Source organism: Algoriphagus iocasae, assembly GCF_014206875.1.
Lineage (GTDB): Bacteria > Bacteroidota > Bacteroidia > Cytophagales > Cyclobacteriaceae > Algoriphagus > Algoriphagus iocasae.
In genome coordinates this window covers 1-57,671 of the sequence record NZ_JACIJO010000001.1, presented here as the reverse complement: position 1 = coordinate 57,671, position 57,671 = coordinate 1, and the positions used below count along the sequence as shown (strand labels likewise).

50 protein-coding genes, 6 tRNA genes and 1 rRNA gene (1 of these 57 running past the window's edge) are annotated in these 57,671 nt (G+C 39.6%); 28 read left to right on the top strand and 29 right to left on the bottom strand.

Translation table 11 applies throughout. From position 1 onward, the window contains the following. Positions 1-1,415, bottom strand: the 5' portion of a protein-coding gene (locus tag FHS59_RS00290; protein WP_184492420.1) for an aminopeptidase P N-terminal domain-containing protein. It extends 184 nt beyond the left edge of the window; the window shows 1,415 of its 1,599 coding nt (coding positions 1-1,415); the start codon lies at positions 1,413-1,415; its stop codon lies off the left edge, out of view. Between the two features lie 106 nt (positions 1,416-1,521). On the opposite strand from FHS59_RS00290, the gene pafA reads away from it, so the two are divergent. After that, the gene (gene pafA, locus FHS59_RS00285; protein ID WP_184492419.1) at positions 1,522-3,153 is read left to right on the top strand and encodes an alkaline phosphatase PafA; all 1,632 of its coding nucleotides are present in this window, start codon (positions 1,522-1,524) and stop codon (positions 3,151-3,153) included. A gap of 71 nt (positions 3,154-3,224) precedes the next feature. Here the strand turns inward: pafA and FHS59_RS00280 are convergent, their stop codons facing one another. Further along, positions 3,225-4,388 (bottom strand): homogentisate 1,2-dioxygenase, encoded by a 1,164-nt coding sequence (locus FHS59_RS00280; RefSeq protein WP_184492418.1) that lies wholly within the window; start codon positions 4,386-4,388, stop codon positions 3,225-3,227. Positions 4,389-4,525: 137 nt separating this feature from the next. Here FHS59_RS00280 and FHS59_RS00275 point away from each other — a divergent pair, with 137 nt between their 5' ends. Beyond that, positions 4,526-5,314: a glycoside hydrolase family 16 protein gene (locus tag FHS59_RS00275; RefSeq protein WP_184492417.1), complete on the top strand. Its 789-nt coding sequence runs from the start codon at positions 4,526-4,528 to the stop codon at positions 5,312-5,314. 37 nt (positions 5,315-5,351) lie between these two features. Further along, entirely contained in the window at positions 5,352-5,990 is a 639-nt protein-coding gene (locus FHS59_RS00270; RefSeq protein WP_184492416.1) for an MCP four helix bundle domain-containing protein, read from the top strand. Here the strand turns inward: FHS59_RS00270 and FHS59_RS00265 are convergent, their stop codons facing one another. The 5 genes from FHS59_RS00265 to FHS59_RS00245 are packed head-to-tail and all read right to left on the bottom strand — an operon-like array spanning position 5,991 to position 11,341. Further along, positions 5,991-6,896, bottom strand: coding sequence for a sugar phosphate isomerase/epimerase family protein (locus FHS59_RS00265; protein WP_317168125.1), 906 nt, complete (start codon positions 6,894-6,896; stop codon positions 5,991-5,993). A 55-nt stretch (positions 6,897-6,951) separates the two neighbouring features. Continuing rightward, positions 6,952-7,509 carry a gluconate 2-dehydrogenase subunit 3 family protein gene (locus tag FHS59_RS00260; RefSeq protein ID WP_184492414.1) on the bottom strand — a complete coding sequence of 186 codons (558 nt, stop codon included), beginning with the start codon at positions 7,507-7,509 and terminating at the stop codon, positions 6,952-6,954. Positions 7,510-7,526: 17 nt separating this feature from the next. Next, complete coding sequence (locus tag FHS59_RS00255) at positions 7,527-9,206, bottom strand: GMC oxidoreductase (protein ID WP_184492413.1); 1,680 nt, start codon at positions 9,204-9,206, stop codon at positions 7,527-7,529. Between the two features lie 27 nt (positions 9,207-9,233). Next, on the bottom strand, positions 9,234-10,109 hold the full coding sequence (locus FHS59_RS00250) for a hydroxypyruvate isomerase family protein (RefSeq protein WP_184492412.1): 876 nt from the start codon (positions 10,107-10,109) through the stop codon (positions 9,234-9,236). Positions 10,110-10,114: 5 nt separating this feature from the next. Continuing rightward, positions 10,115-11,341, bottom strand: a complete 1,227-nt coding sequence (locus FHS59_RS00245; protein WP_184492411.1) for a nucleoside permease — start codon at positions 11,339-11,341, stop codon at positions 10,115-10,117. Positions 11,342-11,594: 253 nt separating this feature from the next. Here FHS59_RS00245 and FHS59_RS00240 point away from each other — a divergent pair, with 253 nt between their 5' ends. The 4 genes from FHS59_RS00240 to FHS59_RS00225 all read left to right on the top strand — a co-directional run bounded on the left by FHS59_RS00240 (position 11,595) and on the right by FHS59_RS00225 (position 15,098). Then, the gene (locus FHS59_RS00240) at positions 11,595-12,764 is read left to right on the top strand and encodes a Gfo/Idh/MocA family protein (protein ID WP_184492410.1); all 1,170 of its coding nucleotides are present in this window, start codon (positions 11,595-11,597) and stop codon (positions 12,762-12,764) included. An 80-nt stretch (positions 12,765-12,844) separates the two neighbouring features. Continuing rightward, positions 12,845-13,897 (top strand): sugar phosphate isomerase/epimerase family protein, encoded by a 1,053-nt coding sequence (locus tag FHS59_RS00235; RefSeq protein WP_184492409.1) that lies wholly within the window; start codon positions 12,845-12,847, stop codon positions 13,895-13,897. Positions 13,898-13,921: 24 nt separating this feature from the next. After that, positions 13,922-14,347 (top strand): c-type cytochrome, encoded by a 426-nt coding sequence (locus FHS59_RS00230; protein ID WP_184492408.1) that lies wholly within the window; start codon positions 13,922-13,924, stop codon positions 14,345-14,347. Between the two features lie 4 nt (positions 14,348-14,351). Beyond that, positions 14,352-15,098 carry a 3-keto-disaccharide hydrolase gene (locus FHS59_RS00225; RefSeq protein WP_184492407.1) on the top strand — a complete coding sequence of 249 codons (747 nt, stop codon included), beginning with the start codon at positions 14,352-14,354 and terminating at the stop codon, positions 15,096-15,098. A gap of 37 nt (positions 15,099-15,135) precedes the next feature. Here FHS59_RS00225 and FHS59_RS00220 read toward each other — a convergent pair whose 3' ends face one another. After that, positions 15,136-15,750, bottom strand: a complete 615-nt coding sequence (locus FHS59_RS00220; RefSeq protein ID WP_317168124.1) for an SH3 domain-containing protein — start codon at positions 15,748-15,750, stop codon at positions 15,136-15,138. 244 nt (positions 15,751-15,994) lie between these two features. On the opposite strand from FHS59_RS00220, the gene FHS59_RS00215 reads away from it, so the two are divergent. From FHS59_RS00215 to FHS59_RS00195, 5 genes are all read left to right on the top strand, one after another. Beyond that, positions 15,995-16,067, top strand: a tRNA-Lys gene (locus FHS59_RS00215). Positions 16,068-16,229: 162 nt separating this feature from the next. Next, a tRNA-Pro gene (locus FHS59_RS00210) sits at positions 16,230-16,303 on the top strand. 48 nt (positions 16,304-16,351) lie between these two features. Beyond that, positions 16,352-16,425, top strand: a tRNA-Arg gene (locus FHS59_RS00205). A 68-nt stretch (positions 16,426-16,493) separates the two neighbouring features. Next, positions 16,494-16,566 (top strand) — tRNA-Lys (locus FHS59_RS00200). A 263-nt stretch (positions 16,567-16,829) separates the two neighbouring features. Further along, positions 16,830-19,400, top strand: a complete 2,571-nt coding sequence (locus FHS59_RS00195) for a M1 family aminopeptidase (protein WP_184492405.1) — start codon at positions 16,830-16,832, stop codon at positions 19,398-19,400. Here FHS59_RS00195 and FHS59_RS00190 read toward each other — a convergent pair. Continuing rightward, complete coding sequence (locus FHS59_RS00190; protein ID WP_184492404.1) at positions 19,397-20,017, bottom strand: LON peptidase substrate-binding domain-containing protein; 621 nt, start codon at positions 20,015-20,017, stop codon at positions 19,397-19,399. The two genes, FHS59_RS00195 and FHS59_RS00190, sit on opposite strands and share 4 nt — an antisense overlap. 100 nt (positions 20,018-20,117) lie before the next feature. Continuing rightward, a complete protein-coding gene (gene gap, locus FHS59_RS00185) occupies positions 20,118-21,122 on the bottom strand; it encodes a type I glyceraldehyde-3-phosphate dehydrogenase (protein WP_184492403.1) in 1,005 nt (334 codons plus the stop codon). Positions 21,123-21,377: 255 nt separating this feature from the next. On the opposite strand from gap, the gene FHS59_RS00180 reads away from it, so the two are divergent. After that, positions 21,378-22,244 carry a S1 family peptidase gene (locus FHS59_RS00180; RefSeq protein WP_184492402.1) on the top strand — a complete coding sequence of 289 codons (867 nt, stop codon included), beginning with the start codon at positions 21,378-21,380 and terminating at the stop codon, positions 22,242-22,244. A gap of 51 nt (positions 22,245-22,295) precedes the next feature. Here FHS59_RS00180 and FHS59_RS00175 read toward each other — a convergent pair whose 3' ends face one another. The 5 genes from FHS59_RS00175 to FHS59_RS00155 all read right to left on the bottom strand — a co-directional run bounded on the left by FHS59_RS00175 (position 22,296) and on the right by FHS59_RS00155 (position 27,239). Beyond that, the gene (locus tag FHS59_RS00175) at positions 22,296-24,524 is read right to left on the bottom strand and encodes an NADP-dependent isocitrate dehydrogenase (protein WP_184492401.1); all 2,229 of its coding nucleotides are present in this window, start codon (positions 24,522-24,524) and stop codon (positions 22,296-22,298) included. A gap of 198 nt (positions 24,525-24,722) precedes the next feature. Further along, a complete protein-coding gene (locus FHS59_RS00170) occupies positions 24,723-25,520 on the bottom strand; it encodes an amidohydrolase (RefSeq protein WP_184492400.1) in 798 nt (265 codons plus the stop codon). Then, positions 25,517-26,071: a peptide deformylase gene (gene def / locus FHS59_RS00165; RefSeq protein WP_184492399.1), complete on the bottom strand. Its 555-nt coding sequence runs from the start codon at positions 26,069-26,071 to the stop codon at positions 25,517-25,519. Before def ends, FHS59_RS00170 begins: the two co-directional genes overlap by 4 nt. Further along, entirely contained in the window at positions 26,068-26,481 is a 414-nt protein-coding gene (ruvX, locus tag FHS59_RS00160) for a Holliday junction resolvase RuvX (RefSeq protein ID WP_184492398.1), read from the bottom strand. Before ruvX ends, def begins: the two co-directional genes overlap by 4 nt. Further along, the gene (locus tag FHS59_RS00155; RefSeq protein WP_184492397.1) at positions 26,481-27,239 is read right to left on the bottom strand and encodes a hemerythrin HHE cation-binding protein; all 759 of its coding nucleotides are present in this window, start codon (positions 27,237-27,239) and stop codon (positions 26,481-26,483) included. The genes ruvX and FHS59_RS00155 overlap by 1 nt, the downstream gene beginning before the upstream one ends. 164 nt (positions 27,240-27,403) lie before the next feature. Between FHS59_RS00155 and FHS59_RS00150 the strand changes: the two genes are divergently transcribed. Next, positions 27,404-29,053 carry a S41 family peptidase gene (locus FHS59_RS00150; protein ID WP_184492396.1) on the top strand — a complete coding sequence of 550 codons (1,650 nt, stop codon included), beginning with the start codon at positions 27,404-27,406 and terminating at the stop codon, positions 29,051-29,053. Between the two features lie 144 nt (positions 29,054-29,197). Beyond that, positions 29,198-29,632, top strand: coding sequence for a VOC family protein (locus FHS59_RS00145; RefSeq protein WP_246388244.1), 435 nt, complete (start codon positions 29,198-29,200; stop codon positions 29,630-29,632). A 214-nt stretch (positions 29,633-29,846) separates the two neighbouring features. Here FHS59_RS00145 and FHS59_RS00140 read toward each other — a convergent pair whose 3' ends face one another. Beyond that, complete coding sequence (locus FHS59_RS00140) at positions 29,847-31,805, bottom strand: M1 family metallopeptidase (protein WP_184492395.1); 1,959 nt, start codon at positions 31,803-31,805, stop codon at positions 29,847-29,849. A gap of 247 nt (positions 31,806-32,052) precedes the next feature. Between FHS59_RS00140 and FHS59_RS00135 the strand changes: the two genes are divergently transcribed. After that, the gene (locus FHS59_RS00135) at positions 32,053-33,879 is read left to right on the top strand and encodes a TonB-dependent receptor plug domain-containing protein (RefSeq protein ID WP_184492394.1); all 1,827 of its coding nucleotides are present in this window, start codon (positions 32,053-32,055) and stop codon (positions 33,877-33,879) included. Between the two features lie 149 nt (positions 33,880-34,028). Continuing rightward, positions 34,029-34,337, top strand: coding sequence for a DUF3784 domain-containing protein (locus FHS59_RS00130; protein WP_184492393.1), 309 nt, complete (start codon positions 34,029-34,031; stop codon positions 34,335-34,337). Between the two features lie 423 nt (positions 34,338-34,760). Here FHS59_RS00130 and FHS59_RS00125 read toward each other — a convergent pair whose 3' ends face one another. From FHS59_RS00125 to FHS59_RS00105, 5 genes are all read right to left on the bottom strand, one after another. Continuing rightward, entirely contained in the window at positions 34,761-34,979 is a 219-nt protein-coding gene (locus FHS59_RS00125) for a GIY-YIG nuclease family protein (protein ID WP_246388243.1), read from the bottom strand. A 70-nt stretch (positions 34,980-35,049) separates the two neighbouring features. After that, a tRNA-Val gene (locus tag FHS59_RS00120) sits at positions 35,050-35,124 on the bottom strand. A gap of 45 nt (positions 35,125-35,169) precedes the next feature. Then, positions 35,170-35,244 (bottom strand) — tRNA-Val (locus FHS59_RS00115). A 159-nt stretch (positions 35,245-35,403) separates the two neighbouring features. Continuing rightward, the gene (gene amaB, locus FHS59_RS00110) at positions 35,404-36,948 is read right to left on the bottom strand and encodes an L-piperidine-6-carboxylate dehydrogenase (RefSeq protein WP_184492392.1); all 1,545 of its coding nucleotides are present in this window, start codon (positions 36,946-36,948) and stop codon (positions 35,404-35,406) included. A 46-nt stretch (positions 36,949-36,994) separates the two neighbouring features. Further along, the gene (locus FHS59_RS00105) at positions 36,995-38,044 is read right to left on the bottom strand and encodes a DUF4421 domain-containing protein (protein WP_184492391.1); all 1,050 of its coding nucleotides are present in this window, start codon (positions 38,042-38,044) and stop codon (positions 36,995-36,997) included. Between the two features lie 308 nt (positions 38,045-38,352). On the opposite strand from FHS59_RS00105, the gene FHS59_RS00100 reads away from it, so the two are divergent. Continuing rightward, positions 38,353-39,147, top strand: coding sequence for a glycosyltransferase family 2 protein (locus tag FHS59_RS00100; RefSeq protein WP_184492390.1), 795 nt, complete (start codon positions 38,353-38,355; stop codon positions 39,145-39,147). On the opposite strand, the gene FHS59_RS00095 is transcribed toward FHS59_RS00100, so the two are convergent. Then, complete coding sequence (locus FHS59_RS00095) at positions 39,144-39,854, bottom strand: glycosyltransferase family 2 protein (protein ID WP_184492389.1); 711 nt, start codon at positions 39,852-39,854, stop codon at positions 39,144-39,146. The two genes, FHS59_RS00100 and FHS59_RS00095, sit on opposite strands and share 4 nt — an antisense overlap. A gap of 90 nt (positions 39,855-39,944) precedes the next feature. Next, entirely contained in the window at positions 39,945-41,147 is a 1,203-nt protein-coding gene (locus tag FHS59_RS00090) for a pyridoxal phosphate-dependent aminotransferase (protein ID WP_184492388.1), read from the bottom strand. Between the two features lie 136 nt (positions 41,148-41,283). Here FHS59_RS00090 and FHS59_RS00085 point away from each other — a divergent pair, with 136 nt between their 5' ends. Then, the gene (locus FHS59_RS00085) at positions 41,284-42,129 is read left to right on the top strand and encodes a toxin-antitoxin system YwqK family antitoxin (protein ID WP_184492387.1); all 846 of its coding nucleotides are present in this window, start codon (positions 41,284-41,286) and stop codon (positions 42,127-42,129) included. A gap of 2 nt (positions 42,130-42,131) precedes the next feature. Here FHS59_RS00085 and FHS59_RS00080 read toward each other — a convergent pair whose 3' ends face one another. Both FHS59_RS00080 and FHS59_RS00075 read right to left on the bottom strand, forming a co-directional pair. Beyond that, complete coding sequence (locus tag FHS59_RS00080; protein WP_184492386.1) at positions 42,132-42,659, bottom strand: YSC84-related protein; 528 nt, start codon at positions 42,657-42,659, stop codon at positions 42,132-42,134. Positions 42,660-42,687: 28 nt separating this feature from the next. After that, the gene (locus tag FHS59_RS00075) at positions 42,688-43,044 is read right to left on the bottom strand and encodes a YraN family protein (protein WP_184492385.1); all 357 of its coding nucleotides are present in this window, start codon (positions 43,042-43,044) and stop codon (positions 42,688-42,690) included. Positions 43,045-43,124: 80 nt separating this feature from the next. On the opposite strand from FHS59_RS00075, the gene lipB reads away from it, so the two are divergent. From lipB to FHS59_RS00045, 6 genes are read left to right on the top strand one after another with little or no spacing between them, the layout of a single operon-like run. Then, on the top strand, positions 43,125-43,844 hold the full coding sequence (gene lipB / locus FHS59_RS00070) for a lipoyl(octanoyl) transferase LipB (protein ID WP_184492384.1): 720 nt from the start codon (positions 43,125-43,127) through the stop codon (positions 43,842-43,844). Between the two features lie 3 nt (positions 43,845-43,847). Beyond that, entirely contained in the window at positions 43,848-44,249 is a 402-nt protein-coding gene (locus FHS59_RS00065; protein ID WP_184492383.1) for a hypothetical protein, read from the top strand. A 10-nt stretch (positions 44,250-44,259) separates the two neighbouring features. Further along, on the top strand, positions 44,260-45,009 hold the full coding sequence (locus FHS59_RS00060; RefSeq protein ID WP_184492382.1) for a 3'-5' exonuclease: 750 nt from the start codon (positions 44,260-44,262) through the stop codon (positions 45,007-45,009). A 54-nt stretch (positions 45,010-45,063) separates the two neighbouring features. Continuing rightward, positions 45,064-47,265 (top strand): ribonuclease R, encoded by a 2,202-nt coding sequence (gene rnr, locus FHS59_RS00055; RefSeq protein ID WP_184492381.1) that lies wholly within the window; start codon positions 45,064-45,066, stop codon positions 47,263-47,265. Continuing rightward, complete coding sequence (locus tag FHS59_RS00050; protein ID WP_184492380.1) at positions 47,228-48,214, top strand: polyprenyl synthetase family protein; 987 nt, start codon at positions 47,228-47,230, stop codon at positions 48,212-48,214. The genes rnr and FHS59_RS00050 overlap by 38 nt, the downstream gene beginning before the upstream one ends. 2 nt (positions 48,215-48,216) lie before the next feature. Further along, a complete protein-coding gene (locus tag FHS59_RS00045) occupies positions 48,217-48,846 on the top strand; it encodes a rhomboid family intramembrane serine protease (protein WP_184492379.1) in 630 nt (209 codons plus the stop codon). A gap of 36 nt (positions 48,847-48,882) precedes the next feature. On the opposite strand, the gene FHS59_RS00040 is transcribed toward FHS59_RS00045, so the two are convergent. The 3 genes from FHS59_RS00040 to rplU all read right to left on the bottom strand — a co-directional run bounded on the left by FHS59_RS00040 (position 48,883) and on the right by rplU (position 52,691). After that, the gene (locus FHS59_RS00040; protein ID WP_184492378.1) at positions 48,883-51,936 is read right to left on the bottom strand and encodes a VPS10 domain-containing protein; all 3,054 of its coding nucleotides are present in this window, start codon (positions 51,934-51,936) and stop codon (positions 48,883-48,885) included. A 149-nt stretch (positions 51,937-52,085) separates the two neighbouring features. Next, entirely contained in the window at positions 52,086-52,346 is a 261-nt protein-coding gene (gene rpmA, locus FHS59_RS00035) for a 50S ribosomal protein L27 (protein ID WP_074222821.1), read from the bottom strand. 33 nt (positions 52,347-52,379) lie between these two features. Continuing rightward, positions 52,380-52,691, bottom strand: a complete 312-nt coding sequence (gene rplU / locus FHS59_RS00030; RefSeq protein ID WP_184492377.1) for a 50S ribosomal protein L21 — start codon at positions 52,689-52,691, stop codon at positions 52,380-52,382. A gap of 580 nt (positions 52,692-53,271) precedes the next feature. Here rplU and FHS59_RS00025 point away from each other — a divergent pair. From FHS59_RS00025 to FHS59_RS00015, 3 genes are all read left to right on the top strand, one after another. Further along, on the top strand, positions 53,272-54,252 hold the full coding sequence (locus FHS59_RS00025; protein WP_184492376.1) for a ribonucleotide-diphosphate reductase subunit beta: 981 nt from the start codon (positions 53,272-53,274) through the stop codon (positions 54,250-54,252). A gap of 39 nt (positions 54,253-54,291) precedes the next feature. Next, positions 54,292-56,691 carry a ribonucleoside-diphosphate reductase subunit alpha gene (locus FHS59_RS00020; protein ID WP_184492375.1) on the top strand — a complete coding sequence of 800 codons (2,400 nt, stop codon included), beginning with the start codon at positions 54,292-54,294 and terminating at the stop codon, positions 56,689-56,691. An 83-nt stretch (positions 56,692-56,774) separates the two neighbouring features. Further along, positions 56,775-57,221, top strand: coding sequence for a DUF1569 domain-containing protein (locus FHS59_RS00015; RefSeq protein WP_184492374.1), 447 nt, complete (start codon positions 56,775-56,777; stop codon positions 57,219-57,221). A gap of 129 nt (positions 57,222-57,350) precedes the next feature. Here FHS59_RS00015 and rrf read toward each other — a convergent pair. Then, a 5S ribosomal RNA gene (gene rrf, locus FHS59_RS00010) occupies positions 57,351-57,462 on the bottom strand. Positions 57,463-57,671 lie beyond the last annotated feature (209 nt).

Sequence of the window (57,671 nt, the reverse complement as noted above, 5' to 3'; positions counted from 1 at the left end):
GGAATATAAATCCCTGGCTCTACAGTTATAATCGCACCTTCTTTTAGACTTCCATACCCTCCTCGGTCATGCACATCCAATCCTACATGGTGACTCGTTCCATGGGGGAAATAATTATGTCTTTGGCCGGCTTTGATGATACCCAATTCTACCAAACCCTCGTCAATGATCCTTCTGGTCTCTGCTCCGATTGTCGCAAAATCAGTCCCGATTTTAGACAAAGCGATACCTGCATCCTGAGATTTTAAAACCAATTCATAAATAGCCTTTTCCTCCTCATTGAATTTGCCATTTACAGGGATAGTCCTTGTCACATCAGCAGTGTACCCCTTCCACTCAGCACCTAAATCCATCAATAACAAACGATCACTGATATTTTCCAGATCGTTTTCTATATAATGCAGAATACAACCGTTATTCCCCGCGCCTACGATGGATGGGTAGCCTACATCTTCTGCTCCATATCGTTTATAAATAAACTCATGAATCCCTTGAATCTCACGCTCTGACATCCCTGGCTTGGCAGCTTTCATCACCTCTATTTGCCCGATGGCAGAGATTTTCGCAGCCATTCTCATCAATTCTTGCTCTTCTGGAGTTTTGATTTCCCGAAGTCCATCCATGATTTGTGTCAAGAGAAATAAGTCAACTTTTTGGTTTGGCAATTTGTCTTTGACAGCCATACGCTTTTCGGGAGAATCCGCATTTAGGAAATCCTTTAATACCGGATCATCTTCCACCTCAGGATATCTTTGTTTTGCCCTGCCAATAATCTGGGCCACATTTGCCGAATTCTCGATATCTGTTGCCCGGATCAGTTCATACATCTGAAGATTTACAGGAGAAACTTCCATCGGGTATCCTGAAGAAAGTTTGAATGAATTCACCATGTTTTTTAATCCTGCATTGGCACTGCTTCCCTCAATCTCTTCCGATAAATCAAAGGTCAATACCTTATCGAATCCCGAAAAGTCTATTTTTTGGCCAGCTGTAAACTCTTCGTATAAAAAGACATTCTCAAACCCCAGCTTCTCTTTCACTCCATCTACACCCAGTCTCTTTCCATTCCACATTTCAGATCTTGGATCACGTGGCTGTACATAAATCATTTCATTTACTTTCTGGCCATTCACTTCTCGGTCTTCACTAAAGATCACCAAAACCGCATTTGGTTCTCTCAAACCAGTCAGATAATAGAAATCAGTATTAGGATGGTAGACATAATCCACATCATTGGAGCGATTTTTCACAGGGTTGTTAAATACTACTGCTACAGAATTTGCCGGCATTTCTGCTCTCACTGCCGCTCTCCTTTCTTTATGCCAGTCGCTACTGAGTGCATTTTCAAAATGAGATTGGGCAAAGGAACTAATCGATATAATCAGAAAGTTGATGAGGATAAATAGTCTTTTCATAGATAAGCATTTAAAAAACCTAATCTCACATGTTTTGTCCATTTAACAAAGTCTTAATTTATGGATTGAAGCATATGCTTATCTTTAGGCTCAAATTTTATATATCATGAAAAAAATCTGGATCTTATTTTTCCTTTCTGTTCTGAGCTTTGGGCCTATTCTCGCCCAAACTGAAGCAAAAAAACCAAAATTAATAGTAGGAATCATTGTCGATCAGATGCGTCAAGAGTATCTGTATCGATTTGCTGACCGATATCAGGATGGTGGCTTCAAAAGATTGATGAAGGATGGATTTATGATGAAAAACGGACATTATAACTACATCCCAACTTATACAGGGCCGGGACATGCCTCTGTTTATACCGGTACAACCCCAGCTACTCATGGCATTATCAGCAACAGCTGGTATGTAAGAAGTTTGAAGGGGTCTCTTTATTGTGCAGAAGACTCCACAGTAATGGCTGTAGGCGGATCTGAACCAAGTGGGAAAATCAGCCCAAGAAATTTACTTTCGACGACTATCACCGATGAGCTTAGATATTCCACCAACAAAAGATCCAAAGTGGTGGGTGTCGCTATTAAAGATCGTGGAGCAAGTCTTCCAGCAGGACACTTAGGCGATGCATATTGGTATGATAGTGGAACAGGTGAGTTTATGACCTCTACTTATTATCATGAATCTTTACCGGCTTGGGTACAAAGCTTCAATGAGAAAAAAGTGGCAGAAAAATATTTGAGCCAAACTTGGAACACCTTATATCCAATCGAAACTTACAAGCAAAGTATTGAGGACAACAATGAATTTGAAGCTCCATTTGCAGGTAAAGACACGCCGACTTTCCCATATAATTTAGATTCCCTTAAAACAGGTAATGGTGAACTGGGATTGATTGCCTCCACTCCTTTTGGAAATACCATGACTCTTGATTTTGCCATTGCAGCCATCGAAGGTGAAAACTTGGGAAACAGAGGAGAAACCGATTTTCTGGCTTTGAGTTTTTCTTCTCCAGATTACATTGGTCATAGATTTGGTCCTGCTTCCAAAGAAGTTGAAGATAATTACCTACGACTGGATTTAGAGTTCGAAAGACTTTTAAACTACCTGGATGAAAATATTGGAAAAGGTGAATATTTGATTTTCTTATCTGCTGACCATGCTGTAGCCGATGTTGCCACACACATGATCAGTGAAAAAATCCCAGCTGGAAATCTTAACAACAGCTACATCAACGCGCAGTTGAAAGGATATACACAATTGACTTATGGTGAAGGGGATTGGATTGAAAGCTTATCCAACGAACAGGTTTTTCTTAACCATGACCTGATCCGAGAAAAAGGCATCAACTTGCGAGACATGCAGGAAGACCTTGCAAATTTCTTATTACGCTTTAAAGGAGTAAAAGAAGTTTACACGGCTTATGCAATGAAAAATGGCGAGTTTACTCATGGTAGAGCAGCTGCGCTTCAAATGGGATATAACCAGAAGTCTTCTGGAGATGTACTATTAATCCTGGAGCCAGGTTGGTTGACAGGAGGAGCAAAAGGAACCTCACATGGCACAGGATATACATATGACACCAATGTTCCAATTGTCTTTTATGGTTGGAATGTTCCGGCTGGTGAAAGCTCCAGATATGCTACTATCACAGATATTGCCCCTACCTTATCTATGATGCTGGACATCAAATTACCGAGTGGTGCGACAGGTCAGCCAATCATTGAAATCACCGATAAATAAATAGGAAGTAAATTATAAAAATGAAGCCCCGAAGAAATTCGGGGCTTTTTTATGAGTCAGAAGAACGAGCTCTATTCTGTCCAACTCATTGGATAATCCTTATCAACAAACTCCAACGCTTCTTTGGTGATTTGGAGTGATTTAAAGGTGTCAAGCATCACAGCATATTCCTCGGTTGCCTTTGCTCCTATGGATTTTTCTACTGTACCAGGATGAGGACCATGTGGCAATCCACCCATATGAATTGTGAAAGAACCTCGATCGATTCCTTTTCTACTCATGAATTCCCCTTCCGCATAATACAAAACCTCATCCGAATCAATATTTGAATGATTGTAAGGAGCTGGAATAGCTAAAGGATGGTAATCGAATAAGCGAGGGACGAATGAACAAATTACAAATCCCCATGCCTGAAAAGTCTGATGGACCGGTGGTGGCTGATGGATTCTTCCTGTAATTGGTTCAAAATCATAAATAGAAAGCGCATAAGGATATAAATATCCATCCCAGCCAACTATATCCAATGGGCTATGACCATAAGTGTAAGGATGCAGCATCCCCTGTTTTTTGATCTGGATAAGATAATCTCCCTTCTCTTTTTCTATATGTAAAGATTCCGGCGTTCTAATATCACGCTCACAATAAGGTGAATGTTCAAGCAATTGCCCTACTTCATTTCTATATCTTTTTACAGTTTCGATCGGCCCATGAGATTCGATTACCAACAGCCTTAATGGCCCTTCTTCATCAAATTCGAACCTATAAATGGTCGTTCGTGGAATTACAATATAATCTCCTTTTCTGACGGTCAGCTTTCCAAATTGGGAATACAAAACGCCAGATCCATCGTGAACATAAATCAGTTCATCACCATCTGCATTTTTAAAATAATAATCCATTTTCCGCTTCCGAGGGGTACAGATCCCCATCATCACGTCAGAATTCATCATGAGCATTTTCCGGGCGCTCAGGTAATCCTCTCCAGTCACCTCCACTCCGGAAGTCTTCAGGTGCGTCTGGTTTAGTCCATGTTCTTTTACCGGTTCCCAAGAATAAGGGGTAGGTTTCCCGATTGACTTGACTTCATTCGGGTTATAGATATGGTATAAATTTGAATAAATACCCGAAAAACCTTTAGAGCTAACAAGTTCTTCTTTGTAAAGGCTTCCGTCTGGCTGGCGAAATTGAGTATGTCTTTTCGGAGGTATTTCTCCTAGTCTAAAATAATAGGCCATGTTAATTTGGGTTTATAGGGTAGCTAAATTACAAATATTGTAGTTAGAATCAGGAATTATCGGTTTGTCTTCGTTCCTGTACTTAAAACATAATTAAATAAGTTAAGTTTTTGTATTTTCCCCTTTATTAAAACCCCATGAAAAAAATAACCCTACTACTTTTCCTTTTTTCCAGTAGCCTAACTTTCGCACAAAAAGCCAAATTGATTTGGGCGGATGAATTCAAAAAAGACGGTTTACCTAACCCAAAAAACTGGAGTTATGACGTCGGTGATCATGGCTGGGGGAATGATGAATTGGAATACTATTCTGAAGCAGATTTAGATAATGCGAGAATAGAAGATGGCATTTTGATCATTGAAGCTAGAGCGGATGAATCCAGACCAAAAGGTTATACATCTGCAAGGTTAGTGACCAAAGGAAAGCAGGCGTGGAAATACGGATACATTGAAGTCAAAGCAAAACTCCCTACAGGAAGAGGCACCTGGCCGGCTATTTGGATGCTTCCTGAAAAAAACCTTCATGGCGGCTGGCCAAATAATGGAGAGATTGACATCATGGAGCATGTCGGTTATGATCCAGGAAAAGTTCATGGCACCGTTCATACCAAAGCCTTTAATCATAAAATCGGAACCCAAAAAGGCGGTAATAAAATGGTTTCAGAATTCGATTCTGATTTCCATCTTTATGCCATCGATTGGAAAGAAAACAAAATTGACTTTTACATCGATGATGAATTGTATTTCACTTTTGAAAATACTGGAAAAGGATTTGAGGAGTGGCCGTTTGATCAGGAATTTCACTTGATTTTAAACATTGCAGTTGGAGGAGGCTGGGGAGGTCAGCAAGGAGTGGCAACAGATATATGGCCACAAAAAATGGAAATTGATTATGTGCGGGTTTATAACCAGAAGCCCAATAAATAAGCGATAGATCGAAGTTTTAAAATAGAATGTCCCAATTATGCAGAAGAGAAAGTTAACGGCAATTGTCACCATCTCGATACTTTTACTATTGATTTATGGTAAAAACCTAACCGAAAGACAGTCATTCAAAAGTATCAGTAAGACTTTTACTGAAGTTTATAATGACAGATTGGTGGTGGAAGGTTATATCTTCCAGATTTCTGACCGACTCTTCTCTATCCAAAAACTCATCGATCACTGCAATTTGGATTATGATTACTCCAGAGTGATTAATGAAATCCAAGGGCATGAAAATGGTATAATGGAATTGATCATTGACTTTGAAAACACCAACCTGACGGCAGAAGAGTCCAGCTATTTGACTGATTTTAAGAAAATCATACAGAATGATTTGACTATCAAAAGCTACGACCTTTTGTATTCTGATTCTTCTGGGGTCAACTCCAATCAGGTAAAACTCTACGATCAAAAAATTGCATTGGCAAAAAGTGATCTAGATAACTTAAGCAAAATCCAGCTGGATGAAGGACAAAAATTAATCAGCAAAGCCAAAGTTCAAATCAACCGATCTCAGATCTGGGCTCAATTTGAAGTGGCTTTGCTGATTATCCTGATTATTGTGATTTATTACTTTTTATTCAAAAAGCCACAAAACACCATGGATCCCTTCCATTAATCAATAGTCGAAAACATTCTTAAGGTAGGCTGCATTTTTTTCTGCGGCCTCCATAGGATTGGTTCCTACGAATCTTTCTTGCTCGACAATGAAATATTCCATTCCCAAGTCAATAGATTCTTTGACGATTTTGGTAAATGGGATTTCACCTGAACCGAATAATACACCTCTTTCTTCTCCATCTCCTTTGTCTGCTTCAGCATCTTTCAGGTGGCAAAGTTTAAATCTTCCAGGGTATTTGGACAGATATTCAGAAGGATTAAATCCTGCCACATGCACCCAATAAATATCCATTTCAAAATCCACTAACGCTGGATCAGTATTCTCTATCAATAAATCCTGAGGAACCAGACCTTCCAGATTTACAAATGTGTAATCGTGGTTATGGTAAGCGAATTTGAGATCATGCGACTTTAGCGTTTCAGCAGCTTTGTTAAACTTATCTGCTATTATTTTGTACTCATCGATCGTTTTTTGAGGTCCAATCCATGGACAGATCAGATACTCTAAACCAGCTTCTTTCGCATCGGCAGCCTGTGCATCCAGATTATCAAACACATTTGCATGAGATGCGACCATCTTCACCCCAAGGTCTGTAGTCAGTGACTTAAATTCTGCTGGCTTCATTCCCCAAAGCACTCCTTTCCCTCCGTCAAATCCCTCAAACTGTGAGTAACCAAATCCAGCCAAGGCTGTCATGGTAGCTTTTGCGTCAGCAGCCATTTCGTCTTTGACAGAATATAATTGGATTCCAAAATCTTTAAGTTTCGACTTAGAAACTTCAGGTGTTTCCATCTGAACTTCATCCTCCTTTTTGGCAGGAGAGCAAAATTGTAAAGGCATGATAGCAGAGCTCACTCCGAGCAATGCCCCCATTTTGATAAATTTTCTTCTAGGATTGTTCATCATTTAAAAAGCCTGCCCCTTTTGGGAGCAGGCGGTTTATTTTGTAAGGATAAAATTAAATAGCATATGCTTTATCTCCCGGATTATATGGGATACAAGGATCAAATCTTCCCGGCACTTCCACATAATTCAATGCTTGTGTCGCACCGATTTCTGAAGTGAAGTAACCCAAAACTGTCAGGTCTTTCAACATCCAGATGACAGCTGGGCTGCGATCTTCGCTTGCTTTTGCAGTTTCATACATTTTGTTGAGGTAAGCGGTTCTTTCCTCAGCAGAAGCTTCTACAAAAGATTTACCGTTTTCAGCCTTAAACTCTTTGTTGATCATATTCAATCCATCGACAAAAGTTTTCTGCTGATCGGCATCGTAACAGTCTTTCACCATCATCACCATAAATGATCCGATGCCTGTTGCTTTAGCTCCAGGAGTATCAGTGGTAGGAATAATGGTATCTCCAATTTCATCCAGAAAAGCGATGTCTTCGGGCATGAAATTCAAACCTTCGATCTGATGCTCTGGAGTACAACCAGTCAGGATTGCGGTAGCACCTACCATTGTTCCTCCCATCATCAGAACTACGCTTTTCAATGCGTCTCTTCTATTCATAGTCATAGTTTCCGTCGTTTAAATTAGAGATTTCCTTTTTTTAATTCATCTACTGCGAAAGCTGCCGCTCTAGCTGTCAAAGCCATATAGGTCAAGGAAGGATTTACTGCAGCTGCAGAAGTCATACAAGCTCCATCAGTCACGAATACGTTTTTGGCTTCCCAAACTTGGTTGTTTCCGTTCAATACAGAAGTTTTAGGATCTCTACCCATTCTTGCAGTACCCATTTCGTGGATTCCCTGTCCGAAGGTATAACCTGCATCCCATTCATTTACATTTTTGAAACCAGCTACTTCCAACATTTCGGCTGCATCAGCCATCATGTCTTTACGCATCTTAATTTCGTTGTCTTTGATTTCTGCATTCATCACCAATGCTTCCATTCCCCACTTGTCTTTTACAGTATCACTCAACTTGATCGTGTTATCGTGATAAGGAAGAATTTCACCAAAAGCTGTGATACCCATAGACCATGGTCCTGGCTTAGTCAACGCTTCTTTCAAAGGTGCACCGAAATTAATTTCTGCAACATCTCTACTCCAACCGCTTCGGCTTGCTCCACCTTGATAACCAAATCCTCTTAAGTAATCACGTTTATCACTGCCAACATTTCGGAACCTAGGAATGTAAAGACCGGTTGGTCTTCTTCCAAAGTAATACTTGTCATCGTATCCTTCCATGGTACCGCTGGCTCCTAAACGGAAGTGGTGATCCATTACGTTATGACCAAGCTCACCAGAGCTACTTCCCAAACCTCCTGGCCAGATATCAGTAGCTGTTCTCATCAAGATCGCGGTAGAGTTGAAGGCTGATGCACATAAGAACACAATTTTCGCATCGTATTCTATTGTTTGGTTTGTCTCAGCATCTAAAACCTCAACACCCGTTGCTTTCTGAGTGTCTTTATCATAGATCAATCTTCTAACAATAGACCAAGGTCTCAAAGTCAAATTTCCAGTAGCATCTGCTGCTGGCAAGGTAGAAGCCTGCGTACTAAAATATCCTCCAAAAGGACATCCTAGTGAACATTTATTTCTATACTGGCAGCCCGGTCTTCCTGGAAGTGGCTGCGTAATATTTGCAGGACGACCGATTGTCCAGGTTCTAGCACCTTGATAGTGTTCTTTGATTTTTTCTGCTGCATCTTTCTCTACACAGTTCATCGGCATTGGAGGCATAAATTCACCATCAGGCAATACATCCAAACCATCTTTTGAACCAGATACACCAGCGAATTTCTCAACATAGGAATACCAAGGAGCAATATCTTTATATCTAATAGGCCAATCGACCGCGATTCCCTCTTTGACGTTTCCTTCGAAGTCAAGATCAGACCAACGATAGGATTGTCTTCCCCAAAGCAAGGATCGACCACCTACTTGATATCCTCTAAACCATGTAAATGGCTTTTCTTCTACGTATGGGGAATCATCTTCATGCGCCCACCAATCCAAATTCAATTCATTCAGAACATAATCTCTTCTCAAATTCGGGTGATTCTCCAACTGTTCTTGAGTTCTCCTGCCTCTATGCGGCACTTCCCAAGGGGCAAGTGTAGCGGATTTATAATCCTTAACATGCTCCACCATAGGTCCCCTTTCCAACAAGAGAACTTTCATTCCTTTTTCTGTAAGCTCTTTTGCAGCCCAACCTCCACTAATTCCGGAGCCAACTACAATTGCATCATATGCTTGATTTGCCATAAATAGGGTATTTGTTAATTATTTTCTTTACACATCACATATTGCAACCCCCTCAGCAAGGGAGGCCATTTTATCCTCTTTTTTAGGGATGAATTCGTGAGAGACATAGCCTTTATAGCCTGTTGCCAAAATAGCTCTCATCACTGCCGGGTAATTGATTTCTTGATCATCCCCTAGTTCATTTCTACCTGGATTACCAGCGGTGTGATAATGCCCGATGTATTCGTGGTAATCTGTAATATTTCTGATCAAATCCCCTTCGTCTATTTGCATGTGGTAAATATCAAATAGCAGCTTAAAGTTAGGACTTCCAAGTCTTTTGCAAAGCTCTACACCAAATGCTGATTTATCACATAGGTAATCTTTATGATTGATTTTGCTATTCAAAAGCTCCATCTGGATAATCACTCCATGCTTTTCTGCAATCGGAAGAATTTTCTCCAAACCTTCCTGACAGTTTTTCAATCCAGTCTCATCATCCATACCTCTTCTGTTTCCTGAGAAGCAGATCAGATTTTTGTATCCTGCTTCGGCTACTAAAGGAATCATCTCGGTATAGTTTTTAACCAATTGATCATGGTATTTGGTCTCACCAAAACCTTCAGTTAAGCTAATCTCCGCTCCATTACACATGGAAGAATATATCCCATGTTTCTTTAGTGTATCCCAACCTTTCGTCCCAATAAGATCAACGCCTTTGATACCGATTTTCTTTACCTCAACACAAAAATCCTCCAAACTGTAATCCCTGAAACACCAGTGACAAACACCATGAGTTATATTCCCTTTTAGAGCTTTAGGTTCTTCTTTCATATCAAATGAGGACAAACTGCCGAATGCAGCACCCCCTACAATTAGTTTCTTGAAAGAATCTCTTCTTCCATTATCTACAGGTTTGGTCATTTTGTTCAATTGTAAATTTTAGTTTGCTCTTTTTTAAAAAGTGCCGTGAAAAGTAACAAAACCATCACAGAAATACCAGAAGGAATCAACCAAATTGACTTCCAATTGTGAATCCCTTCATTTACCAAATAATAATTGGAGATTTGGCCTGCTGCCCAAAACCCTATGAGCATCCCTACCCCATAGGTAGCCAATGTGATCATTCCCTGAGCGGAAGATTTGTATTTTTCACCAGCATGTGAATCGGTATAAATCTGCCCACTTACGAAGAAGAAATCATAACAAATACCATGAAGACCAATCCCGACCAAAAGCATCCATACCCCTTCATTTGCATCACCTAAAGCAAACAATAGGTACCTCACAGCCCAAGCCAGCATGGCGACAAAAAGGGTTGTTTTTACTCCAAAACGGGAAAAGAAAATCGGTAATGCAAGCATAAAAACAACTTCCGAAACCTGCCCCATGGCCATTTTTCCTGTTGAGTTTTCCAAACCAATTTCAGTTAGAAATGGGCTGGCATTTTGATAGTAAAATGCCAAAGGAATACAGATCAGAATGGAGCAAATAAAGAAGATCGCAAAATTTCTATCCTTCAAGAGCTTCAATGCATCAAGGCCTATCACCTCCGAAAGTTTGAATTTTTCAGCTGATTTTGCTTTTGGAGGGGTCTTGGGAAGGAAGAAACTATAAAGTCCCAGCACAAAAGAAACTCCACCTGCCATCAACCAGGTATATTTCAATAAGCCATCGTCCAAGCCCATTTGACTATCCCATCCTAAAAAACTGATCAAAATACCAGCAGTCACCCATCCGATTGTCCCCCAAACCCGAATCACTGAAAATTCTTTTTCGGGATTATTCATTTGGTTAAATGAAATCGAATTGACCAATGCGAGGGTTGGCATAAACAGAATCATGTACCCCAATAGAATCGGGAAAAAACCTGAAAAATCTGTTGCAGAATATAACCCAAACATCAATAGCGCTCCTAGCACGTGAATTATTCCAAGGATTTTCTCTGCGTTAAAATATCGGTCAGCAATTAAGCCAACGATGAAAGGAGCGATGATTGCCCCGAAAGATTGGGTAGAAAAGGCAAGTGAGATTTCTTGATCTTTTGCCATCAAATTGGCACCTAAAAAAGTCCCCATAGTCACAAACCATGCCCCCCAAATAAAGAACTCCATAAACATCATCAATGAGAGCTGAAATTTCGTGCGGATTAGCATAGAGTTTTAGATTAGTAAACTGGAAATATCCCTATTTAGGAAAGAAAGTTTAAACTTTTACCATTTTACTTTATTTTAAGGCTTTGATTGGTAAGTGAAAATCTTTGGATAAAAAGAATTTTGAAAGCCATTTATACCATACTGAAGCTATTAATCAATTATCTATTCACCTCGATTAAAGTGTCGAGGAATTTCAGCTAATTATCGATTATTTCAACCTGTTAATTCCAGAATAATCTATTCTATTTTACCCATGTCAACAACAAAAAAATTAAAGATTGGACTAATAGGCGGTGGTCCTGGATCATTTATCGGCGCCATCCACCTCAATGGTGCATTGATGGATGGGATGTTTGAACTAGCTGCCGGTGCATTTAGCTCCAATCCCGAAAAATCCAAGATCCGTGGAGAGGAGTTAATGCTGCCATCCGAGCGAGTGTATGCGAGCTATGACGAAATGTTTGAAAAAGAACTTCAGCTGCCTGAATCCGAAAGGATTGATGTAGTTTGTATCGTCACTCCCAACAATGTCCATTTTGACCCTACTGTAAAAGCCCTAAAACACGGTTTTCATGTCGCGTTGGACAAACCCCTGACTTTAAATTATCAAGAGGCAAAGGACCTTTATAGAATTGTAAGCAATTCTGATAAGCATTTTCTTTTGACGCATACCTATTCCGGTTATCCTATGATCAAGCAGGCAAAACAGATGATTGCCAACGGAGAAATCGGGGAAGTCAGAAAAGTCTATGTAGAATATCCTCAGGGCTGGCTCTGGAAATTACTGGAATCAGAAAACAACAAACAAGCGGCCTGGAGAACTGATCCGAGCAAAAATGGCTTGGCGGGCTGTATGGGAGATATCGGAACCCATGCCTTTCATATGGCTGAATATGTTTCTGGCCTAAAGATGACACATCTCTGCGCTGACCTTTACATCAAAGTTGATGGCAGGCCAATTGATGACGACGGAGTGGTTTTGATGCGTTTCGACAATGGCGCTTCTGGAGTTTTGATGGCTTCTCAAACTGATACTGGAGCAGAAAACAATCTAAAAATCCGTGTTTATGGAGAAAAAGGTGGTTTGGAATGGGAACAAGAGCTCAATAACACCTTAACCGTAAGATGGCCAGACAAACCAGATCAGATTTATAGGGCTGGCACAGGCTATTTAGGATCTCTTGCGAATGAAAATACTAGAACTCCTGCAGGACATCCTGAGGGATATGTGGAAGCCTTTGCTAACTTGTATCGAAATTTTGCGCGATGTATCTATGCAGAGCAAAATGGAGAAACTCCCAAGCCGGAATGGCAGGATTATCCAGGCATTGAAGATGGCATCAGAGGGATGGCATTCATCGATCACGTTTTAAAAAGTAACAAATCAGACCAAAAATGGACTCCATTTGTCGTTGAAAAATAAGTTAAACTCAAAATTCAAACCTGTACCGAGCGATATTCATTCTTAAATTTGAATGACCTTGGAATAAACCAAAATTGAAAATGAAAACTATTAAAGGACCCGCCATTTTTCTTGCACAGTTTGCAGATGATCAGGCTCCATTTAACAATTTAGAAAACATCTGTAACTGGGTAGCTGGCTTAGGCTATAAAGGCGTTCAGATCCCAACTTGGGATAGCAGATTAATTGATCTTCAAAAAGCCGCAGAAAGCAAGACTTACGCAGACGAAGTAAAAGGAATCGTAGAAGCTGCCGGAATGCAGATCACAGAATTATCTACTCACCTACAAGGACAGTTGGTAGCTGTACATCCAGCATACAACGAGCTTTTTGACGGCTTTGCGCCAGCAAACCTAAAAGGAGACTTGAAGGGCAAAACAGAATGGGCTACGCAGCAGTTAATGTATGCAGCGAAAGCTTCCCAAAACATGGGATTGACAGCACATGCTACATTTAGTGGAGCATTGATGTGGCACACTGTTTACCCATGGCCTCAAAGACCCGCAGGATTGGTTGAGACCGGTTTTACCGAATTGGCAAAAAGATGGACTCCTATCCTAAATGAGTTCGATAAAAATGGAGTGGACGTTTGTTATGAGCTTCATCCTGGAGAGGATCTTCATGATGGCGTTACTTTCGAAATGTTCTTGGACAAAGTAAACGGTCACAAGCGTGCAAATATCCTATATGATCCAAGTCACTTCGTATTACAATGCTTGGACTATTTACAATTCATTGATTTCTATCATGATAGAATCAAGATGTTCCACGTAAAAGATGCTGAGTTTAACCCAACTGGTAAACAAGGTGTGTATGGTGGATTCCAAGGATGGGTAGAGCGTGCTGGCCGATTCAGATCTTTAGGAGACGGACAAGTTGATTTTGCTGGGATTTTTAGCAAACTTTCGCAGTACGATTACGATGGATGGGCCGTTCTAGAGTGGGAATGTGCAATTAAGCATCCAGAGCAAGGAGCTGCAGAAGGCGCACCTTTCATCGATTCACATATCATTAGAGTCACTGAAAAAGCATTTGACGACTTCGCTGGCGTGGGTGCCGATGAGGCATTCAACAAGAAAATCTTAGGAATTTAAAACCCCATATTAATTACTACAAAAATGAAAATCACAAAACCGTTAAACCTGGGACTAGCTGCATTGGCTGGATTGGCTTTCGCTTGCGGAGGTGCTGAAAAATCATCTGAGACTACCACTGTAGCAGAAACAAAGCCTGCTGAGCCGGCAAAAGAAATGAGCCTAGAGGAAAAATATCAGAATGACCCGATTTATATCAAAGGTCTTGAAAAATTAAAAACCTCAGATTGTACTTCTTGCCATATGGTAGAAAGAAAGATTGTAGGACCTTCTTATGCGGATGTAGCTGCTAAGTATGAAAGTACAGATGAAAACATCACCATGCTTGCTGAGAAAGTAATCGCAGGTGGTGTGGGAGTTTGGGGTGAAGTGCCGATGCCTCCACACCCAAATGTAAGTTTGGAAGACGCCAAAGACATGGTGGCTTATGTATTGTTGCTAAAGAAATAAGAGAATGAACAAAAGATCTTTAGCCGTTTTGGCTTTGGCAGGAATTCTTGCCTCTTGTTCTGGAGAGAAATCTACAGAAACTGAAGTTGTCGAAATGGCAGAAACCGAAACTACACCAGAGTCTGAGTGGATCCCACTTTCTGACGGGTCTACTTTTGCCGGATGGCATAAATACGGCGGTGGTGAAGTAGGCAAAGCCTGGAAGATCGACGAAGAAGGTACTATTTACTTAGACGCCGGAAACAAAGATGGATGGCAAACAGGTGACGGTGGCGATATTGTGACTGATGAGGAGTTTGAGAACTTCCACTTCAAGTACGATTGGAAAATCGGTGAAAATGGAAATAGCGGGGTAATCTTCTATGTGCACGAGGCTCCGGAATACCAATACCCTTGGAATACTGGTATGGAAATGCAGGTATTGGATAACGAAGGCCATCCTGATGCTAAAATCATCAGCCACAGAGCAGGTGATCTTTACGATTTGATCGTTAGCAGTGAGGAAACAGTGAAGCCTTGGGGTGAGTGGAATCATGCTGAGATTATTGCAGACCATGGCAAACTGGAATTAATTCTGAACGGAACAACCGTAGTAAGCACTACGATGTGGACCCCAGAATGGGAAGCCCTGATTGCAGACAGTAAATTCAAGGACATGCCTGGATTTGGTACTTTCAAGAAAGGAAGTATTGCGCTACAGGATCATGGAGATCTTGTTTACTTCAAAAATCTTCTGATTAAGAAACTTTAAAAAAAAGAAGCTCTCGAAATTTCGAGAGCTTCTTTTTTTATAGCCTGGTGACATTGTCTTTTTTGATGTAGGCTATTTTATTTTTCCATTCCACCTCATACCAGATATCCTTACTGGATTTGATCTTCACTCTATGACCTGGTTCTACTCGGTCAACCAACTCTCCGCCCGCGCTAGGCTTTGATACAATCATGGTTGGACTTTGGGTGATCAAAGCTGTTCTTGGAGCTCTCAAGAAATTATTGGCCGCGAAAATCAAAATGATCAGCAAAACAGAAGGCCAATAATATCTAGCCTCTGCTATTTTCCTTCCATTTACCCAAAGCATGATTAAGGAAATCAACAGAAACAAGGATAAAGATCCGACGATAATCTCCTGATATTCGACAAGAAACAAGATAAATCGCTCTCCATCGCTCACCTCATACCCTACCAGATTACTTTGCCCAGTAAGGCTTTTTATCTTAGTAATTGTCTGAGAATTAGGGCTCAAATCGTAGTATTTACTCAGGTAAAGAGTCGCATGCTCTTTGTCTCCAATTCCCTCAGAAATGAAGGACATTTTGAGCAACATCGCAGGCGAATAAATACCTAGTTGATAGTTTTGCTGGTAAATTTCCATCGCTTCCTTGTAACTTCTTTGCTGAAACAAAGAATCTGCTTTTTCCAGAGCAATCACATCTGCCTGACAATTAATACTTTGTAAAAGGAAGATAATAAATATGAAAAATTTTGCAAGAAAGATTGAATTAGGGTTTGGCATTTATAAATCAGTAGCTTAAATTTGCAGTCCAATTACGACAATGATCTGGCAAAAAGCAAGGCCGGGGAGTCAATTTGAAAGTATAAATCCCACAAAAAAGTGGTTAAAATTTCTGAAAATTTTCAGACATCATGATTCCGTAGCTCAGCTGGTAGAGCAATACACTTTTAATGTATGGGTCCTGGGTTCGAGCCCCAGCGGGATCACTTAAATTGAAATCAATGGGTAGGGCGAGAAGCCTGTCCCGATAAGCGAAGCGATATCGGGAAGCCCCAGCGGGATCACTTAAATTAGTCAAAGCGATTTGGCAAAGAACAAGGTTTAACTTGCAAGGAGTTAAAAAGTATTTGAGTTTAAGAAGAAAGTTTCGGGGTGTAGCGTAGCCCGGTATCGCGCCACATTTGGGATGTGGAGGTCGTAGGTTCGAATCCTGCCACCCCGACTTTATTTACCTTTGAGAGATCTTAATGATTGATCAAAATTTTATCCAGGTCCTGTAGCTCAACTGGATAGAGCAACTGCCTTCTAAGCAGTAGGTTTCAGGTTCGAGTCCTGACAGGATCACTTTACGAAAGCGGAATTACGTTCCGCTTTTTATTTATATAAAGAGCAACATTCATTGCCAACTATTAGATTCCGTAGCTCAGCTGGTAGAGCAATACACTTTTAATGTATGGGTCCTGGGTTCGAGCCCCAGCGGGATCACTTAAATTGAAATCAATGGGTAGGGCGAGAAGCCTGTCCCGATAAGCGAAGCGATATCGGGAAGCCCCAGCGGGATCACAAAAGCAGACTAGAAATGGTCTGCTTTTTTTGTTTGCTTCTTTCAATCAATATTAAAACGGGCAAAGCCATTTTTTCAGGTCTTTTCAACATAAGCCCTTTTTAAAGCAAGTTTTGAATTGTCGATCGATTATACCCATAAAATTCCACTTGCGAATTCTACCATTTATTCTCAATGTTGGAATATGAAAAACCTGTTCATTGCTCTAGCTTTTTGTGCACTCCTATTTTCCTGTGAAAAACCTGTTTCAGATGCTCATTTTTACGATGAAGGCATTTCCATTGAATTAGCTGAATTTCGAAAGCATCAGGTTTCCGACATTCATTATCAACTGGATTTTTCTATTCCAGAAAAGCTGGAAGAACCTATTCCTTCCAAATTAATCCTAGAGGCTTCCATTTCCGACTTATCACATCCTTTAATATTGGATTTCCACGAAGAAAAATCTCATCTCAAAAGTTTACAGATTAATGGCAAGCCTTCTGAAATCAACCATCAAAATCAACACCTGATTATCCCTAAGGAAACACTAAAGAAAGGATCAAACACCATAGAAATAGAATTCATAGCAGGTGAACTTTCACTTAACAGGAATCAAGACTTTCTTTACACACTTCTTGTACCTGACAGAGCAAGTACGTTGTTTCCTTGTTTTGACCAGCCTAATTTAAAAGCAAACTATACCTTAAGCATTTCTGCTCCATCGGAATGGAAAGTCTTAGCAGGAGGCCCAGAAACTTCAAAAGAGGTGAATGGAGACTTCACTACCCATCACTTTGGGAAATCTGACTTGATGAGCACTTATCTTTTCTCATTTGTGGCTGGCAAATTTGAAGAGGCAGAATCTGAGGGTGATTTTCCACAGAGGATGCTTTACCGAGAAACGAATCCTGAAAAAATCAAAGCGAGCATTCCAGAAGTATTTTCTCTTCATTTAAAAGCCAAAAACTTTTTAGAAGAATACACCGATTACCCTTTCCCTTTTCAGAAGCTGGATTTTGCCACGATTCCTATTTTCCAATATGGAGGAATGGAGCATGTAGGAGCCATTCAATATCGCGAATCGGCGCTGTTTCTCGATGAGAATGCCACGAATACCGAATTGCTTTCCAGAGCAAAATTGATTGGACATGAAACTGCTCACATGTGGTTTGGGGATTTGGTAACGATGAACTGGTTTGAGGATGTCTGGATGAAAGAAGTCTTTGCGAATTTCATGGCGGGCAAACTCGTCAATCCGGCTTATCCTGAGATCAATCACGAGCTTTCCTTTCTGACGAACCACTACCCTTCCGCATATGGAGAAGACCGAACCAAGGGCACTAATCCGATTCGTCAGCAACTTGCCAATCTAAAGGATGCTGGATCACTTTATGGAAGCATTATTTATGACAAAGCCCCCATCATGATGCGCCAGCTGGAAACAGCAATGGGAGAAAAAGCTTTTCAAAGAGGGATCCAAAAATACATCAAGACATTTGCGAACAGCAATGCAAAATGGAGCGACTTGGTAGAAATTCTGGATCAGGAAACTGAAATTGATCTTCAGAGTTGGAGTAAAGTCTGGGTGAATCAATCAGGCAGACCAATTCTTTCCAACCAGATCAATTATTCTGATGATGGAAAAATCACCTCTTTCACCATTTCCCAAAAAGCAGAAGATGGCTCAGAAAAAGTTTGGCCACAGCTTTTCGATGTGACCCTGTTTTATCCTAATGAAATGAAGACCTTTTCAATTTCTCTAGAGTCTGAAACTTTTGATTTGAATGAAGCCCAAGGTTTAGAGAAACCAACCGCTATTCTCTTTAACAGCAATGGACTTGGATATGGGATTTTCCCGCTGGACTTGAATTCCTTAGACCAAATTCAAACCCTGGAAAATGAAGTGATGCGTGGGCAGTCATATATAAATTTGTTTGAAAATACACTTGCAGGAAAGATTTCGCCTGAGCAAACATTTGAAGTATTGAGAAATGGAATATTGGAAGAGAAAAATGAAATTTTGGCGAGATTGATTTCATCCGAAATGAATACCATTTTCTGGACTTTCCTAACTCAAGGACAAAGAGAAACGCAACTCCCAATACTGGAAGACCAGTTATGGAATTTGCTGCAGCAAGATATTTCCACAAACATGAAGAAAACCATTTTCTCTCTATACAGCGGGATTGCATATAATGAGAGCGGTCAAAATAGATTATATCAAGTCTGGAAAAAGAATATTGAGATTGAAGATCTGAAGTTAAATCCAGACAATTTCACCAGTCTTGCTATGACTTTGGCGGTATATGGTCATCCGAAATTTGATGAGATATTGACCGAAGAGAGAACCCGAATCAGCAACCCTGACAAACTTGCTCGCTTTGACTTCCTTCAACCTGCGCTTTCTCAAAATGAAAGTGATAGGGATGCCCTTTTCGAATCATTCAAACAAGATAAAAATCGTGAAAAGGAATCTTGGGTACTATCAGCCTGCGGTTATATCCATCATCCATTGCATCAGAAAAATGCAGTGAAACATCTTCCGCTTGCTTTGGATTTACTGGAAGAAATTCAAAAAACTGGAGATATATTCTTCCCTAAAAGATGGGTTTCTGTTACTGCTGGTCAATATTCATCTCCCGAAGCGGCAGAAATTGTTTCTAGCTTTTTGGATTCTCATCCTGACTACAACCCTATTTTGAAAAACAAGATTTTACAGGCAACAGATAATTTAATGCGTGCTCAAGAGATCACCAATTCCAAAAAGGATTAGAAGCTTAATGGATCCAAATGTTTAAAATGGCCGTTTTGTTTGATCTTCTCTTTGGCTTTTTCGATGGCTTTGATAGCCGGAATGATTCTTTTGAAATGGGAAATTAAAAAAGCCTGTCTTTCGCTTTCCGTAGTCATCTTCAGTAACGCCAGTTCCTCTTCGAGTTTGAGGCCTACTTTATGTGCATAGGTAAAAGAAGTAGTAGTCTCAGGATCAGGGTCAGTTGGGAATTTCAGCAGATACAACACTTCTTTTAAGTAGAAAAGAAACTCCAGATGCTGGACATTGCTGACTGTGTAATCATTTTCCAAGAATTCGACTTCCCCTCCAGCGTAGAGCTTCCCATCCATGGGATTTTCGAAATCAATCATTTTAAAAATCTTTCCTCCGACAGTTTTGATATCCAACCTACCATCTTCGTATCGATGATGTATTTCTTTTAGATTTACTTCTGTGCCATACTCCATCAAGTGATCTGAATAGACTAAAATACCAAAAGTGATATTCTCTTTTTCAACATCCGCGATCAATTGCCTGTATCTGGGTTCGAAGATATGGAGATTCAGTTCCTCCCCAGGAAACGCAACTAGTTTGAGTGGGAATAATGGCAATTTCATAACTCACTTTTTCCAGAATAAACGAAAAAAAGAACCGAACTAGTTTAGGTTAAAAAATAGAAAGGCAAAAAAAAGCCGGTCTGAACGACCGGCTCTCAATTTATTTTTTAGCGATATATGTCAATAAGTCAACGACTTTATTGGAATATCCCCACTCGTTATCATACCAAGAAACAACTTTCACGAATGTGTCAGAAAGTTGGATTCCTGCTTCTGCATCGAAGATAGAAGTTCTAGCATCACCGATAAAGTCATTAGAAACAACCGCATCTTCAGTATATCCTAAAACACCTTTCATGGTAGTTTCAGAAGCTTCTTTCATTTTAGCGCAGATTTCTTCGTACTTAGCTGGTTTTTTCAGTCTTACAGTCAAATCAACTACAGAAACGTCAGGAGTAGGAACTCTAAACGCCATACCTGTCAATTTACCATTCAATTCTGGAATAACTTTACCTACTGCTTTTGCAGCTCCTGTAGAAGAAGGGATAATATTTTGGCCTGCACCACGTCCACCTCTCCAGTCCTTAGCAGAAGGACCATCGACAGTTTTCTGAGTCGCTGTAGTAGCATGAACAGTAGTCATCAAACCTTCTTCGATACCGAAGTTATCGTTCAATACTTTTGCGATTGGAGCAAGACAGTTTGTAGTACAAGAAGCGTTAGATACAAATACCATGTCTGATGTGTAAGAACCTTCGTTCACACCCATTACAAACATAGGAGTGTCGTCTTTAGAAGGAGCAGACATGATTACTTTTTTTGCACCAGCGTCGATATGACCTTGCGCAGTTTCTTTGGTCAAGAAAAGACCAGTAGATTCTACTACATATTCAGCACCTACTTCATCCCACTTCAAGTTTGCAGGGCTTCTTTCAGAAGTTACTCTGATTGCATTTCCGTTTACTACCAATTTACCGTCTTTCACTTCGACAGTACCTTTAAATTGGCCATGAGTAGAATCATACTTAAGCATATATGCCATGTAGTCTACATCGATCAGGTCATTGATGCCCACTACTTGGATATCATCTCTTTCCTGTGCAACTCTAAAAACAAGTCGTCCGATTCTTCCGAATCCATTAATTCCAACTTTAATTTTGCTCATAATTATTATTGATTAGCGTATAGGTTTGATTTTTCAAACTTTCCCATCAGGCATGCCTCTTTTGGCTAAAAGTGGCTGAGGGATGGCTAAGTTATTATAAATTATTGGCTAGCCCAAACAGATTGAGATTCCTGTCAATCAGAATACCCACAATTTAAAAATCAATCGATTTCGGAGTTAAAATATTTTTCCTATCTGAGACCAAAAAAGGCAATTCTCAAAGAATTGGCTAATTTGGAACAAAGACTAAATCTTATGTTTGCCAAAGCAATTCAGGAAGTAGCCGGGTTTACCCGTGCTATTCACTCGATTTCCAGAAATTTCGAAGCTCAACAAGTACAGCGAGGTTCGGCCACACTTTTTTTTGTCAATGATCAGGGCTATGCACTTACCTGCAAGCATGTCGCTCAATGGCTTTCCCAAGCAGACAAAATCAATAAAGTATTTTCTCAATATTTAGCAGGAAAGAAAGACCTTAAAAAACACAAAAAACTCGCTTACCAGCTAGGATTAAAGTCCGATAAAACCTCAGAAATGAGAGTAACATTTGTGGATTGTGTGGATCAGATCAAAAACCTAAAAATCCATGCCCACCCGGAATATGATTTAGCGCTCATTAAATTCGAAGGATTCGAAAAAACGCTTTTCACGAATCAACCAAAATTCTTAAAAGACACCACTTCTGTTCATCCCGGCGATATGCTATGTCGATTAGGATTTCCCTTTCCCGAATTTTCCAATTTTCAACTGAATCTGGAAAAGGATGTGCTGGAATGGACTGCAAAAGGAAATGCCAGATCACCTAGATTTCCGATTGAGGGAATGGTTACCAGATTTTTAGGCGATAAAAACGGAAAAATTTATGGCATAGAGATGAGTACTCCTGGTCTAAGAGGGCAAAGCGGAGGACCACTTTTTGATGCTCTAGGGAGAATCATAGGAATGCAGAGTCGGACAAAACATCTCCACCTAGGATTTGATATTGAGGAGAAATCGATCATTGCCCATGGGAAAGAGAAAAAAGTAAATGACTACTCATTTATCCATTTGGGTGAATGTATCCATGTCAGCGTGATCAAAGAATTCCTTAACCAGCATCAAGTCTCGTTTGATGAGGGATAAAAAAGCCCCGATCTTTTTCAAGACCGGGGCTTCCACAATTCTATTTTACAATTATAGACTTGCCAATACTTCATTCAAAGTCGCACTAGGTCGCATTGCCTTCGAAGTAAGTTGCTCGTCCATCTTATAATATCCACCAATGTTTAAAGGAGTGCCTTGGCTGCCATTCAATTCAGCTACAATTTGCTCTTCTTTTTCAGTCAAAGCCTTTGCAAGAGGAGTAAACCTTGCTTTTAGCTCAGCATCTTTATTTTGATCAGCCAAAGCCTGAGCCCAATATAGCGCTAAGTAAAAATGACTTCCTCGGTTATCCAATTTACCTACCACTCTAGCAGGAGACTTGTCATTTTCCAGGAATTTCCCAGTAGCAGCATCCAGCGTTTCGCCTAGAAGCAATGCTTTCTCATTATGGAAAGTTTGACCCAAATGCTCCAATGAAACCGCTAAAGCAAGGAACTCACCCAATGAATCCCAACGCAAGTGTCCTTCTTTTACAAATTGCTCCACGTGCTTCGGTGCTGATCCACCAGCTCCTGTTTCAAACAAACCACCACCATTCATCAATGGTACAATGGAAAGCATTTTTGCTGAAGTACCTACTTCCAAAATCGGGAACAAGTCAGTCAAGTAATCTCTCAATACATTTCCCGTAACGGAAATAGTATCCATTCCTTCCTTGATTCTTGCCAAAGTGAAATTAGTAGCTTCAATCGGAGACATTATATGAATTTCCAATCCATTCGTATCGTGATCAAGCAAGTAAGTATTCACCTTTTTGATTAATTCCTGATCGTGTCCTCTTTTTGGATCCAACCAGAAAACAGCTGGTGTATTGGAAAGTCTAGCTCTAGTTACGGCCAACTTCACCCAATCCTGAATCGGTGCATCTTTTGTCTGACACATTCTCCAAATATCTCCAGCTTCCACCGGATGAGAAAGAATCACCACGCCATTTTCATCGATCACCTCTACAACTCCCGCTGCTGAAATTTCGAATGTCTTGTCATGAGACCCGTATTCTTCGGCTTTTTGCGCCATCAAACCAACATTAGGTACAGAGCCCATAGTTGATGGATTAAACGCTCCGTGTTTCTTACAGAAATCAATTGTCGCTTGATAAACACCAGCGTAACTTCTATCTGGAATTACAGCTTTAGTGTCCTGAGATTTTCCTTCTTTATTCCACATCTGACCAGAAGTACGGATCATAGCAGGCATAGAAGCATCAATAATCACATCACTTGGTACATGGAGGTTGGTAATTCCTCTATCAGAATTTACCATCGCCAAATCCGGACTATCCGCATAGCAAGTATCGATATCAGCCAAAATCTCAGCTTTCTGATCTGCTGGAAGTTTTTCCAAATTTGAAAGTAGGTCTCCGAAACCATTTCTAACATCTACTCCCAAAGCTTCAAATGTAGCTGCATGCTTTGCAAAAACTGGCTCAAAGAAAACATTGACAGCATGTCCGAAAATAATCGGATCAGAAACTTTCATCATTGTTGCTTTCATATGAATAGAAAACAAAACGCCTTGAGCCTTAGCTTCTGCTTTTGCTTTTTTCAAGAAAGCTTTCAAAGCAGATACACTCAAGGTCGACGCATCGATTACTTCGCCTTCCTGAAGCTTCAGACCTGATTTCAAAACTTCTTTACTTCCATCCGTTTTGGTCAGTTGGATCGTCACAGAAGTAGCATGCGTCATTGTGTGGGACTTTTCACTTCCGTAAAAATCGCCTTCTGTCATACTATCAACATGAGACTTAGAATCTGCAGTCCATTTTCCCATTGAGTGCGGATGTTTTTTGGCATATTCTTTCACTGCCAAAGGAGCTCTTCTATCTGAATTTCCTTCTCTTAAAACAGGGTTTACTGCTGATCCTTTGATTTTATCATATTTTGCTTTAACCGTTTTTTCCTCTTCGGTCTTTGGTTCCTCAGGGTAATTTGGAAGAGCATAACCTAAATCTTGAAGTTCTTTGATCGCCGCTTTCAACTGAGGAATAGAAGCTGAAATATTCGGAAGCTTCACAATATTTGCCTCAGGAGTTTTTGCAATTTCACCGAGCTCTGCCAATGCATCAGGAATTTGTTGCTCTGGAGTCAGGTATTCAGGGAAATTGGCGATGATTCTACCGGAAAGTGAAATATCTCTTGTTTCTACTTTTACCCCTGCAGAGCTTGTATAAGCTTGAACAATCGGTAGTAAGGAATACGTTGCCAAAGCTGGCGCTTCGTCAGTCAACGTATACAGGATTTTTGGAGTTTGGTTACTCATGGTTTGATCAGGATTCTTAAAAAGAGTGGTAAGACCCTGAATTATAAAAATGGAATTTCACTCCACTTCCATTACTCAAATCTCATGCAATCAGAAATTTCAGAATACAGGGTCAGAAAATTTTGCGGCTAAATTACAGAAAATATCCTTGTTTCAAATTCGGTTCATCAAATCATCAGAACCCTTCATCAAAGCTTTTTACCCGATTGTAAAATTATCAGCATCCATCCAAGCTGGAAATTTTGCCCGATAACTTTCCAAATGCTCTGCTGATAAGGTGAAAAGTACCACCTTTTCCTCTTCAGCTGCATGGGCAATTACCTCTCCTTTGAAGTCATAACTTGACGAATGTCCGACGTATTCGATCTCATTTCCATCTTTCCCAACTCGGTTCACACCCGCTACATAACAAAGATTTTCTATCGCCCTGGCAGGTAATAATGCATCCCAAGCTGAAGTCCTTGTTGCCGGCCAAGAAGCCACATAAAATAAAAAGTCATAGGCTGCTTCTCCATTTTTCCAGTAGTTTCTAGAAAAAACAGGGAATCGAAGATCATAACAAACCTGAGGACAAATTTTCCAACCCTTCAAATCAAAAATAGGAAGCTCTAGTCCTGGGGAATAAGTTTCATCCTCCTTTGCCATCCTAAAGAGATGTCTTTTATCATAATGGGAAATTTCACCATTTGGACTGACCCAAAGGAGTCTATTAAAAAAATTGCCTCCATCATTGATGATCGCACTTCCGGTGATGACAGCCTGAGTCTGGGATGCCATTTGCATCATCCATTTACAGATCCCCAAATTCATTGGTTCTGCGAGTTCGGAAGCATCCATACTGAACCCAGTGGGGAACATTTCAGGAAGGATGATCAAATCGACCTTTTCGGATATCTCCCAAATCTTCTCTTCCAGTATCGCCAAGTTAGCCGTCTTATCTTTCCAATAAAGATCGGTTTGAACGAGTGCCACTGTTAATTTGGGAGATCGACTCATTTGACTGGATAAATCATTCTATAATCTGTCGATACTTTTCCTTTGCTGACATCGATCAACTTAGATTTTACCAAACGCTTTTTCAAACCTTTCAAGTAGTCGACAAAAAGAATTCCTTCTAAGTGATCGTATTCATGCTGAATCACTCTTGCAGTCATTCCAGAGAATTCTTCCTCTTTTAGATTCCAGTTTTCATCGTAATATTCGATGGTGAGTTTTTCAGGCCTGGTGATTTCAGCCCTTACTTCCGGAATACTCAGACATCCTTCTTCAAAACTGTAGTCATCACCATATTCATCCAAAATAATCGGATTGATGAAAGCTCTTCTGATACCGACTTCTTCATCTTCCTCATCAAGCATCAAGGTGCTATCTATTACAAAAAGCCTTACTCCTTGATTGATCTGAGGTGCAGCCAACCCTACGCCACTGGCGTTATCCATGGTAGCAAACATGTCTTTGATCATGGCATCAAGGGCAGTGCCTTCATTGATCTCTTCAGCTTCTTTCTTTAATATCGGGTTCCCGTAAGCTACTATGGGGTAAATCATTGTCTTTCTAAATACGATTGTAAAATTATTGCTGCGCTGACCTTATCCAGGTTTCCTGCTTTTTCCCGACGGTCTTTCTTTTTACTACCCATGGAAATCATGCTCTGCATGGCCATTTTAGAAGTAAACCTTTCGTCGATCAATTCTATTTTTTTTGAAGGAAATTCCTGCTCCAACTTTCCCTTCATCTCCATCACTTTTGGCGTCATTTCATTGTCTTTGCCATTGAGTCGGATGGGCAAGCCCAGAACGATGGTATCAACTTCTTCTTTGGCAAAATAGGTTTTCAGATACGCCAACAGACCAGAAGTCTCAATGGTTTCCATCGGATTAGCCAACATCCTAAGCGGATCGGTAACAGCCAAGCCTGTACGTTTGGTTCCTAAATCAATTGCTATAATTCTCGCCATCAGTTGGTCCTGATTTTTTTGCGGATTTTGCGCATTGCCTCACGCTCTAGTTCTATGGCTTTCGGAAAAAGTAATTGATCCTCAATCTGGGCATGGATTGTAAGTTCTCTTTCGAAATTTTGAAGCTCATGGTACAGAACTTTCATGGTCAGCGGGGCATTTTGTGGCAAAGAATAATCCTTTGTCAACTTCCTGATTCCTTCCATTTCATCATCATGAATTTCATGAACTTCAGAGAGTAAATGGATTGGATCTTTTTCCAGAATTTTCAAAGCATCAATTAAGCTATAATTATCATTCTCCACATCCTGCAAAAGAACGATTCGATTAAAAAGCCCACTTTCCTCTTCATGAATGTGATGGATAAAATCCTCCACAAAAAGCGGGAACATGATCCTCAGGTCTGCAATCAATCCTGCATACTCAGGCTCTGGAGTAATCCCGGAAATCAAATTTGCAAGAAAAGGAAGTTCCTGTCGGACAAAGTAATAATGCTTTCTTTTCAGGTATGCGACTAAAACTTCGATCGGATTGAGGTACAGCTCTTCATTGGTTGGCTCCTTTCTTAAAGCCCAAGCCTCCAATTCGGAAATAAGCTGATTGGGATGAACTTTGTGTTTTTTACAAACATCCTCCAATGCGTGAGTTTGATACTGATAAAAGCTAATACCAAAATAGTGGAGCACCGACGCGAAAACATAGTTTTCAGACACCAAGTCCCCTACCAAAGATTTAGTAAATGCATTTTCAGCCTTCATAGCACAAAAATAATTTTTTTTAACAGAAAAAAGGGTAATAAATTGGATCATTATCGTACCCCCTCGTATAAACATTCGTTAACTTTATAAAAAGTCACTTTTAAAACACTGGCAATTTGTGCTAGTTTATAATTCAATAGCAATAAAATAAGAAAGGTAAAGACGTGAGCGATACAAAAAACACGAAGGCCCAAATAAGGCTTCCAATAATTCTGGCACTGGCAATTTCTGCCGGTATCTGGATTGGGGCGACATTTGCTGAGCCTAAAAGTAACCAAAATGACCTGAGAGCGGCATTGTACAAGCTTCAGGAAATCATGACCTATATCAATAGAGATTATGTGGATAGCGTCAATACAAACGAATTGGTGGAATTTGGCATCACTAAGATGTTGGAAAACCTGGATCCACACTCCAGCTACATTCCTGCAAGAGATGCATCCTTGGCACAATCTCAGTTAGATGGAGAATTTGACGGTATCGGTGTAGAATTCGGAATTATCAGAGATACCATTTATGTGGTAGCTCCTTTGACGGGAGGTCCTTCTGAAGCCTTGGGCATTCAGTCTGGTGACCAAATCATTACTGTTGACGGAAAAACTGTTGCTGGAATCGGAGTAACCAACCGAGATGTCTTTGACCTTCTAAGAGGCCCTAAAGGGTCAAAAGTTACTATTGATATAAAAAGGAAAAATCAAGAGGATTTGATCCCTTATGAAATCACCAGAGATAAAATCCCTCAATACAGCATCAATGCTACCTATATGGTCAATGATGAAATCGGTTATATCAAAGTAACCCGATTTGCAGCGACTACCTATGATGAATTCAGAACCTCCATTGAGGAATTGAAAGCAAAGGGCATGAAAAAGCTGATCGTCGATCTGCAAGGAAACCCAGGTGGATACATGGGAGCTGCTATTAATATGGCGGATGAACTATTAGGACAAAGAGCATTGATCGTTTCTCAGGAAGGAAAAGTAGATCAGTACAGTCAAAAAGCCTTTGCGTTTAAGCCAGGATTATTTGAAGAAGGCCCAGTTATTGTTTTGATCAATGAGGGAAGTGCATCTGCATCAGAAATCCTAGCTGGCGCAATTCAGGATAATGACAGAGGTCTAATCGTAGGTAGAAGATCCTTTGGCAAAGGACTTGTTCAGTTACCGATCGATTTATCAGACGGTGGAGAATTGAGATTGACAATCGCAAGATATTATACACCATCAGGTAGATCTATTCAGAAACCTTATGGTGCCAATCACGAGGACTACGAACTGGATTATGTCAAGAGATTTGAACATGGAGAGTTTTTCTCTGCAGATAGCATCAGCTTCAATGACAGCCTAAAATACGAAACAGCGAAAGGAAGAACTGTTTATGGAGGCGGAGGAATCATGCCGGATTATTTCGTGCCGCTTGACACTACATTAAATAGCCGTTATGTAAATAGATTGTTCAATTCAGATTCTAACAGAGAATTTGTTTTGGAATATGCCAATAACAATAAAGATAAATTCGAAGACATGTCTGTCGAGGAGTACAAGGACAAATTCCAAGTAACAGATGCCATGCTTCAGGATCTAGTGGCAGTTGGTGAGAAAAACGATGTGAAATTTGATCAGGCAGATTTCAACAAGTCTAAGGACTATCTGAAAATCTTGGTGAAAGCTCATCTTGGAAGACAGCTATATGATGATAGTGCCTTCTACATGGTGGTGAATGACATCAATGAAGTTTACATGCAGGCCTTGAAATTATTTGACCAGGCAGAAAAAATCGCCATGGCTGATGACCTGAGTGATTCAGAAGAATAAGTTTGTTTCAATAAATATTAAAGGGCAGTTCGAAAGACCTGCCCTTTTTTTATATCAAATTTTACTTTCAATCTTTTCTTAAAAAGCTGACATTGGGTTTCTGAATTTTAAACTGAACTACATTTCTCCTATAATCAATAAAAAATGAAAGCCCTCTTAACCTTCCTCTTATTTACCGGAATAACCATGACCTCCTTTTCACAAATCAAAGTCAATCACATTGCAGTCCATGTTTCGGATCTAGAAACAAGTAAAAAGTTCTACGAATCCATCGTTGGGCTAAAAGAGATTGAGGAACCTTTCAAAGATGGACTCCATGCCTGGTATGATATCGGAGGAGGAGCAGCTTTGCACATCATTGAAGCACCAAATGTGCCTACTCAAATTTCAAAAGTAAATCACCTATGCTTTAGCATGGAAGACATGGATTCTTTCATCAAAACCCTTCAGGACACCAATTATCCATTTGAAAGCTGGCCAGGAGAAAAAGGAAAAGTCACTATTCGCGTAGATGGAATCAGACAAATTTATATTCAGGATCCAGACGGAATGTGGTTAGAGATCAATGATGATTATTAATTACTATGGTTATTCACAATCATGCCAGTGTCCTAAATTCTTTACTTATCTGGTCGGAAGACTGATGACCGAAGACCGAAGCAGCCTCATATCTTAAGGTTAACCTATCCTATACTGCTTTTGCTTCCTTATTGGCAAAAAAAGCAGATATCCTATTAATTAAAAACTTTAATAAAAATAAAAGCCCGGAATGTAGATTCCGGGCTTTTGTGTTTTAGTTATCATAGATGTTTTGTGGCCAGCTGTCATTTCCAAGATTGACATCCGGAAGGATTTTATCAGGATCCAAAACTACTGACTTCACTTTCTTTTCGGTTTTGATGATGTGATTCCACACATCTCCTCTTTGCCAGATTTCCACTGGAAGCGTAAATCTTTCCTTGGTATCATCATCATAAGTAACCTCAAATAATACCGGCATTGGGATTTCTCCTTTATTGGAAATGCTCAACAAATAATTTCCAGAGTAAGGGAAAACACCATTGATGCCAAGATCAATATTTCCATTTCCGTAAAACCAGCCATGCCAGAACCAAGAAAGGTTCTCGCCTCCTACATTCTCCATATGATTGAAGAAATCTGATGGCTGCGGATGCTTGTAAGCCCAAGTTTTGATGTAAGACTTAAAAGCATTGTCAAATCTCTCATGACCTAAAATATATTCTCTCAACATCAACAATCCCATTGCAGGCTTGTTATATGCGATCATTCCAAGATTGGAGGTATTCACCACATCAGGATAATTATCGATTCCTTCTCTGGTTTCTGAATTAAAGTAATTGACCGATCTTCTTGTCTGCTGCAAATTGGATGGATATTCACCGTTGTTAAAAGCCAAGGTGCTGTAATGGTTAATGAATGTATTGAAACCTTCATCCATCCATGCATATCTTCTTTCGTTTGAACCAACGATCATTGGGAACCAGTTATGGCCAAATTCATGATCTGTCACTCCCCAAAGACCTCTTCCTTTAGATTTGTAATGACAAAAATTCAAACCAGGGTATTCCATTCCACCAATCTCTGCAGCAACATTAGTCGCAGTTGCATAAGGGAATTCAAACCAGGTTTTAGAATAATATTCAATTGAAGCTTTCGAATATTCAGTAGACCGAGACCAAGCTTCTTCTCCATTTGACTCTTTAGGATAGACGGATTGAGCCAAAATGGTCTTTCCACTTGGAAGGTTGATTTTTGCAGCATCCCAAATAAATGTTTTGGAAGAGGCAAAAGCGATATCTCTACTGTTTTGAATGGCAAAATGCCAAGTAACAGTTCCTTCTTGCTTTGGTCTTGTCAATTCTGTATTTCCGATTTCTTCCGGTGAAACCAAATAAACGGTCTCATCACTTTCTTTTGCTTTCGCATAGCGATCCTGAAGCTCTTTGCTCAACACTTCTTTTGGATTCAATAATTCACCGGAACCTACCACGATGTGATCATAAGGAACAGTAATTTTGTAATCGAAATTTCCGTACTCCAGATAAAACTCTCCTGCACCAAGATATGGCTCCACATTCCATCCTTCAATCTGATCAAAAACAGCCACTTTTGGATACCACTGTGCCAAAGCATAGATAGTTCCATCCTCTACTTCCAGTCTTCCCATTCTATCCATTCCTTTTTCAGGAACTTTGAATGAAAAATTCATAGAAACAGTCGCTTTTCCTCCCTTTGCCGGAATAGGCTCAGCAAACCAAACCTGCATTCTGGTATCAGTAATTATGTGCTTATTTGAAGCTGCTCCTTTTGAACCAACTTTTGCTTCTAAATTACTGATATCAAAACCTCCATCAGTATCGCCATTATAGCGATTCCCCTGTACAGGAGTGGTCAAGGTTCCTCTTGAATCTTCAGTAAATCTGTTTTGCTCCAATTGCATCCAGATAAAATCAAGAGTCTCCGGACTATTGTTGGTGTAGGTCATAGTCACCTTACCAGTGATGGTATGTGCCTGATCATCCAGCGTCGCTTCGATCTGGTAATCCGCAGCATTTTGCCAATAACCAACTCCCGGCTTGCCTGATGCTGTTCTCGAATATGTACCGCGGCGGTCCATAAACTCGCCAAATTGACTTTGATTGTTTTCTTTTACCTCTTGGGCAATCGAATTGGTCACTTCTGCAAAACCGAATCCGGCCAAAAGAAGTGATAGAATTATTTTTCTTTTCATGTGTTAATTTTTTTTCAAAAGTCACATGGAATCTCGCATCTTAACCAAACAGCCTTCTGGGTGATGTTTTCGAAATGCTCGATTTCATACTTCTGTTAAATAATAGACGGCTAAAATAAGGATATCCTTTGGTTCGTTTCAAGACTTTTACATAAGACATGCCTGATTAACTAATTTTCACAGATTTTAAAAGGTTGGATTTAGACTTTTTTAGCCAGTTCTTTGGGCTGAATTTTTAACGATTCTTATGAAAAAAACAATGTTGAGTATCGCGGTTTTGCTGGTTTCTATGCAACTCAAAGCCCAGTCAGATACTACTACCCAAAATCTTGAAGAAGTAATAATTCAGGAAAACCGGATTCAAATCCCTTTTTCCAAACAAAGCAGAAATATCTCCGTCATCGACAAACTGGAGATCGAAACTACACCTGCGAGAAGCCTGCAGGAGATTTTATCTTTTGTACCCGGAGTAGATGTAAGACAACGTGGAGTGACAGGCGTTCAAGCAGATATTGGAATCAGAGGAGGGTCATTTGCGCAGACTTTGATGCTTGTAAACGGTATTAAATTAACAGATCCCCAATCTGGTCATCACATGATGAATATTCCGGTTCCTTTAGTAAACATTGATAGAGTTGAAGTTTTAAAAGGGCCTGGGTCTAGAATTTTTGGCCAAAATGCCTATGCAGGTGCCATCAATGTAATCACAAGCCTTACGGATGATCGATACTTGAGAGTCCAAGGATATGCAGGCGATTTTGGAATGAAAGGAATCAACTTTGCAGGCTCCCTTCCTACTGGCAAATACAAGCAAAATCTGGCGTTATCTTATGATGATTCGAATGGTTACCAATACAATTCAGATTATAAAGTCAGCAATATATTTTACGAAGGCGGGATAGATCTTAATGAAAAAAACAGCATTCGAGGAATGATTGCCTACACGGATAGAACTTTTGGTGCGAATGGTTTTTACACCAGTTCTTTTCCCGATCAATGGGAAAGCATCCAAACTACTTTAGCATCTTTGAGCCATACCTTAAACCTTTCTAATTTTTATTTAAACACCAGAGCTTATTATCGAAAAAATGTCGACGAATACCGTCTAAGAAGAAATGAACCTGAGTTTTACCAAAACAATCATCAGTCAGATGTTTATGCACTGGAAGCAAATGGAAATTTCAAAACTTCACTCGGCACAACTGGATTCGGTATTGAAACAAGAAAAGAAGCACTAGAAAGCAATAATCTAGGAGACAGAGAAAGAACATTGAGCGGGATTTTTCTAGAGCAATTAGTGAATTTAGGATCGAAAGTAGATCTGAGAGCGGGAATTTATTCCAATTACAATTCAGGGTATGGCTGGAAGCATTTTCCTGGAGCGGAAGTTGGTTTTCAGGCTAGCAAAGACATTCGCATTTATTCAGGATATGGGGTGAGCTATCGAATCCCGAGTTTTACGGACCTCTATTATGTCGGCCCAACCAATATTGGAAACGATCAATTGACGCCTGAGCAAGCTCAGAATTTCGAGGTTGGAGCCAAATGGGCAAAATCAGGATTTAGAGCAGAACTGGTTTACTTTATTAGAAACACAGATGACCTGATCGAATGGACCCGACCGGATGAAAACACTCCTTGGCAGCCTCAAAATTTCAACGAGGTAAAACTCAATGGTGTTGAAGCATCATTCTTTTATAGAGTGAATCCAAGCGCTTCCACAGTCCAAATAAAGGAATTCAGCTTTTCCTATAATTACATCAACGCAGATATTATCCAACAGCCAGGAATTGAAACCCGCTATGCTTTGACAGCCTTAAAAAACCAGGTAATTGGTGGCGTTTTGGTTGGAATAGGCAAGAAAACTGAATGGAACACTAAAATGCGTTATGTGGAGCGGATGAATCAGGATCCTTATTTTGTGATGGACATGAGGGTGGATTACAATCGGCTTGGAAAAATAGGGGTCTTTGCAGAAGCTTCTAATTTAACCAATACAGAGTATGTAGAAGCCGCAACGATCCAAATGCCAGGAAGGTGGTTTCGGGCAGGATTTATGCTAAACATTCTATAATGAAAAAGGAGAGTTTGATCAAAAACTCTCCTTTTTTTATTTCATGACAAATACTGAAAAGCTAGATTTTTTTCCTGAACTAATTGATTTGTTTTAAACAGTTTTTTGATTAGATTAAAGCATTAATTTTTCATTAAAAGCAATAAAAAATGGCAGCTTTCGTAATAGGAACTTTATTTTTGGCAATAGATCTATTGGTCAGAAAATTCCCAAATATTTTGGCAGGATATAGTAGGCTTTCTCAACCAGATAAGGAAAATGCTGAGAAAAACGGTTTACCGTTTTATGCTTCCATTCTTTTTTGTGTCATGGGAATTGTGACTTTTCTTGGATTCCCTTTGTCAATTTGGCTTGATCAACCAAGCCTGATCCCTGGCATCATATCATTAGTATGCATAGTCGGGTTGATCATCGCAGTAGTCGGCGGAAATTTTATTATCAATAACAGATTAAGGTAAGTTCATTGGAACTAGCCACAAGACTTTCCAATTTTCGGATAAACTCATCTTTAAAATCTATTTGAAATTTCAGGTAAAAAAATTTCCCTGATAACAGTCTTTTCATTCAGCCAAATCTGATGGCCTTAAAACAAAAAATCTCGAGGATATCGGGATTAAATGTGGGAGTTGAGGGTCCCGATTGTTATCGAGGACGATCCCCGACCCATATTTCTAATGCTACATTTCTAAAAATCAAACCTAAATCTCTAATCCGGCGAGGTAACCCAAGAATGATTTGAATTTAATTGTCATAACCCAATTGGCCTTAAAACAAAAAATCCCGAGAATATCGGGATTAAATGTGGGAGTTGAGGGATTCGAACCCCCGACCCTTCCGATTGAATCGGAATGCACTCATCCTTTGAACTGTTTTGCCTGCAATTACTTCTCGATCATTACCTTCAGTTTCTTTTTGCTCTTCCAGCTTTTTACCTCTCGCTCTCTTCGATATGCTGAACTTTTATCTGAATACGGCTCAGAATAAACCAATTCCCAATCTTTTGACCTAGCAGTAAATCCAGAATGATTACTCAGGTGTTTCCTCAATCGCTCTTTTAATTCCTCACAGGTATGACCAATATAGTAGTGGTCTAGCTTCATTGAATCAGTATATAAAAATGACAGGCCATAGGGAGACAAAAAAAAATCCCGAGAATTTCGGGATTGCATGTGGGAGTTGAGGGATTCGAACCCCCGACCCTCTGCTTGTAAGGCAGATGCTCTGAACCAACTGAGCTAAACTCCCAAAATGTTTGGAAAAAGACCTTCTCTTTTGAAGGTTTAATAAAAGTGGGAGTTGAGGGATTCGAACCCCCGACCCTCTGCTTGTAAGGCAGATGCTCTGAACCAACTGAGCTAAACTCCCAATCTTTAAATCCTCTTTCCTTCCGAAAGGGAATGCAAAGGTAAATTCTATTTTGAATTACCCAAACATTTTCTCTTCCAAAAAATATAATCTATTGAAAATGAGACGAAATATTTTAAAAAAATATCTGTCTCATTTCAATGATTAGTCTTTCTCTATTCAAATATCAAATTTTATCCCTTGGGCCAAAGGAAGATTTGAACTGTAATTTATAGTATTCGTCTGGCGACGCATATAGGCTTTCCAAGCATCTGATCCCGATTCACGTCCTCCACCTGTCTCTTTTTCACCTCCAAAAGCTCCACCTATCTCAGCTCCCGATGTCCCGATATTTACATTGGCAATCCCACAATCAGAACCTGCAACTGAAAGAAATGCTTCCGCTTCTCTCATGTTCAAAGTCATAATCGCTGAAGACAAACCTTGTGGAACTCCGTTTTGAATGGCAATCGCTTCCTCAATCTTTTCATATTTGATGAGGTAAAGTATCGGAGCAAAAGTCTCATGCTGCACAATCTGGAAATGATTCTCAGCCTCATAAATTGAAGGTTTTACATAGCAGCCGGATTCATAGCCTTCACCTTCCAAAACACCTCCTTCTACCACTACCTTACCTCCTTCTTCGATTACCTTTTTGGTAGCTGTCAAATACATCGATACAGCATCCTGATCGATCAATGGTCCAACATGATTCTTTTCATCCAATGGATTTCCTATTACTAATTTTGAATAAGCATTTGCCAATCTGGATTTCACTTCATCAAAGATACTGGAATGAATAATCAATCTTCTGGTAGAAGTACAACGTTGTCCGGCAGTTCCCACAGCACCAAAAAGCGCTCCTCGAATCGCCATATCCATATCTGCCTCTGGAGTGATAATGATTGCATTGTTACCTCCCAGCTCCAATAAGGACCTTCCTAACCGACCCCCTACAGCCTGACCAACCAATTTCCCCATTCGAGTGGACCCAGTGGCAGAAACCAAAGGAATTCTAGAATCGTGAGAGATCATTTCTCCGACTTTATAATCGCCTATAATCAAGGAACAAATTCCTTCAGGCATTCCATGTTTTGCAAAAACCTTAGCGGCTATATGTTGGCAAGCTACACCTGATAGTGGGGCTTTTTCGGAAGGTTTCCAAAGACAAACATCCCCACAAACCCAAGCCAATGCAGCATTCCAAGACCAAACGGCAACAGGAAAATTAAAGGCTGAAATAATCCCAATTATGCCTAATGGATGCCATTGCTCATACATTCTATGACCTGGGCGTTCTGAATGCATGGTCAAACCATACAACTGACGGGATAAACCAACAGCAAAATCACAGATATCAATCATTTCCTGAACTTCCCCGAGTCCTTCCTGATAGGATTTGCCCATCTCATAAGAGACTAATTTTCCCAAATCGGCTTTTACTTCGCGTAAGGCATTTCCAATTTCACGAACTATCTCCCCTCGTTGTGGAGCAGGAACCACCCTCCATTTCTCAAAAGCAATCTGAGCAGTGGAGATCACAGACTCATAGCTATCCTGGTTTGCAATCTGCACCTCAGCGATTACCTCACCATCAGCAGGAGATGTGGAAGAAATATAACTCTCTCCAGAATCCACCCAGTTGGTACCTGTAGAAACCCCAAGGTTTTTAGACTTAATCCCCAAACGAGCTAGTGACTCCTTAATTCCAAATTGATCTGACATGACAATCTATTTTTACTTTAAAACTTAACTTTTCCTAAATCTCTAATTATTCAGGTTTGAGGTTTTTATTGAGAATCCTCATGGGATTGATTTTATAAAACCATTCTGAAAACTCTCTTTTCACCTCGAATTTATAAATAATGTTTACTCTATAATTCCCCGTATTGACAGCTTGATCAAAGGGTTCATTGACTACCAAATTGAGGTTTTTATAAACATAATTTACATTCACAGAGAACTTTCGGTCATTATATCCAAAAAACCCTCTTAGCAAATAGGTAGGAACTCCACCCCATTTTTTAAACTCGGTCTCCTCTCTTTCCCATTTCGCATAGCCTACGCTATAATTGACTGAGGCGACACCTGTAAGAAAAAAGCCCTTTCCAAAAACAAGTGTACCGGCTAAGCCTGCATTAGGTCCAAATTGGAAATAGGCCGCTTTTTGAAAATCCAATTCTGTTAACATTTCACTGTTTGGTATCAACAGGGAATCTCCACTCATTCCTCCTATATATCCTTCGAAACCTACAAAAGGAGAAAATGCAGATTTCTTTTGGATAGCCGACTGACTAAATGCAGCTGCCAGTGAAAGCTTTTCTCCTCCCAGCAAATAATTGGCATTAAGTCCAATCGAATTCAATTTCATATCCTCTCGTAAGTATTTCACTTCAGAATTGATCAGATATTTTTGATCAAGCGTATAGCCCCTGTAAAACTGCCCATAAAAATCAAAAATCCATTTTTGGGGATAGGCATGGGCTTGCAAGTCAAGATAAAATGGCCAGTCTTTTTGCCTTTCAGGGTTTAAAAATCCAAAGGGGGCAGAAATATTCAAAGTGAAGGTCTGAAATGTAAAACCTAAACCAAGATTTTGACCTGAATTTGGCTTATACAAATATTCCCTGTTTTCTTCAGGAACCCGTATTAACAGATCAGTATATTTGTGGGAGAGATACAGTCTAGCGGCAAATAAATTATTTGTGGTTTCAATGTAAGTCGTATCCAGTTTTGATTTTTTCTCTTGGGCAAAAGTTGAAAAGCTCAGTGTAAGTATTACCAGAAAGAAACAAAAAACAATTTTCTTGGATAGAGTCATAAAAGGTGGACTGATTACAGTCCAAAAGTTCACTAAAAAATCAGCAAAAAAAAATCCGGATCGAAATCCGGATTTTTGAAAACTGATAGAGTTCGAAAAATGAATCCTTATCGAATTCAAAGTCTTAAAAAATCAAATAATAGAGAAAAGTTGTTTAATCACCGTTATAAATTTATCATATCTATTTAATTAAACAAATTATTGTTTGGATTTTTTCACTTTATTCAAACAAAAAAAGTCTTAAATACCGAATAATAGAACAAACCGATAAATATTTCTTTTCTTCAGGAACCTTGTAAATTGCGACTATGTCCAGTGAAAATCATCCTTTAGTTTCGGTGATTATACCGAGTTATAACCATGCTCAATATCTTGAAGAATCTGTTTCATCTGTAATAAATTCCGAATATCCTTCCTTGGAAATAATCATTGTCAATGACGGTTCTACAGATGGTACTTCCACGGTGGCAAAAAAAATCGTAGCGGAATCCAAAGTAGTCCAATACCTAGAACAAAAAAACCAGGGAGTTGAAACTGCAAGAAACACCGGTATAAAAACTTCTAGTGGCAAATACATACTCCCATTAGATGGGGATGACCTTATATCAAAAAACTATATCAAAAAAGCAGTAGAGGTTCTTGAAAAAAGACCAGAAGTCAAGGTAGTGTATTGTCAAGGAGTCAAATTTGATGAGCATGGAGAAAAGCCATGGAAACTAAAGCCATTTAGCATTAATGCATTAGCAAGAGACAACATGATTTTCGTTTCAGGAATCTACAGAAAAGCAGATTGGGAAAAAATCGGTGGATATGCAGAAGATTTCAAATTAGGAAGAGCAGATTGGGAGTTTTGGATCAACATGCTCAAAGATGGCGGTGAAGTAGTGCAATTACCTTTTGTTGGTTTTTACTATCGATTGACTGGAGGTTCAAACAGCCTAAGGAAAAGAACAAGTAACGACGAGGCTAAAAGAAAAAGAATTGCCTACCTCAATAAGAAGTATCCAAATTTCTTCGAAAGGGAATTAAACGGACCATTGAGATTCCAAAGGACTTGGTCCAAACCTTATAACACCTTACTAAAGCTATTGGGAAAGCTTTAAATTTTATCCAGTCCTTTCCAGAATTTCATGAAATAGTACTTCAGAGGATTTGTGTATTTCAATTGCTTCCAAGGGCGACTTGCATGTGGGCGATGCCAAACTGGGGCGTTCATAAGTACATAATTCTCAAAGCCTAATTCAATGGCTTTTTTAGAAATAAATGTATCGTACCAATCTTTTGCCTCATCTAATTCCGTAAAGTCAAACGCTTTCAGAAAAGGCAATGAGAACAAGGTGCAGCAAAAGCTCAGGCTTCTTTGAGTGGAAATAACTTGATCTTTTACTCCTTTGAATTTTAAATAAGGAAAATTGACTTGGCCATTTTCATCCACTGTCACAGAACCTACTAATCCAGAGTTCAGATGTGCTTTTTGATAATTTAAAATATCCTCAACGGTATTCTTCTTCACCACCACATCAGATTCTACTACTAAAACGGGTAAGTTTTCTTCCAAACCCATTTTTTGAGCCATTTGCAGCACCAGCTTATAATTAGGCGATGGGTGTTCTGTCAAATCTTCGATATGGATTAATTCATAGCCAATGGTAGACTTTTCATCTTCCAGTTTCGCTTTTGTTTCCTCTGTACTGAAATCATTAAAAATAATATGCTTCACCGATACAGATGATCCTGCAATTGCCTTAGCAGTATCCAAGGTGGTCTCAATGGAGTTTTTAACGGGTGTGATTACAATTACTTCAGCCATAAAAAGGATTTCTCCAAAATTACGCCTTTCCGACAAGGCAAAAAAATAACCCTGAAAATCTTCAGGGTTATCTTATCTATGTTTGGTAGCTTAGGCTAATTCACCCAATGCTTTTTTCATTCTTCCCAATGCTTCTTTCAGTTCTTCCTCAGAAGCCGCATAAGAAAGTCTTACGCAAGATGGCGCTCCAAATGCCGCTCCGGTTACCAAAGAAACATTAGCCACTTCCAGTAAATACAAGCAAAGATCATCTGCATCCTTGATTGTTTTACCATGTGCTGATTTACCAAAGAAAGCCGTCACATCCGGGAAGAAATAAAATGCTCCTTCAGGAACGTGTGTCTTGATACCTGGAATTTCTTTCAACAATCCCATCACCAATTCTCTTCTTTTGAAATACGCATCTGCCATTTCCTTTGAAGGAGTCTGATCACCGGAAATCCCAGCCAAAGCAGCTCTTTGAGCAATCCCAGTACCTCCTGAAGTGAATTGACCCTGGATTTTTTCTACAGCTTTAGCCATAAATACAGGAGCACAGATATAACCAACTCTCCATCCAGTCATTGCATATCCTTTTGAAAATCCATTCACGGTGATCGTTCTTTCAAACATCCCAGGGAAAGATGCAATGCTATAATTTCTTCCAACGAAGTTGATCAATTCATAAATTTCATCAGCAATGACCATGATATTCTCATGCTTCAAAATTACCGCTGAAATCGCTTCCAATTCCTCTTTGCTGAATACTGATCCAGTTGGATTACATGGAGAGCTATAAATAACTGCTTTTGTTTTTGGAGTGATTGCAGCTTCAAGCTGTGCCGCAGTTGCTTTGAAATTATTTTCCAAAGTTCCCTCGATCAAAACCGGAACACCACCAGCTAACTTGATGATTTCCGCATAACTCACCCAATATGGAGAGAAGATCACCACTTCGTCACCTTCATTGATCATACACATGAAGACATTCGCAATAGAATGCTTCGCTCCAGTAGAAACAACGATGTTTTCTGCTTTCGCTTCAGCAATTTCGTTTTCTTCTCTAAGCTTCTTTGCAATGGCTTCTCTCAGATCCTGATAACCTGCCACAGGAGGGTATGAAAAATATTTACCTTCATCAATCGCATCTTTGGCAGCTTCTTGAATGTGCTTTGGTGTTTTAAAATCAGGCTCACCGAGACTTAATCCAATGATGTCGATGCCTTGGGACTTCAGCTCTCTGGCTTTTTTTGCCATTGCAAGAGTTGCTGATTCCTCCATGTTGATAATCCGATCTGATAGAATAGAATTCATTATTTTCTGTGGTTTATTCAAAATCCCCCAAAAATAGAGAGAGAGATTATAAAATCTAAACAAATGTCAGCTTTTGATATTGAAATGTTATTTTTGAAATGAAATACTCGGGAGGAAATTCCGTTTTCTGCATACAATGAGCAAGTTTTATTTTCTTTTGATTGGCACGCTTTTACTGAGCAAAATGGCTTTTGCACAAAAGTCAGAGGCAATTTCTGACCCTGACTCTACAGGTCAGGTGAGTTCCAGCTTATTACCTACCACCATGCCTCTCTTGCTTTTTGATGACAATAAAGAGAAGGAAGAAAAAAAAGAGAAAAAGAAAAAAGCCAGAAAAAACATCTGGTTTGGCATCAAAACTAGAAAGGGTTACTCCAAAAGAGAGATCAGAGGCCAGGAGATCTTGGAGTTTTTCAATTATACAGAAGAGTCTAGAAGACCTGATCCTTACATCCGAGATGTTTATTGGTACGACACTCAAGAGCGAAGCGTCAGAAGTTCTGGATATGAGGAAGGAAAAGGTTACCTCCTACATGGTCCCTATGAGCGAACCATCAATGAGACAGTTGTAGAAAGCGGGATGTTTTACTTTGGCAAAAAGCATAAAACATGGATGCTTTTTGACTCCCAAAATGTCCTTCAGGATAAAAATCATTTCTCAGAAGGTTGGCCTGAGGAATCTAGAGTTAGCTATTACGAAAGAAGCACTCAAACAATAGAAGAAATCATACCTATTCAATATGGACTTGAGGAGGGAAATTATTTTTATTTCTATGACGACAAACAAGTAGCCGTCACTGGAGAATATCAATATGGGGAAAAAGTAGGCTTATGGACTGAATATTGGGATACAGGAAATACAAAAGCTATTCGTAAAAGAGAAATCCAATATCAAGAAGAGCCATATTCAAAAAATTTCCGCCCTTATATCCGAGCTGAATGGGATAAGGACGGAAATCTCGTTTACAGAAAAGAGCAGTAATTTTACTTGGCTCTGTATTTAAATTGCTGACCACCTACTGAAGCTTCATACATCAAACCTCCTTTGGTTCTGGTAAAAACGGCTACACCATCTACATATTCTGCATTTAAAGAAGCTCCTGAAGCCGCCGCTACAGCTGAAACCTGTGCCGCCATTTCTATTTTATTTTCCTTGAATCGATCAAATTCATCCTCTGATTCGAAAAATACCACTTCGCTGTAAGCTTGGCCTCCCGCCTGAAAACCGATTGTTACTTGCGTCATTTTTGCAAAACCAATCATTTCACCTTGCTCGAAAGCCACTCCATTGCCAGCTGCCCCACCGATTCCCAATCCTCCTTTTCCGACATTAGGGAGAATGATGTAGGCATAGGATTCATTAAAAAAAGTAGCCATATCCGGATCGTCTTTTAAAAATGCCTCTTTAGCATCCTGACTGTCTTGGATGATTTGGCTATCCTTATTGCTGGATTGAGCAAAAACTGCGAATGCAAAAACTGAAAGCGAGAGAGTCAAAAGAAATTTTTTCATAACTATAATATCTATGTTAGGGTGATTTTTAATAAAAGGCATCTTCAAAATGTTTGAAATTGATATCGCCTGATTTGTTCCTGTAAACGCCAACAATATCAAATCGGATATCTAAATCCCAATTATTTTCATAAATAAACTGATCTGCTGCTTTGAGGATTAATTTTCTTTTGGTGTAATCCACAAACTCTTCAGCAAAACCAAAACCTGTGCCTGAACGATACTTGACCTCCACAAAAACCAATAATTTTTTATAGGTGAAGATCAAATCGATTTCCGCATAGCCATGCCTATAGTTCTTCGCCAGCAGCTCATACCCTTTTTCAATTAACCAATTGGCAGCCAATTCTTCTGCCTTTCTACCTGATTCATTGTGTTCTGCCATCTTGAATAATTGATTAATTTTGAGAAAAATTAGAACGATCAGTCCAAAAAAGAGGTTTCTAAAAACCATTAAGACACTCGATGAACGAAATTATTAATAAAAAAGTAAAATTCCGAGATCTTGGAAAGATGGACTATCAGGAAGCCTGGGATATTCAGGAATCTGTTTTTGCAGAGATTGTCGCTAAAAAAATCAGAAATAGAAACCTGACTCCCGATCTACAGGAAATGACTGACAATTATGTCTTTTTTGTAGAGCATCCTCATGTATATACCCTTGGAAAAAGCGGAAAGGAAGAAAACTTGCTATTGGACCAGCAAGGACTTCTAGACCACGAGGCACAATACTACAAGATCAATCGAGGTGGTGACATTACCTATCATGGACCTGGGCAGCTGGTCGGATATCCGATTTTGGATCTGGACAATTTCTTCACAGATATCCATAAATACTTAAGATTTCTAGAGGAAGCCATCATCCTTACTTTAGCGGATTATGATATTGACGCTGGGCGAATAGATGGATTAACAGGTGTTTGGATTGATCACATCGAGCAAAAGAACCCGCGAAAGATTTGTGCCATGGGTGTAAAATCCAGCCGCTGGGTGACTATGCATGGATTTGCATTTAATATCAATCCTGATTTAGGATACTTTGGTCATATCATCCCATGCGGAATTGATGACAAAGCCGTCACCTCATTGTCCAAAGAATTGGGAAGGCCGGTAGAATTAGAAGAAGTTAAGATAAAAGTGAAAAAACATCTCGCAGATTTATTTGAGATGGAAATAATAGAGTAATACATGAAAAAGGACATTGATTTCCAACCTGTCGCAGGAGTGAAACTTGCTATAGCAAAGGAAGAAACCAAAAACGGCACAGAATGGGGCGTCTATATTTTCAATTTAAACCTGATTGAATTAACCACCGTGATGATCACTTCCCGGGGTTATGGAGAAATAGATGGCGAAAAAAGACAAACTTCTACCCTTCGGCATATGATCAAAGAACTTGGTCCTCAGGCGATGGCAAAGATAGAACCGATCGATCCGGCAGTATTTTCTTTGACCAATGAATTTTGGGTCAGTTACTACATCCTTGACCAGATTTTTGATAAAAAGTTTATCTTTACTCCAGGCAGTTTTGATCCTGCCCACCTTCGAATGATCCCAGAACTGGGGTTGGAAGGAATACTTCACGGATAAATTCCTACTTATGGCTAACTTTTTTGATCAATTAGGCGACATCCTCTTTCTAGACATCGAAACTGCATCTTTGACTGAAAATTTCGAAGATCTTGACCCTAGACTTCGGGATGAATGGATCAAAAAAGAAAAGCTGATCCAAACGGACCACGGCAAAATCGAACCAGGGTCCTTGTATTTTGACAAAGCTGGCATTCATGCTGAATTTGGGCAGGTGATCTGCGTAGGAGTCGGCTATTTTCAAAGGAAGAAAAAAGACAAAAAGCTGATTTTTAGATCAAAAGTTTTCGCAGATCCCGACGAAAGGGAACTTCTTTTGTCATTAAATAGCTTATTAGGGAAGAAAAAATGGATTCTATGCGCACACAATGGTAAGGAATTTGATTTTCCTTATCTGTGCAGAAGAATGCTGGTACAAGGTGTCCCGCTTCCTGAACCCTTACAAATAGCAGGAAAAAAGCCCTGGGAAGTCAGGCATTTGGACACATTGGAACTTTGGAAGTTTGGCGATTACAAGCATTACACCCGACTGGAACTTTTAGCTGCAGTTTTTGGCATTCCCACTTCCAAAGAAGACCTGGACGGCAGCCAAGTCAACACCACTTTTCACTTAGAAAAAGATATCAACCGAATCAAAGTGTACTGCCGAAAAGACGTAGAAGTAACTGCCCGCGTCTATTTGGCCATGCACCCACAACTAGACGAGATGGAACTGGAAATGGTACACTTAGAAGATTCACCAAAAGATCATAAAGATTAATGCAAAAAGGCATATAAATCTTTATACATTGGATTAACACAACAACCCCGACTTATGGGAAGAAAATCAGATAGAAAAAAATCAAAGAATAATAAAAGAGGACATAGCAACGATACTGCAAATTTAACCAGGCGGATCCTCCAATTTTTAGACGCTCACTACGGTGAGGAGTTCAACGCCAAGCAAATTATCAAAAAATTAGAAATACGTGATTCTTTAAGCAAAGGAGCCGTTGATTCGGTTTTATCCAAATTGCTGGAAAGCGGCCACGTTTCGAAAAACCCAAGGAATTACTTTTCATCCACAAAAGATCCAAGCTTTATCATTGGTACTGTGGATTTTGTAAATCCCCGATTTGCATTTGTAATACCGGATGATCCCACACAGCACGAAGGCGATATCCTAGTCAAAGAAGCAGACACAAAACAGGCTTTGGACGGAGATAAAGTCCGAGTTATGGTCAATCCACTAAAAGGGAAATTCGGTAAATCCGAAGGTAGAATCCTAGAAGTTCTTGAAAGAGACCGAGATGAATTCGTAGGCAGAGTGGAGATTTCTCCAAGATTTGCATTTGTGGTTCCGGATTTCAAGAAAATGCATAAAGATATCTTTGTGCATCGAGGAGATTTAATGGATGCAGAGCATAATCAAAAAGTAATCGTAAAGCTTACTGAATGGAGGGAAGGCGATAAAAATCCAACTGGAAAAGTGATTCGCGTTTTGGGACAAGCTGGATTGCATGAAGTGGAAATCCACTCCATCATGGCGGAATTTGGTTTGCCTTTCGAGTATCCGCAAGAGCCCAATGCCGAAGCGAATGCGATTTCGGATAAAATCACAGCCAAAGAGATAAAAGCCCGTAGAGACTTTAGAGAAATCCCAACTTTCACTATTGATCCAGCTGACGCTAAAGATTTTGACGATGCCATTTCTTACCAGGTGCTTCCCAATGGAAATCTGGAAGTAGGAGTTCATATCGCGGATGTAACCCATTATGTACAGCCAAAAACTGCACTGGAAAAAGAAGCGTATAACCGCGCAACATCCGTGTATTTGGTAGATAGGACCATCCCAATGCTTCCAGAGCGATTGAGTAACGGACTTTGCTCTCTTAGACCCAATGAAGACAAACTGACTTTCTCTTGTGTATTTGAATTGGATAGAGAAGCCAATGTCATCAAACATTGGATAGGAAGAACAGTTATACACTCTGATCGAAGATTTGCATACGAAGAAGCTCAGGAAAATATTGATAACCAGTCCGGAGATTTCTTTAGCGAATTAACATTATTGAATAACCTGGCGAAGAAAATCAGAAAGAGAAGATTCGATCATGGAGCGGTGAATTTTGAAACTGTTGAAGTTAAATTCAAACTGGACGAAAAAGGGACTCCACTCGGTCTGATTGTCAAAGAGCGTAAAGACATTCATAAGTTAATTGAAGAGTTTATGCTTCTGGCCAATAAATTTGTGGCTGAGTTTATCTTTAACAAAGGAAAAGGAAAAGATACCTTTGTTTACAGGACGCACGATTTTCCGGATATGGAAAGACTTGAAACTTTCTCGGGATTTGCAAAGCGTTTTGGTCATGAGTTTGAGCTGGAAAACGAGCGAAAAATCTCTGGAGCACTTAACAAGTTGATGGATGAAATCCAAGGCAAGCCAGAGCAAAACGTTTTGGAACAGCTGGCGATCAGAAGTATGGCCAAAGCCAAATATACCACCGAGCCAAAAGGGCATTTCGGGTTAGCTTTTGCTCATTATACACATTTCACTTCTCCAATTAGAAGGTATCCTGATATGATGGTTCATCGATTATTGGATCATTATTTACAAGGAGGAAAATCTCCAGATGCTGAGGAGTGGGAACAAAAATGCGTTCATTCTTCAGAGCGTGAAAAAAGAGCTGCCGATGCTGAAAGAGCCTCGATTAAGTACAAGCAAGTAGAGTTTATGTCTCTTGCTGAGCAAAAAGATTACGAAGGAATCGTCAGTGGAGTGACCGAATGGGGTGTCTTTGTGGAAATCTCAGAGACCAAATGTGAAGGAATGATCCGGGTTCAGGACATGGAGGACGATTACTATGATTTTGACCAGAAAAACATGAGACTGGTCGGATCAAAAACAAAGAAAATGATCACTTTGGGAGACAAGGTGAAAGTCAGAGTAGTTAACACGGATATTGACCGTAGAACAATAGATTTGGAATTTGCAGACAATGACGGAAAAAAGCCACGCGGGCGCGCTTTTAGATAAATTAGAGACCTTTATTGGGACTCAAACCTTTGGAGAATCACCCTCAGAACTATACACTCCAATTGATTACATCCTCAGCCTCGGCGGAAAAAGAATCAGGCCTTTATTAAGCCTTCTTTCCTTTGGAATGTTTCAGAAAAATCCTGAAAGCATTTTAAAACAGGCCTTGGCAATCGAGGTATTTCACAATTTCACTTTGATGCATGATGACATCATGGATCAGGCACCTCTGAGACGAGGAAAACCAACAGTTCATGAAAAGTGGAATGCCAATGTAGCCATTCTTTCAGGTGATGTGATGCTTGTAAAGGCATACGATCTGCTGATGGATACTGAACCTGCTTTACTTCCCGAAATATTGAGGCTTTTTAACCAAACCGCTGCGGAGGTATGCGAAGGCCAACAATTCGATATGAATTTTGAAAATCTTTCTGAAGTAAAGGAAAAGGAATATATTCAAATGATCCGTTTGAAAACTGCTGTGCTATTGGGTTGTGCTCTGAAAATGGGAGCAATTCTTGGTGGGGCAAATGAAACTGAATCAAACAAACTGTATGAGTTTGGTGTGAATGTGGGAGTTGGATTTCAACTCAAAGATGATTTGTTGGATGTTTTTGCAGACAAAGCCAAGTTTGGAAAACAAGTAGGTGGCGACATCATTTCTAATAAAAAGACATTCCTTTTAATCAAAGCGAAAGAACTTGCTCAAGGAAAAGATGCTGAAGAATTGAGTTATTGGCTAGATCAACTTGATTTTGACAAGGAGATGAAAGTAAATGCTGTAAAGGCCATTTATGAGAAACTAGGGATCAAAGCTTTGACCGAGGCTAAAATGAACAGCTATTTCGAAAAGGGATTTCAGCAGTTAGAAAGCATTAATTTTAACAACATCTCCTATTTCGAGGAACTGAAACAAATCACTCAGGATCTTATTCACAGAGAAAAATAAGCATGGATTTATCAATCACGGTGGTGTTGATTATTTTGACTGCCATCACCAGTATCACGGGTTTCAATAAACCCGAATTCATTAACCGATGGATGTTTGTTCCTTATTTGATAAAAAACAGAGGTCAATGGGATCGGTTTATTACTTCAGGGTTTATCCATAAGGATTACATGCATTTATTGTTCAACATGTTTACCTTCTACTTTTTCGGAGGGTTTGTGGAGCAATTTCTTGCATATAAATTCGGAGTAGTAACTGGAGGAATTATTTTCATCCTCTTTTACCTTTTGGGTATTATCATTTCGGATATTCCAACCTACTTAAAAAATAAAGATGATAGTTATTACAGAGCATTAGGTGCTTCTGGTGGAACCGCTGCGACTGTATTTGCGAGTATTATCATCATGCCTTTATCTGACATCTGTTTATTTGGTATTCTTTGTTTACCTGGGTTTATCCTTGGTGCTCTTTTTCTTCTTTATTCGTATTTCAAGGGTAAGAATGGAGATGACGCAATCAACCATGATGCTCACTTATATGGGGCAATTTTTGGAATTGTTTTCATTCTTATTATTTCACCAGAAAGCATCTTCCATTTTATTGACCAGATAAAATCTTATCAACCATTTTAATAAAAAAAAGCTCCCGAAAATTCGGGAGCTTTTTTGTTACTTTTTAATATCCAATTTGGTCCTCAGTTCTTCAATATTCAATATTTGAGAAATCTGGGTTTGTTCCAGTTTTTTAAACCTGGCAAGCTGCACATCGATTTTTTCTGTCAGTTCATCTTTTACTTCATAAGATTGATCAGTTGGTGCCCAATCTCCATTACCAACTACTGAGCTCAAATGAGCAAGTTTGTTATTCAATCGGATTGGGAAATTCAATGGATCCTGACGGCTTTGGTTTTGAGTCTGATATAAGGTCTTTTCAATCTCATCCATTTCAGCTTTGATCATTTCCAGGTTAGCAGGTTTGGTTTCCAAACTATCCATTTCAGCTCTGTATTGTCTGATCAATTTGATGGCCTGATGCGTTTCAGTCAACTTATCCCGGACTTCCAATAAATAGTTGTATTGAGCCACAAGATCCTCCTGAGTAGATTCATATCTCGGATCTGCAAGTACTTTGAAAGTTTGCTCCTGAGCTTCTCCGTCTTTGGTGACTTTCACTTTATAGGTTCCAGGAACCACTTTTGGTCCTCTTAGGCTTCCGGCCCACATAATTAAGCCCTCAAAATCCTCTGCATCTTCTACTCGAAGGTTCCAGTTAAATTCATTACTTCCCTGTTTAACTTTCAAGGTATCACCGTCAATACCTTTGGTAGAATAAGTTTTCAACAACTTGTTCTGGTCATCAAAGAATTCAATTTTCAGTTCGTCTTCTGGCTTTTCCTCGATGTAATAATACACCAAAACCCCGCCTGGACGATTAGTGCCTTCGGTAGCACTTTTTCTTTTGAATCCATCAATTCGGTAAGAATCCTGAGGTTTAAACAAGGTCAAACTACTGTTTTCCATTCCTGGCTCGGCTTGGTGTAAAACAGTCAAATCATCAATAATCCAGAATGAACGACCTTGAGTTGCTGCAATCAAATTATTGTCTTTAATCGTCAAATCAGTAATAGGAACTATCGGTAAATTCAACTGCAAAGAGTGCCAGCTAGCACCGTCATCTTTTGAATAATACATGGCCGTTTCTGTTCCTGCATAAAGCATTCCTCGCTTCACAGGATCAGCTCGTACCACTCTGGTAAAATGTTCCGGATCAATACCATTGGTGATTTTCTTCCAGGTCTTTCCATAATCTTTGGTCGTGTATAGGTAAGGCTCATAATTTCCACTTTTGTAACCAGTGGCAGCAAAATATGCCTCAGCCGGATCAAATGGACTGGCTTCAATGCTATTAATCTGCAACCATTCAGGCATGTCTGCCGGAGTTACGTTTTGCCAGCTAGCACCATTATCCTGGGTCACATGTACCAAGCCATCATCAGATCCTGCCCAAATCACCCCTGCCTTTAATGGAGATTCCGCTCCAGTGAAAATCGTAGCATAATACTCTACAGAGGTATTGTCTTTTGTAATCGGCCCACCAGAAGGACCTAATTTACTCTTATCATTTCTCGTCAAGTCAGGTGAGAAAACTTCCCAGCTCTGTCCACCATTGGTAGAGCGGTGCATTTGATTACTAGCAGTATACAGTAATTTAGGATCATTTGGAGAAAAGAAAATAGGAAAATTCCACTGGAATCTATATTTCATATCCTCAGCCCCATGTCCCATCGGGTTATTTGGATAAACATTGACAGACCGGGAAGTTCCATTGTCATGGTTTTCTCTAGTGAGGTAACCTCCATAAGATCCTCCATAAACGATGTCATTGTTTAATGGGTCTGGTGCAATCCAGCCACTTTCTCCTCCAGCAGTTGGTTCCCAATCACTTTCCGTTATAGATCTTCCATCATTTCTGTGACGGATTCTTACTGTTGAGTTGTCCTGTTGAGCTCCATAAATTCTGTATGGGAAACTATTGTCAGTAGTTACTCGGTAAAACTGTGATGTTGGCTGGTTCATCAATGTGGACCAAGTACTTCCTCCATCCTCTGAAACCTGAGCTCCGCCGTCATCGGCAATGATCATTCTCTGATTATTTTGTGGATCTATCCATAAATCATGATGATCTCCATGGGGAGCATTTGCACTCTTAAATGTCTTACCTCCATCGGTAGATTTATGGTAGCTTACATTTAGTACATAAACAGTTTCTTCATCTTGAGGATCAGCAAAAATTCTGGTGTAATACCAAGCTCTTTGTCTTAAGTTTCGATCATCGTTGGTTTTCTCCCAGCTTTCACCTCCATCAGCAGAGACAAACACACCTCCGTTTTCATTCTCTATAATCGCATAGATTTTATCAGAGTTTACAGGTGAAATCGAAACTCCCATAATCCCTAATACTCCTTCCGGAAATCCTTCTTTTTTGGTTAGATCTTCCCATGTTTTTCCTCCATCAGTTGTTTTAAACATCTTGGATCCAGGACCACCACTCTCTAAACTATATGGTGTTCTTTTGATATCCCAAGTTGTTGCAATCAGCACATCTGGATTATTAGGATCCATAATCAAATCTACCGCCCCAGCTACATCGCTAGAGTACAAAACCTTTTCCCAAGTAGCTCCTCCATCAGTAGTTTTATAAACCCCTCTGGTTTCATCCGGCTTGAAAATATCACCAAGAACCGCAGCATAAACCACATCTGGATTCTCTGGATGAATTCTCATCCTGGAGATGAATCTACTTTTTTCTAAACCGGCCTGCTTCCATGTTTTTCCGGCATCTTCACTTTTCCAGGCTCCATAACCAAAAGAAACATTTCCTCTTACTGTTTTCTCGCCACCTCCGGCATAAACAACACTAGTATCGCTTTGGGAAACAGCCACAGCTCCAATAGAACCTCCAAAAAATCCATCAGAAACTGACTTCCAAGTCAGGCCTGAATCTATTGTTTTCCAAACCCCGCCTCCAGTAGAAGCAAAATAATAAGTATGGTCACTACCTGCCACACCTGTCACGCCATCAGATCTTCCTCCCCGGTGTGGTCCAACTAAACGCCATTCCAAGGCATCGTAAATTTTCGGATTGGGTATATCTTGAGCAGAAGAAATTCCTGCCAAACCCATAAGAATACAAAGTATTCCTAATCGTATCAGTTTGCTCATAAGTTTTAATTTGGTGGTTTTCCAAGTTAATAAATTAGGCAAAGTCTTTGGAACATGGTCAGAAAAAATGACCGTCGGTATTTTAAAAAAATAAAGACATAAAAAAAGCCCCTTCGGATGAAGGGGCTTTTTTTATGAATTCTGATTGATTAAGCTTCTGCAGGTAATACACTTACATAAGACTTACCATCAAATTTTTTCTTGAATGTCACAACTCCATCAGAAAGAGCAAATAAGGTATGGTCTTTACCAACACCCACATTTTCTCCTGCATGATGCTTTGTACCTCTTTGTCTGATGATGATGTTACCAGCAATTACTTGCTCACCACCAAATTTCTTCACACCCAATCTTTTGGAATGTGACTCTCTTCCGTTTTTGGAACTACCGACGCCTTTTTTGTGTGCCATGGTTTTATTCTTTTATGTTTTCAGAGAGAAAACTTATAGTACAATATTTTCGATCAAAACTTTGGTGAAATCTTGTCTGTGACCGTTCTTCTTTTTGTAGCCCTTACGACGCTTCTTTTTGAAGACGATGACTTTATCACCTTTTACATGATCTAGGATTTTCCCAGATACCTTGGCTCCTGCTAATAAAGGAGCTCCTACAGACACAGAGCCGTCAGCTTCTGCTAACAAGACTTGGTCAAATTCCACGGAAGCGCCAGCTTCACCTTCTAGCTTTGGAGCGAAGACGAACTGATCTTTTGTTACTTTGAACTGCTTTCCTGCGATGTTTACAATTGCGTACATGAGTATTTTGAATTCTTAGTCGAAATCGGAGTGCAAATATAAGGAAGATGATCCGAAGAAAAAAACAGTCTTCAAAATTATCTTTATCCTACTATCTTCGCGTCTGGAAAAAGTTCTCACCTACAAAATAAACGTATCTTTTTCATTCAAAAACTTCAAGAGAAATATCTTCAAAACAATTTGAAAATATTTCCATACGATTTGACTATCAATCACTTGCATTTCAAAAACAGTCAGGGTAAACTTTTGACTATCGGTCAAAACACGCCTTGAATTTTGGTAAAAAAAACTTTTTTAAACTTTCTCAAAAAAATTTCAATAGCCATAATTGGCCATTTTAGCTATTGTTTTACTTCATACATCTATTTTTAACTCATTGATAAATAATACGATAAACTACTTTTGACTATTGGTCAAAAAACAAGTTTAAGTACCACTTCAGGGATTTTATTTGTCCGAATTGGTTCACATATTTGTTCTAAGGCTGTTCTGAAAAGGCAGCTTTTCCTATCCGCAGCCGGTAGTAAAATAATTTAAAGGAAACCTAAATACTTTAAAGAGATCAAATTTTAAGAGAGAGATGCAGCAAGAACCGATTTTATCAGAGAACAAAAACAGATTCGTATTATTCCCAATCCAGCATAACGACATTTGGCAGTTTTATAAAAAAGCTGAGGCTAGTTTTTGGACCGCAGAAGAAATTGACCTAGGCCAGGATATGGTAGACTGGAAAAGTCTAAATGATGGAGAAAGACATTTTATATCTCACGTTCTCGCATTCTTTGCAGCTAGTGATGGAATAGTTAATGAAAACCTGGCAGAACATTTTGTAGCAGAGGTTCAGTATACAGAAGCGAAATTTTTCTACGGCTTCCAAATTGCCATGGAGAATATCCACTCTGAAACCTACAGCCTTTTAATAGACACTTATATTAAAGACGCAGGAGAAAGAGATAAATTATTAAATGCTATCGAACATATAGACTGTGTTAAAAAGAAAGCTGAGTGGGCATTGAGATGGATCGACAATGGATCCTTCCAAGAGAGACTGATTGCTTTTGCGGCTGTGGAAGGTATCTTCTTCTCTGGATCATTCTGCTCTATTTTCTGGTTAAAGAAAAGAGGCTTGATGCCGGGACTTACTTTCTCAAATGAATTAATCTCAAGAGACGAAGGATTGCACTGCGATTTCGCTTGTCACCTTTATACGGAACATGTGATAAATCAATTACCAAAAGAAACTGTTCGAGAGATCATAATTGATGCTGTTACCATCGAAAAAGAATTTGTAACAGATGCACTGCCTGTAAGATTGATCGGTATGAATGCCGATTTGATGTGTCAATATATAGAGTTTGTGGCCGATAGATTATTAATGGAACTCGGCTGTGAAAAAGTTTGGAATAGCACCAATCCATTTGACTTCATGGATATGATTTCCCTTCAGGGAAAAACCAATTTCTTCGAAAAGAGAGTTGGTGATTATCAGAAGGCAGGCGTCATGAAGTCTACAGAAGCGCAAGATTCATCCCCAAGATTCTCCATAGGCGAGGACTTTTAATTAATTGTATAACCCACCTACCCTAAATCTCCAAAGTATATGCTAGTAATAAAAAGAGACGGAAGAAGAGAGTCAGTAAGATTTGACAAAATCACGACTCGTATTGAAAACCTTTGCTATGAGCTTGATCCTAAATTCATCCAGCCAATTGAAGTTGCCAAAAAGGTAATTGATGGTTTGTATGATGGCGTCACGACTACAGAGTTGGATAACCTTGCTGCAGAAGTTTGTGCTTCTTTGACGGTTAAGCATCCTGATTATGCAATTTTGGCGGCTCGTATCGCCATCTCCAACTTGCATAAAACTACTAGCCAGTCCTTCTCTAATACGATGAAGAGACTATATACATACATCAATCCAAAGACCGGTGCTAATGCATCTTTGATTGATCCGGAAGTATATGGGGTTATCAAAAAGAATGCAGCTAAGCTAGATGCTGCGGTGGATTATAAAAGAGATTTTGACTACGATTACTTTGGGTACAAAACTTTGGAGAGAAGCTACCTGATCCGTCTAGATGGTAAAGTAGTGGAAAGACCGCAGCATATGTTGATGAGAGTAGCTGTAGGTATTCACAAAGAAGATATTGATTCTGTTTTGGAGACGTATAACCTACTTTCAGAAAAGTGGTTTACGCATGCTACTCCTACTCTTTTTAACGCTGGTACCCCAAAGCCACAACTTTCCTCTTGCTTCCTTCTTACCATGAAGGATGATAGCATTGATGGAATTTATGACACATTGAAGCAATGTGCTAAGATTTCCCAATCTGCAGGAGGTATCGGACTTTCCATCCACCATGTAAGAGCGAAAGGATCATATATCAAAGGAACAAACGGAGTTTCTAATGGTATTGTACCAATGCTAAGAAACTTTGATATGACAGCTCGCTATGTGGATCAAGGCGGTGGAAAGAGAAAAGGAAGTTTTGCTATCTACCTTGAGCCTTGGCATGCCGATGTGAAAGACTTCTTGGAGCTTAAGAGAAATCATGGTAAAGAGGAAATGAGAGCCAGAGATTTATTCTATGCGCTTTGGATTCCGGATTTATTTATGAAGAGAGTAGAGCAGAATGAAAGCTGGTCTTTATTCTGTCCAAATGAAGCTCCTGGATTATCAGAATGCCACGGAGAAGAGTTTGAAAGACTTTATGAAAAGTATGAGAAAGAAGGAAGAGCAAGAGAAACTATAAAAGCTCAGGAACTTTGGTTCGAAATCCTTGAATCTCAAATTGAGACAGGAACGCCATACATGTTGTATAAAGATGCAGCCAATGGTAAGTCAAATCAGAAAAATCTTGGAACAATCAAGTCTTCCAACCTTTGTACTGAAATCATCGAATACACTTCTCCTGATGAAGTAGCAGTTTGTAATTTGGCTTCTTTGGCCCTGCCTAAGTTTGTGAAAATGGGGCCAGATGGAAAAATGTTTTTTGACCATCAGAAACTTTATGAAATCACTAAAGTTGCAACACGCAATTTGAATAAAGTGATCGATGTAAACTATTATCCTGTAGAAGAAGCGCGTAGATCTAACTTCAGACACAGACCAATTGGACTAGGTGTTCAAGGTCTAGCTGATACATTCATCATGTTAAGAATGCCTTTTGAGTCAGCTGAAGCAAAAGGGTTGAATGAAGATATTTTCGAAACCATCTACTATGCTGCTGTGGAAACTTCCATGGAGTTGGCAAAAGTACAAGGCACTTATGAAACGTACGAGGGCTCTCCAGCTTCTCAAGGAATCCTTCAGTTTGACATGTGGGGTGTAACTCCTAAGTCAGAAAGATGGGATTGGACAGCTGTGAAAGAAAAAGTGAAAAAGTATGGTATGAGAAACTCATTATTGGTTGCTCCAATGCCTACAGCTTCTACTTCTCAGATTCTTGGAAACAACGAGTGTTTTGAACCATACACAACAAACATTTACACCAGAAGAACCCTATCAGGTGAGTTTATTGTAGTTAACAAACACTTGATGAAAGACCTCATCCAATTAGGCCTATGGAACGATACCATGAGAAATAGATTGATCTCTACCAATGGTTCTGTTCAAAGTCTTCCTGGGGTTCCTCAAAACATCAAGGACATCTACAAAACAGTTTGGGAGATTTCTCAGAAAGTAGTTATTGACATGGCTGCTGACAGAGGAGCTTATATCTGCCAGTCTCAAAGTATGAATGTCTTCTTACAGGATCCTAACTTTGGCAAACTTACTTCCATGCATTTCTACGCTTGGAAGAAAGGTTTGAAGACTGGTATGTATTACCTAAGATCTCAAGCTGCTGCTAGTGCTATTAAATTCACCTTAGACAAGAGTAATTTCGAACCAAAGGTAGATAAAGCCATGCAGGAAGAAATGGACGCAAAGTCCCTTAAACAAGATGCTATTGCCTGTTCACTGGATGATCCGGAAGGATGCGAAATGTGCGGCAGTTAATATTTAGAGTTCGTTAATTGAGAAAAGGCGTTTGATTCTATCAAACGCTTTTTTTTATACCTTAACCTAAGAAAAAAAAACAAATGGAAATTATTGAATTACAGAATAAGCTGTCAAAGCTGAACGAAGACACGCAAGGGGAGTTTGGTATCATGAGTCCACAGCATATGCTTGAGCACTTAACCATCACCATAAAAATTTCTTACAACAGGGTGAAAATCCCTGACTTTGAACCTAATGAAAAACAGAAAGCTCAAAAGCAAGCCTTGCTAGAAACAGATATGGATTTCCCGATAGGTATTAAGGCCCCTGGCATTCCAGCCGGTGAGTTGATGCCATTAAGGAATAAAAATTTGGAAGAGGCAAAAGAACAATTTATTCAAAGCATTGAATCCTATTATTCATTTTTTAAGAGTTCTCCAGATGAGCTGACCGTACATCCTAGGTTTGGTAAGATGAGTTTTTCTGAATGGGAAAAGTTTCACCCAAAGCACATAAAACATCATTTCAAACAATTTGGCATTTGGTAACAGCTAAAACCTATTGAATCCAAAACGAGAATTAGAAATATCCATTACTAAACTAATTCCCATTAGTTTAGTAAAGCTCTCAAAAAGTAAAGTGCAAAAAAAAGCCAGCAGGATCTGCTGGCTTGAATAATGTGGCGGCGACCTACTCTCCCGGGTGTAACCCCAGTACCATCGGCGCTGCAGGGCTTAACTTCTCTGTTCGGGATGGGAAGAGGTGGGACCCCTGCGCTAGGCCGCCTAAATCTTGATGTCCGATGACCGGTGTCCGTTGCCGGATGATCATTCGTCCATTTAATATCTTAAGTTCCTGTCCTTGTCTACATCGGTCATCCGACATCAAACATCCGACAGTTACTAACATGTCTTGGCAGAAACTGTAACAAACAGTGGGTAAGCTTTTGGGCAATTAGTACTACTCAGCTATGACATTACTGCCTTTACACCTGTAGC

Coding starts and splice junctions, on each gene's coding strand:
- pafA (WP_184492419.1), top strand. CDS start 1,522: ATGAAAAAAATCTGGATCTTATTTTTCCTTTCTGTTCTGAGCTTTGGG.
- FHS59_RS00280 (WP_184492418.1), bottom strand. CDS start 4,388: ATGGCCTATTATTTTAGACTAGGAGAAATACCTCCGAAAAGACATACT.
- FHS59_RS00275 (WP_184492417.1), top strand. CDS start 4,526: ATGAAAAAAATAACCCTACTACTTTTCCTTTTTTCCAGTAGCCTAACT.
- FHS59_RS00270 (WP_184492416.1), top strand. CDS start 5,352: ATGCAGAAGAGAAAGTTAACGGCAATTGTCACCATCTCGATACTTTTA.
- FHS59_RS00265 (WP_317168125.1), bottom strand. CDS start 6,896: ATGAACAATCCTAGAAGAAAATTTATCAAAATGGGGGCATTGCTCGGA.
- FHS59_RS00260 (WP_184492414.1), bottom strand. CDS start 7,509: ATGACTATGAATAGAAGAGACGCATTGAAAAGCGTAGTTCTGATGATG.
- FHS59_RS00255 (WP_184492413.1), bottom strand. CDS start 9,206: ATGGCAAATCAAGCATATGATGCAATTGTAGTTGGCTCCGGAATTAGT.
- FHS59_RS00250 (WP_184492412.1), bottom strand. CDS start 10,109: ATGACCAAACCTGTAGATAATGGAAGAAGAGATTCTTTCAAGAAACTA.
- FHS59_RS00245 (WP_184492411.1), bottom strand. CDS start 11,341: ATGCTAATCCGCACGAAATTTCAGCTCTCATTGATGATGTTTATGGAG.
- FHS59_RS00240 (WP_184492410.1), top strand. CDS start 11,595: ATGTCAACAACAAAAAAATTAAAGATTGGACTAATAGGCGGTGGTCCT.
- FHS59_RS00235 (WP_184492409.1), top strand. CDS start 12,845: ATGAAAACTATTAAAGGACCCGCCATTTTTCTTGCACAGTTTGCAGAT.
- FHS59_RS00230 (WP_184492408.1), top strand. CDS start 13,922: ATGAAAATCACAAAACCGTTAAACCTGGGACTAGCTGCATTGGCTGGA.
- FHS59_RS00225 (WP_184492407.1), top strand. CDS start 14,352: ATGAACAAAAGATCTTTAGCCGTTTTGGCTTTGGCAGGAATTCTTGCC.
- FHS59_RS00195 (WP_184492405.1), top strand. CDS start 16,830: ATGAAAAACCTGTTCATTGCTCTAGCTTTTTGTGCACTCCTATTTTCC.
- FHS59_RS00190 (WP_184492404.1), bottom strand. CDS start 20,017: ATGAAATTGCCATTATTCCCACTCAAACTAGTTGCGTTTCCTGGGGAG.
- gap (WP_184492403.1), bottom strand. CDS start 21,122: ATGAGCAAAATTAAAGTTGGAATTAATGGATTCGGAAGAATCGGACGA.
- FHS59_RS00180 (WP_184492402.1), top strand. CDS start 21,378: ATGTTTGCCAAAGCAATTCAGGAAGTAGCCGGGTTTACCCGTGCTATT.
- FHS59_RS00175 (WP_184492401.1), bottom strand. CDS start 24,524: ATGAGTAACCAAACTCCAAAAATCCTGTATACGTTGACTGACGAAGCG.
- FHS59_RS00170 (WP_184492400.1), bottom strand. CDS start 25,520: ATGAGTCGATCTCCCAAATTAACAGTGGCACTCGTTCAAACCGATCTT.
- def (WP_184492399.1), bottom strand. CDS start 26,071: ATGATTTACCCCATAGTAGCTTACGGGAACCCGATATTAAAGAAAGAA.
- ruvX (WP_184492398.1), bottom strand. CDS start 26,481: ATGGCGAGAATTATAGCAATTGATTTAGGAACCAAACGTACAGGCTTG.
- FHS59_RS00155 (WP_184492397.1), bottom strand. CDS start 27,239: ATGAAGGCTGAAAATGCATTTACTAAATCTTTGGTAGGGGACTTGGTG.
- FHS59_RS00145 (WP_246388244.1), top strand. CDS start 29,198: ATGAAAGCCCTCTTAACCTTCCTCTTATTTACCGGAATAACCATGACC.
- FHS59_RS00140 (WP_184492395.1), bottom strand. CDS start 31,805: ATGAAAAGAAAAATAATTCTATCACTTCTTTTGGCCGGATTCGGTTTT.
- FHS59_RS00135 (WP_184492394.1), top strand. CDS start 32,053: ATGAAAAAAACAATGTTGAGTATCGCGGTTTTGCTGGTTTCTATGCAA.
- FHS59_RS00130 (WP_184492393.1), top strand. CDS start 34,029: ATGGCAGCTTTCGTAATAGGAACTTTATTTTTGGCAATAGATCTATTG.
- FHS59_RS00125 (WP_246388243.1), bottom strand. CDS start 34,979: ATGAAGCTAGACCACTACTATATTGGTCATACCTGTGAGGAATTAAAA.
- amaB (WP_184492392.1), bottom strand. CDS start 36,948: ATGTCAGATCAATTTGGAATTAAGGAGTCACTAGCTCGTTTGGGGATT.
- FHS59_RS00105 (WP_184492391.1), bottom strand. CDS start 38,044: ATGACTCTATCCAAGAAAATTGTTTTTTGTTTCTTTCTGGTAATACTT.
- FHS59_RS00100 (WP_184492390.1), top strand. CDS start 38,353: ATGTCCAGTGAAAATCATCCTTTAGTTTCGGTGATTATACCGAGTTAT.
- FHS59_RS00095 (WP_184492389.1), bottom strand. CDS start 39,854: ATGGCTGAAGTAATTGTAATCACACCCGTTAAAAACTCCATTGAGACC.
- FHS59_RS00090 (WP_184492388.1), bottom strand. CDS start 41,147: ATGAATTCTATTCTATCAGATCGGATTATCAACATGGAGGAATCAGCA.
- FHS59_RS00085 (WP_184492387.1), top strand. CDS start 41,284: ATGAGCAAGTTTTATTTTCTTTTGATTGGCACGCTTTTACTGAGCAAA.
- FHS59_RS00080 (WP_184492386.1), bottom strand. CDS start 42,659: ATGAAAAAATTTCTTTTGACTCTCTCGCTTTCAGTTTTTGCATTCGCA.
- FHS59_RS00075 (WP_184492385.1), bottom strand. CDS start 43,044: ATGGCAGAACACAATGAATCAGGTAGAAAGGCAGAAGAATTGGCTGCC.
- lipB (WP_184492384.1), top strand. CDS start 43,125: ATGAACGAAATTATTAATAAAAAAGTAAAATTCCGAGATCTTGGAAAG.
- FHS59_RS00065 (WP_184492383.1), top strand. CDS start 43,848: ATGAAAAAGGACATTGATTTCCAACCTGTCGCAGGAGTGAAACTTGCT.
- FHS59_RS00060 (WP_184492382.1), top strand. CDS start 44,260: ATGGCTAACTTTTTTGATCAATTAGGCGACATCCTCTTTCTAGACATC.
- rnr (WP_184492381.1), top strand. CDS start 45,064: ATGGGAAGAAAATCAGATAGAAAAAAATCAAAGAATAATAAAAGAGGA.
- FHS59_RS00050 (WP_184492380.1), top strand. CDS start 47,228: ATGACGGAAAAAAGCCACGCGGGCGCGCTTTTAGATAAATTAGAGACC.
- FHS59_RS00045 (WP_184492379.1), top strand. CDS start 48,217: ATGGATTTATCAATCACGGTGGTGTTGATTATTTTGACTGCCATCACC.
- FHS59_RS00040 (WP_184492378.1), bottom strand. CDS start 51,936: ATGAGCAAACTGATACGATTAGGAATACTTTGTATTCTTATGGGTTTG.
- rpmA (WP_074222821.1), bottom strand. CDS start 52,346: ATGGCACACAAAAAAGGCGTCGGTAGTTCCAAAAACGGAAGAGAGTCA.
- rplU (WP_184492377.1), bottom strand. CDS start 52,691: ATGTACGCAATTGTAAACATCGCAGGAAAGCAGTTCAAAGTAACAAAA.
- FHS59_RS00025 (WP_184492376.1), top strand. CDS start 53,272: ATGCAGCAAGAACCGATTTTATCAGAGAACAAAAACAGATTCGTATTA.
- FHS59_RS00020 (WP_184492375.1), top strand. CDS start 54,292: ATGCTAGTAATAAAAAGAGACGGAAGAAGAGAGTCAGTAAGATTTGAC.
- FHS59_RS00015 (WP_184492374.1), top strand. CDS start 56,775: ATGGAAATTATTGAATTACAGAATAAGCTGTCAAAGCTGAACGAAGAC.